Here is a 50,829-nt window from a genome sequence, read left to right as displayed (position 1 = left end):
AACCGTCAGATGACAGTCGGAGACGGGGTATCAACATATCTGGCGTTGATTTTTGGCACGCTGTTGAGTTCTCAAGGAACGGACGCTTCCTTTGTACTCACCCTCTCGGGCTTTCCTCCGGGCTTCCCTTCGGTGTTCCAAACTCTATCAGTGTTTTTCCGGCCCCCTGACCACCGTCCCGCAGGCATGCGGAAGGTGACCCCGAGATAGGATCTGACAAGTTGGGTGCTGCCAGGCCAAGCAAAGGCGCTTGGTCGCGTCGCTCGGCCTCAAGCAGGAGTACGACTGTACATGCGGCCGTAGAGCAGGTGCAAATCGCTTAGAGGTGTGGTCTAGACCACTAATCCGGACCTCTCGGGCGGAACCGTTACTACATATGACATACCCTGCTGCTCAGTGTGCCGTCCGGGACAGGTAGTGACGGCCCCATCACATTTCCCACCTCTGGGAGGCTTCCCATGACCAGCGTGACGTCCCCTCTCGCAGGACGTGCCATCGGACTGGCCGCGGTGCCGGATCCGGTCTTCTCCGGGGCCATGGTCGGCCCCGGCACGGCCATCGACCCCGTACGCGAGCCTTCCGAGGCCGTTTCTCCCGTGGACGGAGTCATCGTCTCCCTCCACCCGCACGCCTTCGTCGTCGTGGACGCCGAGGGACACGGTGTGCTCACCCACCTCGGTATCGACACCGTGCAGCTCAACGGCGAGGGCTTCGAGCTGCTCGTCAACAAGGGCGACACCGTGACCCGCGGTCAGAGCGTCGTGCGCTGGAACCCGGCCGCCGTCGAGGCCGCCGGCAAGTCCCCGGTGTGCCCGATCGTGGCTCTCGAAGCGACCGCTGAGTCCCTCTCCGACCTCCGTGAGGACGGCGATGTGAAGACCGGCGACACCCTCTTCGCCTGGGCGTGACGTCAGTGCCGTCGTGATGACGGTGAGCAGGACAACCACCGCGGCGGCGGGACCCGCCGCACTATCGGAGACGGGTGAGATGGAGACAACGCTGCGAGGCGTCGGTGTGAGCCACGGTGTGGCGATCGGCGAGGTTCGGCACATGGGGACGGCGGTCCTGGAACCGCCTGCCAAGCAGAGCCCGGTGGAGGACGCGGAGCGTGAACAGGGGCGCGCCCGCCAGGCCGTGGACGCTGTGGCGGCCGACCTGATGGCGCGCGGCAATCTGGCGGGGGGCGAAGCCCAGGCGGTGCTCGAGGCGCAGGCCATGATGGCCCAGGACCCCGAGTTGATGGCGGACGTGGAGCGCCGTATCGCGGTCGGCAGTACCGCGGAGCGGGCTGTGTACGACGCCTTCGCCGCCTACCGTGCCCTGCTGGCCGGTGCGGGTGAATACCTCGCCGGTCGGGTGGCCGACCTCGATGACGTGCGGAACCGTATCGTCGCCCGGCTTCTCGGGGTACCCATGCCGGGTGTTCCCGACAGTGACGAGCCGTACGTCCTTATTGCCCGTGATCTCGCGCCTGCGGACACGGCGCTGCTGGACCCGGCGCTGGTGCTCGGTTTCGTGACCGAGGAGGGCGGGCCGACTAGTCACAGCGCGATCCTGGCGCGGGCGCTCGGTGTGCCGGCCGTGGTGGCGCTGCCCGGAGCCGGGGAGCTGGCCGAGGGCACGGTCGTCGCCGTCGACGGCAGCACCGGTGAGATCTTCGTGAACCCGAGTGCCGAGAAGAAGGAGCAGCTGGAGACCGCCGCCGCCGCGCGCAAGGCCGCTCTCTCCGCTTCCACGGGGCCGGGTGCCACCTCCGACGGGCACAAGGTGCCGTTGCTGGCCAATATCGGCGGTCCCGCTGATCTGCCGGCCGCGCTGGAGGCCGGGGCCGAGGGTGTGGGTCTCTTCCGTACCGAGTTCCTCTTCCTGGACGACAGCAAGAACGCGCCGTCCGAGGAGAAGCAGGTCGAGGCCTACCGGCAGGTGCTCGAGGCGTTCCCCGAGGGACGTGTCGTGGTGCGGGTGCTGGACGCGGGCGCGGACAAGCCGCTGGACTTCCTGACGCCGGCCGACGAGCCGAACCCTGCGCTGGGTGTGCGGGGTCTACGGTCGCTGCTCGACCACCCGGACGTCCTGCGTACCCAGTTGACGGCGCTCGCGAAGGCCGCAGAAGGCCTGCCGGTGTATCTGGAGGTCATGGCTCCGATGGTCGCGGACCGTGCGGACGCCAAGGCGTTCGCCGACGCGTGCCGGGAGGCCGGGCTGCGGGCCAAGTTCGGGGCGATGGTGGAGATTCCGTCGGCCGCCCTGCGGGCGCGCTCGATTCTGCAGGAGGTCGAGTTCCTGTCGCTGGGGACCAACGACCTCGCGCAGTACACGTTCGCCGCCGACCGTCAGGTGGGTGCGGTGTCCCGGCTGCAGGATCCGTGGCAGCCCGCGCTGCTCGACCTGGTCGCGATGTCCGCCGAGGGCGCGAAGGCCGAGGGCAAGAGCTGTGGTGTCTGCGGTGAGGCCGCGTCCGACCCGCTGCTGGCCTGTGTGCTGACCGGTCTGGGGGTCACCTCGCTTTCGATGGGTGCGGCTTCGATTCCTTATGTGCGGTCGGCGCTGGCGAAGTACACGCTGGCGCAGTGCGAGCGGGCCGCGCTGGCTGCGCGGGCCGCGGACAGTGCCGAGGAGGCGCGCGCGGCGGCGCAGGCTGTGCTGTCCGGCGAGTAGTCGGGTCGGCGGCCTTCCGTCGGCTGTGTTCCAGGGGCGCCTCACCTGTGGGTGGGGCGCCCCTGGTGTGTTCAGTGGTGGTGTCCTCCTTGGGGCGGCTCCAGGTCCCCGAGGTCCGGCGGTACGCAGTAGTCGACGTCTGACTCCGGGGAGATGAGGTCGCCGGATTCGACATCGGTGCAGTAGGCGTCGAAGACCTCGCCCGCGGTCAGAGGTTCCAGGCCGTCGCCGCGCAGGCGCCAGCCATAGATGCAGTCGGGGGTGTTCGGTGTGGTGGTGCGCATGACGAGGCCGCCGGGGCTTCGGGTGGCGAGGCCTAGGGCGAGGACCGTGGTGAATTCGAGGGCCTCGGCGTCGTCCAGGTGGGTGGTGCCGTCCTCGTCCTGGTCGGCGTGGAGTACGGAGACGAGGGTTTCCGGTGCTCCCGAGACGCTGCAGACCAGGTGGCGGTTGCCGGGGCGGGCCGTGTCGAGGATGCGGACGAGGAGGCCGGAGGCCCGGGTGAAGGCCGCGCGGCCGATGTCCTCGCCGCAGGAGGCGCAGGCGCCCAGGCGGGACAGGAGTGTGGTCGCGTACTCCCAGGTGGCCTGGCGGACGGCTTCGTCGACCAGGGCCGGGAGGAGGTCGGCCAGTGGCTGGCCCTCGTAGGGCAGGGTGGGGCCGGTGGCCGCGAGTTCGGCCGTGAAGCGGGCGCGGCTCGACGAGATGTCGGGCTCCAGTTCGCGGGCGGCGCAGAACTCGGCGTATTCCTCCGGGTCGAAGAGGGCCACGCTGGTGTGGCTGCCCTGGGAGGCGCGGCTCCTCAGGAGGGCCTCCACCTGCTGGAGGTAGGCGGTGTGGTCGTCGAAGGTGAAGCTGCGGTAGCGCCGCATGGCGCTGAAGTCCTGCTCGTCGGTCAACAGGCCGATGGTGCCCGCGATTTCGCGGCGCAGAAGGCGTCGGTTGATGAGGTGGTCGGTGTGCGCCATGTTTCCCCCTGTGCGCTGTCGATCAATGCTCACTCACAGTAACCGGCGGCACTGACAACGGCGCCTGAGCGAGCGGTCGGCGGACCAGGCGGTGCTGAATCATGCAGGTCAGAGCGATGGCGCCGCCGAAGGCGGTCCAGCCGAAGGGGCCGGTGGCGATGGCCGCGGTGACGGCGAGTGGGCCGATGCTGCGTTGGATGGACGGGGCGAGTCCGTGCACGCCGAGGTAGGCGCCCTGCGCGGTGTCAGGTGCGAGGGCGACCGAGAGTTCCCACGAGACGGTGGCGTGGAGCATCTCGGCCAGGGTGAAGGCGGTTGCCGAGGCGGTGAGCAGGAGCGCGGCGGTCACGGGCCCGCCGGTGGCCGAGAGCGCCAGGGTGCAGCCGCCGAGCGCGAAGGCGGCGGAGAGCGGTATCAGCAGGTTGCGGGTGGCCGCTGTCGTGGTGGCGAGGCGGGCCAGGGGGACTTGCAGGGCCACGACCAGCACGTTGTTGAGGACCATCAGCAGGGGTGCCATGCCGTGCGGCGCGGCGCTGGCGTGGGCGATCCACAGCGGCAGGCCGACCTTGAAGACAGCGTCGTCGAGGAAGAGGACGGTCTCGGTGGCGACGTACCCGAGGTAGGTGCGGTCGCGCCATGGGTTCGGGGGCCTGCTCGCGGGTGGCGCGTCCTTGGATGTCGCGACGGTGCGGGCCGGTGACGGGGGTTCGCCGCAGCGCATGGTGAGGGTCGCGATGGCGACGAAGGAGAGGGCGTCGCCGAGGAGGAGCCAGTGGTAGGCGGCGGTCGTGCCGAGGGCGAGGGCGGCCGCGGCGGTGAGGCCGCCCAGGGCCCAGCCGGCGTTGGCCGCGGTGCGGCTGATGGCCTGGTAGCGGATGCGGTCCGGTCCTGAGACGCGGGTGGCGTAGAGCTTGGTGAGCACGTTGGCGGCGCGGTCCCCGAAGCCGCCGGCGGCCGAGAAGACGATCAGCAGGACGTAGTTGTCGGTGGTGAGCAGGGCGAACGAGGCCAGGGCGCGCAGGAGTTGGAGGGCGACGAGGACGCGGGTGATCGGGAACCGGTCGGCGAGGCGGCCGCCGAGGGGCGCGCCGGCGATGCCGATGGCTCCGGCGAGTGCGGCGAGGGTGCCGACCTGGGCGACGGACAGATGCGAGACGTAGGTGAAGTACAGGACGGAGACGGAGGCCCACAGGCCGCTGCCGGTGCGGTCGACGAGGGCGATCGCGAGCATTCTGCGGCCGTCGCGTCCTCCGGGTATGCGTTTCGGCCGTACGGTCGCGCGTCGCGTCGTCCCCACTGCTCCCCCTTGCAACGAATTATGTGTTGGTACATAGTTGCCAACGTGGCAATACAATATGGGATCAGTGGTACGACGGCCAAGGGGATTGCCGCGTCCGTCGAACGGCGCGTGGCCGAGGGCGTGTTGGGGCCGGGGGCCGCGCTGCCTCCGGTGCGGCGGCTCGCGGACGGGCTCGGGGTGAGTCCAGGGACCGTCGCCACGGCGTACAAGGAGCTGCGGCAGCGCGGCATCGTCGTCACGCGCGGACGGGGCGGGACCGTGGTGGCGGATGCTCCGGCGGTGGCGTCGCGGCGGCCGCCCCGGGTCCCTGAGGGCCTGCGGGATCTGGCGGGCGGGCACCCCGATCCCGCGTTCCTGCCTGCGCTGGTGCCGCCTTCGCGGTTGTCCCCGGGGGCGCGGTCCCACCGGTCGACGCCGAGGCTGGCGCGGTTGGAGGAGGCCGTGCGGTACTGGCTCCGGCCTGACGGTGTGCCTGTGGAGCACGTGACCTTCGCGCACGGGGCGCTGGATCTGGTCGGGCGGCTGCTGTCCGTGGAGTTGCGGCCGGGTGATGCCGTGGCCATGGAGGATCCCGGTTATCACCATCTCCTGGATCTCGTCACGGCGTTGGGGCTGCGCATGGTGCCGGTCGCCGTGGACGACGAGGGTGTGCGTCCCGATGCCCTGCGCGCGGCGCTGCGGGCAGGTGTGCGGGCCGTCGTATGCAGTCCTCGGGCACAGAACCCGTACGGGGGCTGCTTCTCGGAGGCGCGGCGGGACGCGCTCGTCGAGGTGCTTCGGGACGAGCCTGAGGTGCTGGTCGTGGAGAACGACCACGCGTCCGCCGTGGCCGGTGCTCCCCTGTGGTCGCTGACTTCCGGCGGGCTGACGCGGTGGGTGCACGTGCGGACGGTGAGCAAGTTCCTCGGTACGGACCTGCGGTGGGCGGCGGCGGCCTGTGATCCGGTCACGTCGGCGCGGCACGACGGGCGGTTGCTGCTGACGTCCGGCTGGGTCAGTCACCTCCTCCAGGAGACCGTCCACGGTCTGATGACGGACGACGACACGCGCGCGTTGGTCACGCGTGCGCAGGAGGCCTACGCGCTGCGCCGGAAGGCCCTCCGCGAGGAGTTGGGCGTGCGGGGCATCGCGGCGCACGGGGTGAGCGGGATGAATCTCTGGGTGCCCGTGCGGGACGAGTCCGCCGTGGTCAACGGGCTGCGCTCGCACGGCTGGTGGGTCGCCGCCGGGGCGCGGTTCCGGCTGTCGTCCGAGCCCGGCGTACGGATCTCCGTCGCCGAACTCGAACCGGCCGACGCGGTGCGGCTGGCCTCGGACTTCGCCGCTGTGCTCGGTGAGTCCGAGGCCACCTATGGAGGCTAATCGACCACTACGGGAGGCCGATCAGGCGCGTTTGCGGGCGAGTTCCTCGTAGAAGCCCAGCAGGCCGAGGTTGTCGATGGAGCCCGGGTTGACCGCCTTCTCCAAAGGGGTGCCCTGGAGGAGGCGTTTGACGGGTACCTCGATGCGCTTCCCGGTGAGGGTGTGCGGGACGCCGGGGACCTCGATGACCTCGTCGGGCACGTGGCGTGGGGAGAGCTGTTCGCGGATCGTCTGCTTGATGCGGGCCAGAAGGGCGTCGTCGAGGACGGCTCCCGGGGCGAGGTGCACGAAGAGGGGCATCCAGTAGCCGCCGTCGGGCTGCTCGATGCCGATGACGAGGGACTCCTTGATCTCCGGGAGCCGTTCGACCGCTTCGTAGATGTCGGCCGAACCCATGCGTACGCCCTGCCGGTTGAGCGTGGAGTCGGAGCGGCCGTGGATGACGACGGAGCCCCGGGAGGTGACGGTGATCCAGTCGCCGTGGCGCCACACTCCGGGGTACGTGTCGAAGTAGCTGTCGTGGTAGCGGGTGCCTTCGGGGTCGTTCCAGAAGTAGATCGGCATGGACGGCATCGGGTTGGTGACCACGAGTTCGCCGACCTCGCCGACCAGGGGTTCGCCGTTCGGGTCCCAGGACTGGAGGTCGGTGCCGAGGCCGGGGGCCTGGAGTTCGCCGATGTACACCGGGAGGGTCGGTACGGCTCCCGCGAAGCAGGAGCAGACATCCGTGCCGCCACTGACCGAGGCGATCCAGAGGTCGTCGCGGACCTCGTCGCGCAGCCAGCGGAAGCCGTCCGGGGGCAGTGGTGAGCCGGTCGTGGCGACGCACTTCACCTTGGAGAGGTCGAAGTCGCCCGACGGGTGGACGCCGGCCTTGCGGCAGGCCATGACGTACGCGGCCGAGGTGCCGTAGAGGGTCGCTCCGGTGCGTTCGGCGATGCGCCACTGGGCGGCGGTGTCGGGGTACCCGGGGCTGCCGTCGTAGAGGACGATCGTCGTGCCGGTCAGGAGGCCGGAGACGAGGAAGTTCCACATCATCCAGCCGGTCGACGTGTACCAGAAGAAGCGGTCCTCGGGGCCCAGGTCGCAGTGCAGGCCGAGTTGTTTGAGGTGCTCGACGAGGATGCCGCCCTGGGACTGGACGATGGCCTTGGGGAGGCCGGTCGTGCCCGAGGAGTAGAGGACCCACAGGGGGTGCTCGAAGGGGACCTGTTCGAAGACGGGCTCCGCGTCGGCCGAGGTCAGGGACGACCACTCCAGGGCGCCTTCGGGGGCTTCGGTGCCGAGCAGGGGGATGTGCACGACGGCGCGCAGGGTGGGCAGTTCGCGGCGGAGTTCGGCGACCGTGTCGCGGCGGTCGTGCTCCTTGCCGCCGTAGCGGTAGCCGTCGACGGTGAACAGGACGACCGGCTCGACCTGTTGGAAGCGGTCGAGGACGCTGCGGGCGCCGAAGTCCGGCGCGCAGGACGTCCAGACGGCCCCCACGGCGGCCGTGGCGAGCAGGGCGACGACGGCCTGGGGAATGTTCGGGAGGTAGCCGCTGACGCGGTCTCCGGGGCGTACGCCGAGGGTGCGCAGTTCGGCGGCCAAAGAGCCGACCTGGCGGCGCAGCTGCGACCAGGTGACCGGGGTCGGTTCGTGGGTCTCGTCGACGTACAGGAGGGCCGGTTCGTCCGCGCGGGTCGCCGCCGCGCGCAGGGCGTGCTCGGCGTAGTTGAGGGTCGCTCCGGGGAACCACTGGGCGCCGGGCATCGAGCGGTCGCCGAGCACGCGCGCGTAGGGGGTCGAGAAGCGGACGTCGAACCACTCGGTGACGGCCTGCCAGAAGGTGTCCAGTTCGTCGACGGACCAGCGGTGCAGTGCCGCGTAGCCGCCCTCGGCGGGGGCTCCGTGGTGTTCGGCCGCCCAGGACTGGAACCTTGTGACCTGTGCCTGGGCGATGCGTTCCGGATCTGGCTGCCAGAGCGGCAGGGGGTTCGCGGTCGACATGGGGCGGCTCCCGGGACTGTGCGCGTCGTGTGCGTCGGTCGCGCACGGGCGGGGGTGTGCGCGTGACGCGGCTGACACGGACGATGCCATGTGATCGACTTCTACACCAGGGCGGGCTCCACATAGTCCGTGTCGTGAAGATGTGGTCCCACCACGGGTGAACGGCAGTTGAACGACACGGTTATGCGGCGCTTGTAATGGCAGGGTGAGCAGCATGGACGGTCGTGACCTGGTGCGTTCGGTGAAGGTGGTCGGTTCGACGGGGGCGGCGCAGGGTTTGCGTACCGTACGGGCGGCGTGGCGCAGGAGGCGTGCCGATGCCAGCGGGCTGCCCGCGCGCGGGGCGGAGCGGGCGCGGGTGCCCGGCCCGGTGCGGGACGCGGTGCCGGGCCCCGGTGGCGGGATCGTCCGGTTCAGCCGCTCGGAGCTGCGCATCACGGTCGCCGTGAACGGAGCCGTCTTCTGGGGCTGGGACGGGGCCGGTCCCGAGCCGTCGTACGCGCTCGGCGGGCGGTGCCCGGAGCCGGATCCCCGGGCGGTCCTGGAGCCGGACAAGGACGGCGGCTGGCGGGTCGTGGCGGAGCGGGTGACGGTCGCCGTGTCGCGGCACGGCGCGGTCGAGGTGCGTACGCCCGGAGGTGTGACGCTGCGCCGGGATCTGCCGCCGCGGTGGTGGGAGCCGGTGGGCGGCGGCACGGCGCGTTGGATGCAGCGCTCGGAGGTGGCGGCGGACGCCCGGTTCTTCGGGCTCGGCGGGCGCGCTTCGGGCCCGCGGTTGCGGGACGGGACGTACCGGCTGTGGAACACCGACCCCGGGCACGCCTTCGCGCCGGGTGACGATCCGCTGTACGTCACCATGCCCGTGCAGCTGGTGGTGGCCGACGCGGCGACGCATCTGGTGTTCCACGACACCTCCTGGGACGGCACGGTGACGCTGCGGGAGGGCGAGGAGGGTGCCGGTTCCGGGCACGACCGGGCCGGGACGTCCGACCTGCGGATGGACGGCGGTCCGCTGCGCTGCTGGGTGGTGGTGGGCACCCCCGCGCGCGTGCTGCACGCGTGGGCCTCGCTGACCGGTGCTCCCGCGCTGCCGCCGGCGTGGGCGCTGGGGCACCATCACGCGCGGTGGGGCTTCGGCAGCGAGCAGGAGGTGCGGCGGATCGTCGCCGGCTACCAGGAGCACGGTCTGCCGCTGGACGCCGTCCACCTGGACATCGACCACTACGACGAGCACCAGGTGTTCACCGTCGACCACGAGCACTTCCCGAAGCTGCCGGTGCTCGCCGAGGAGCTGCGGCGGGACGGCATCCGCCTGGTGTCCGTCGTCGACCCCGCGGTGAAGGCCGTGCCCGGGAACGCCGTCTACGACAGCGGTACGGCCGAGGACGCCTTCGTGCGGGACGCCTCTGGGCGGCTGGTGCGGGGAGTCGTATGGCCCGGGGAGGCCGTTTTCCCGGACTTCACGCACGCGCGTGTGCGGGAGTGGTGGGGCGGGCTCTACAAGGAGCGGCTCTCTCAGGGGTTCACGGGCTTCTGGCACGACATGAACGAGCCGACGTCGTTCGCCGCATTCGGGGAGTCAACGCTGCCGCGTTCGGCCCGGCACGACCTCGACGGCCGGGGCGGCGATCATCGCGAGGCGCACAACGTGTACGCGCTGTGCATGGCGAGAGCCGCCTACGAGGCGTTGCGCGAACTGGCCCCCCAGGAGCGGCCGTTCCTCTTCTCGCGCTCCGGGTGGGCCGGGATGCAGGTCTACGGGGGAACCTGGTCCGGCGATGTGGCCACCGGCTGGCCGGGGCTGCGGGCCTCGCTGTCCCTGGTCATGGGGCTCGGGCTGTGCGGGGTGCCCTACTCGGGGCCTGACGTGGGCGGTTTCGACGGGAGTCCGTCGCCGGAGCTGTATCTGCGCTGGTTCCAACTGGGCGCGTATCTCTCGCTGTTCCGGACTCACGCGAGTCTGCGTGCGGGGCGTCGGGAGCCCTGGGAGTTCGGTGCCGAGGTGCTGGAGCACGCGCGCGTGGCGCTCGTCGAACGGCGGCGGCTGCTGCCGTACTTCATGACGCTGGCCCATCTGGCGCGGCGGACCGGGGCGCCCTATGTGCGGCCCCTGTGGTGGGGCGCTCCCGAGGATCGCGCGCTACGGGACTGCGAGGACGCCTTCCTGCTGGGCGACTGCCTCTTGGTGGCGCCGGTGCTCGACCCGGGGTCGGACCGGCGGGCGGTGCAGTTGCCGAGGGGGCGCTGGTACGACACGGAGACGGAGCGGGCCTATGAGGGGCCGGCCCAGATTCTCGTCGACGCCCCCTTGTCGCGGATTCCGGTGCTCGCGCGCGCGGGTGCCGTGCTGCCGGTGCGGGGAGCGGACGGCGGGCTGGAGCTGGAGGTGTGGGCGCCCGCCCGGGGACGGACCGGGGGCGGGCTGGTGGTGCCGGACGCGGGCGACGGCTGGGACGAACCGGAGATCGAGCGGTACGTCGCCCGCTGGGAGGGCCGGCGGGTGGTCGTGGAGCAGGAGGGGGAGGACGGCGTGAGCGCGCCGTCCTACCCGGTGCGGGTGCGAGGGCTCGGTGAGGGCTGACCTCAGATGTACCGGCCTTCGAACCAGGCCTTGACGGCCACGGAGTGCAGCGGGAAGGCCAGCTCCTCCGGCCTGCGCAGGAGGTGCCAGCCCTCCGTCTCGTCGGTGGCGGCGGACTTGGGCAGTCCCTCCACCGGGCGCTCGGGAAGGACCCCGAAGAGCAGGAGATGCCCGTCGGGCGAGCTGATGGCGTCGACGAGCCGTACGTCACGGCTCGCTGCTTCGATGCCCGTCTCCTCCCTGAGTTCGCGGACGAGGGCCTGGCGCCAGTCCTCGCGGTCGTCGACGTAACCGCCCGGGAGGGCGACGCCTCCGCGCGCGGGAGCGACGGTTCGGGTGATGACGACCAGGGCGGTGCCCTTGGTGTCGTACACGGGCTGGAGTGCGACGGCTACCGGCAGCGGGTTGCGGTACGCGACGGTGCCGCAGGCCGGGCAGGTGCGGGGCCAGCCGGAGACGCCCTCTCCGTAGGGCGATCCGCAGCTCGAACAGTGGCTGTTCGGCCCGGAGTTGGGGACGGAGGCTTGAGTTTCGGACACCCGGCGGACTGTATCCGATCAAGCGGAGGGCGTCTTTCCAGGGGCCGCGCGTGAACGGGAAACGGCCGGAACCACCCCCGTGGGCCCCGGCCGTCTCTCCCGATACGACGACGCCGTGAGGGGCTCGATGGTTCAGCGAAACGCCCTGCTCATTTTCCGTTGCCCGTGGCACACTTCTGACGTTCCGTCAGATCCAGTGCTGTGGAGGGACGTTGTCGCGGACACGCACACCTGTGGTCACCGATTGGTTCACCGGGGACGGGGACGGCTTCCGGCTGCTGGGCACGCGCTGCTCGGCGTGCGCCTCGGTCTTCTTCCCGCGGGAGGACGCCCACTGCCGCAATCCGGCCTGCCGGGGCGGCGACCTGGAGGAGGTCCCCCTGTCGCGGCACGGCCGTGTCTGGTCGTACACGGACAGCCGGTACCGGCCACCGTCACCGTATGTGAGCGATCCGGAACTTCCGTGGGAGCCGTACACGTTGATCGCTGTGGAGCTGGAGTCCGAGCGGATCGTGGTGCTGGGACAGGCGGTTCCCGGGATCACCGTCGCCGATCTGGCGGTGGGCATGGAGGTGGAGGTCGTCCCCGGGGTGCTCGACGAGGACGCGGAGACGACCTGGACGACCTGGCACTGGCGGCCTGCGGGGGTGGCGTGATGACGGCGGACGTAGCGGTGCTCGGCGCGGGCATGCACCCCTGGGGCAAGTGGGGGCGCGGCTTCGTCGAGTACGGGACGGCGGCGGCCCGGGCGGCGCTCGCCGACGCGGGACTGGAGTGGCGGGACGTCGGCTCGATCGTCGGCGCGGACACGGTGCGTGGCGGTTATCCGGGGTACGTGGCGGGCGCGACGTTCGCGAAGGCACTGGGCTGGCAGGGCGCCCGGGTGGCGAGCGTGTACGCGGCGTGCGCGTCCGGGGCGCAGGCCGTCAACGCGGCGCGGGCGCAGCTTCTTTCGGGGCTCGCGGACGTGGTGCTGGTCGTGGGCGCCGACGCCGCGCCCAAGGGGTTCTTCCGGCCGGCCGGCGGCGAGCGGCACGACGATCCGGACTGGCTGCGCTTCCGGGTCCTGGGGGCGACGAACCCGACGTATTTCGGGCTGTACGCGCGTCGGCGGATGGCCCTCTACGGAGACACCCCGGAGGACTTCGCCCAGGTCAAGGTGAAGAACGCGGCCCTGGGGGCGCTGAATCCGTACGCGCGCTACCGCAAGCGGGTCTCCGCCGAGGAGGTCGCCGCCTCCGCGGTGGTCGCCGATCCGCTGCGGCTGCTCGACATCTGCGCGACCTCGGACGGCGGGGCGGCCCTGGTGCTGTCCACCATGGAGTTCGCGCGCCGGCACGGAGCGGCGGACCCGGTGCGGATCCGGGCGGTGTCCACGGTGACGCCGCGTTATCCGAACACGGTGCTGGACCTCCCGGACATCGCCACCGACTCCGCGGCGGCGGTGGCACCCCCGGACGAGACGTTCCGGGCGTCGATCGCGCGCGCGGCCTACGAGGAGGCGGGCGTCGGCCCGGAGGACCTCTCACTGGCCGAGGTGTACGACCTGTCCACCGCCCTGGAGTTGCAGTGGTACGAGGACCTGGGGCTGTGCGGCGAGGGCGAGGGCGCCAAGCTGCTGCGGGAGGGCGCGACGGCTCCGGGCGGGCGCATACCGGTGAACGCGAGCGGCGGACTGGCCTCCTTCGGGGAGGCGGTTCCGGCGCAGGCGATCGCCCAGGTCTGCGAGTTGACCTGGCAGTTGAGGGGCGACGCGGGCGAGCGGCAGATCCCGGGGGCGCGGGTGGGACTCACCGCGAACCAGGGACTGTTCGGACACGGGTCGGCGGTGCTCGCCGTGCGGTGAGCGACGGCGTGTCCCGCACCCCGTGCGACCGGCCCGCAAGGCTGCGTGAACGTCTTATGAACTGGCCCTGGGCGTACGCCGGTGACGTCATCATGCTGCCGTGCGCTCCACGACGGATACTCTCCGCTTCGCCTTCCAGCCGGTGGTCAATCTGACCACCGGAGGGATAGCGGGCCTGGAGATCCTCGTCCGCCCGGAGACCGGCGACATCCTGGCCGAGGCCCGCCGCGACCCCGAACTCGACGGCAGGCTGGCCGTGTTGGCGGTCCGCGCCGCCGCGCGCAAGGAGACGCTGCTGCCGCTGCACCTCAACGTGTTCGCCGGCACGCTCGCCGATCTCGGCGGCCTCACCCCGCTGCACAGCGCGGTGCGCGAGGCGGGACGGCTGCCGTGGGAGGTCACGGTCGACATCGGCCCGCCGTACACGCACGTGCCCCGGCGGGCGCTCCTGGAGGCGGTGTCCGAGCTGCGGGGCCAGGGGTTCCGGATCTGCGTGGACGGCGTCGGCGACGGTGACGTGCCCCTGCGGCTGCTCACGGATCTCGCGCCCGACCTGGTGAAGCTCGACGCGTCGCTGCTGGATCGGCCGGCCGCGGTGCGGGCGATGCGGACGCTGTGCGAGCAGTTGGGTGCCCTGCTGTCGGTGGAGGGCGTCGAGACCGAGGCGCAGTGTGCCGCCGCGCGGGCGGCCGGGGCGCAGTTGGCGCAGGGCGAGCTGTTCGCGCCGCCGACGCGGATGCCGGCGGCGGACGTATACGTTCCGCCGCGCGCTCCCGGGCTCGCGGCGACACCGCCTTCGGGGCCGTGGGTGCGAGAGTTCGTCCGGCCGGCCGCGCTGCTGCCCGACACGGCGTCCGCCGGTCAGGTGCGGGCGCTGCTGACCGGCTCACCGGACGTCTCCGGGGTGGTGCTCGTGGACCGGGACGGGGTGCCGGTGCGGTCGGTGCACCGGTCCCGCTTCCTGCTGTCGATGTCGGGGCGCTACGGCCACGCCCTGTACGCCGACCGGCCCGCCGCCAAGCTCGGTGACGTGCCGCGGACCGTCGGCGACGACGCGACCGCCTGGGAGGTCCTGGACGTCGTCGCGGTCGGCGACGCGGACCGTACGTCGGACGATGTGGCGGTGGTCGACCGCTACGGGCGGTGCGTCGGCGTCGTACGGCTCGCGGATCTGGTGCGGGCGCTGGCCGAGACACGGGTGGAGGAGGCGGCGGGGCTCAATCCGCTGACCAGGCTGCCCGGTTCGGACACGATCACCGGTGAGGTGGACCGGCGGATCGTCGACGGGCGGACGTTCGCGCTGAGCTGGCTGGATGTCGACCACTTCAAACAGGTCAACGACGGGGCCGGGTTCGCGGCGGGCGACGAGCTGATCCGCTCGGTCGGGCGGGCGCTGCAGTCGGCGGCGGCCGGGCACACACGCGTGGGACACATCGGCGGGGACGACTTCCTGGTGCTCACCGATCCGGAGGGGCTGGCTCCGTTGGCCGCCGCCGTGCTCGACGTGCGCTGGGAGGCGGGCGGCAGGCCCGTGACGCTGTCCCTGGCGACCGTCCTGTGTCCGCCGGGCAGTGTGACCGACCACCGGCAGGCGGCCGCGTGTCTGGCGCCGCTGAAGAAGGCGGCGAAGGCGCTGGACGGCACGAGTTGGGTGCTGAACCGGGCGGGGCTGACCGAGTACGAGATCCTGCGCGGAACGCGCGTGACGCCCGTACGGGCCGACCGCAGGACCGCGGAGTCCCCCGGGCGCTGAGCGCGGCCCGGCGGCCTTCTGCGGGGCGCCAGGGGCCGTCTGAGCGGGTGTCACCGTTGCGGTCCGCGACCTTGACGCTCCCTGGACGCCGGTGAACACTTCCCGGTGTCGGTCGACATCGCCGTACATTCTCGGCGTACCAGGCACTGCGCCGCGCTGGCTCCGCCTGCGCTCAGGCCCACTTCCCATGGGCGATTCGGCCACGACGGCACGCTCGTCACGGACGCCGGGCGGGGCTCGGGACCCTCCCTGCCTTCGGCTGAAGTCGCCAAGGGAACCGCACCCTGCACGGAGGACCGGGGCCGACCGTCCCGGGCGAGGGCCTAGGAGCCGCCATGAGCAATGGAGACATATTCCTCGGTGAGGTCATCGGCACCGCGATCCTGATCCTCTTCGGCGCCGGCGTGGTCGCCGCCGTCGTACTGAACTACTCGAAGGCGAAGGACGGCGGCTGGATCGTCATCGCCTTCGGCTGGGGCTTCGGCGTGATGGCCGGGGCGTACACCGCCGCCCCGCTGTCCGGCGGGCAGCTCAACCCGGCGGTCACCATCGGCATCGCCATCGACACCGGGAAGTGGGACAAGGTCCCGCTCTACATCGCTGGCCAGATGGTGGGCGCCATACTCGGCGCGGTGCTGTGCTGGCTGGTCTACTACGCGCAGTTCCAGGCCAACGCCGAGGAGGAGATGGCGCAGCCCACGCTCGGGATCTTCTCCACCTCGCCCACGATCCGCAACGTGGTGGCGAACCTGATGACGGAGATCATCGCGACGATCGCTCTGGTGCTGCCGATCCTGGCCTTCGGGCTCACCAAGGGACTCGGCACCTCCGGGACGGCGGTGCTGGTCGTCTCCTTCCTGGTGGTCGGCATCGGCCTGTCGCTCGGCGGTCCCACCGGGTACGCCATCAACCCGGCCCGTGACCTGGGCCCGCGCATCGTCCACGCGCTGCTCCCGATCCCGAACAAGGGCACCTCGGACTGGAGTTACGCGTGGATCCCGGTGGTGGGACCGCTGATCGGCGGGGCGCTGGCCGGGGTCATCTTCAACGCAGCCTTCTGACAACGGACTTCGAGGAGCAGCCCGCCGCAGGACGGGGGCAGCCCTCCGCAGGAGCCGAAGGACACGACAAAGGGGTCGTCATGACGGACAGGTTCGTCGCCGCAATCGACCAGGGCACCACCTCCAGCCGCTGCATCGTCTTCAACCAGGACGGCGCGATCGTCGCCGTCGACCAGCGTGAGCACCGCCAGATCTTCCCCAAGCCGGGCTGGGTGGAGCACGACGCCACCGAGATCTGGTCCAAGGTGCAGGCGGTGGTCGCCGGGGCGATCGCCAAGGCGGGACTGCGCGCCGACCAGCTGAGCGCGCTCGGCATCACCAACCAGCGGGAGACGACGGTCCTTTGGGACCGCGCCACCGGCAAACCCGTGCACAACGCGATCGTGTGGCAGGACACCCGCACCGCGGCCCTGTGCAAGCAGCTCGGCGGCTCGGACGGCCCCGACCGCTTCCGCGAGCAGACCGGACTGCCGCTCGCCAGCTACTTCTCCGGTCCCAAGGCGGCCTGGCTGCTCGACAACGTGCCTGGCCTCAGGGACCGTGCCGAGCGCGGCGAGATCGTCTTCGGCACGATCGACTCCTGGCTGATCTGGAACCTCACCGGCGGCACCGACGGCGGCAAGCACGTCACCGACGTGACGAACGCCGGACGCACCATGCTGATGAACCTGGAGACCCTCCAGTGGGACCAGGCCATCCTCTCCGCGATGAACGTGCCCGAGGCGATCCTCCCCGAGATCAAGTCCTCCGCCGAGGTCTACGGCACCGCGGTCGGCCAACTCGCGGGCGTGCCCGTCGCGTCGGCCCTCGGCGACCAGCAGGCGGCCGTGTTCGGACAGGCCTGCTACGACGTGGGCAACGCGAAGAACACCTACGGCACGGGCAGCTTCCTGCTGCTCAACACCGGGAACCGGCCCGTCCCTTCGAAGAACGGGCTCCTGACGACGATGGGCTACAAGATCGGCAGTGAGGCGCCCGTCTACTGCCTGGAGGGATCGATCGCCATCACGGGCGCGCTCGTTCAGTGGTTCCGCGACCAACTCGGCATCATCCGCAGCGCCGACGAGATCGAGACCCTGGCCGCGAGCGTGGACGACAACGGCGGCGCGTACATCGTGCCCGCGTTCTCCGGCCTGTTCGCCCCCTACTGGCGCTCCGACGCGCGCGGCGTCGTCACCGGGCTGACCCGCTACGTCACCAAGGGGCACCTCGCACGCGCCGTCCTGGAGGCGACGAGCTGGCAGACGCGAGAGGTCGTGGACGCCATGTTCCAGGACTCCGGGGTACAGATCACCACCCTGAAGGTCGACGGCGGCATGACCAAGAACAACCTCCTGATGCAGCATCAGGCGGACGTCCTCGACGTACCGGTGATCCGGCCCAGGGTCTCGGAGACGACCTGCCTGGGCGCCGCCTACGCGGCCGGGCTCGCCACCGGGGTGTGGAACGACCTGGACGAACTGAAGGCGCACTGGCAGAAGGACGTCGAGTGGACGCCCTCCATGGAGCCGTCGGTACGTGATCGCGAATACCACAACTGGCGCAAGGCGGTGGAGAAGAGCTTCGGCTGGGAGGAGGACGGCGACAACTAGGCACACGCGTGTGCCTAGTTCACGGGGCACACGCGCGTGCGTGCCGTTCCGCGAGCTGCGGCCCGTACCCCGGTCGGCGGGGGCACGGGCCGCCCCCGCGCCTCAACTCGTGACGATCTGGCGGCGCTTGGCGCCGTAGGCCATCGCGTGCTGGACGACCTCGATGAGGACATCCTTGACCGAGGCCCGGTCGCGCGCGTCGCAGAGCATGAGGGGGACGTCCTCGTCGAGGTCCAGGGCCTGGCGTACGGCGTCCGCGGGGTAACGGTCCGCGCCTTCGAAGCAGTTGACGCCGACGACGAAGGGTATGGAGCGCCGCTCGAAGTAGTCGAGGGCGGCGAAGCAGTCCTCCAGGCGGCGGGTGTCGGCGAGCACGACGGCGCCGAGCGAGCCCTCGGACAGCTCGTCCCACATGAACCAGAACCGCTCCTGCCCCGGCGTACCGAAGAGGTACAGCACCAGGTCCTCCCGCAGGGTGATACGGCCGAAGTCCATGGCCACCGTGGTGGTGTGCTTGCCCTCCACCCCGCTGGTGTCGTCGACCGGGCGCCCGGCCTCGGTGAGCAGTTCCTCCGTGCGCAGCGGCCTGATCTCGCTGACCGCGCCGACGAGGGTCGTCTTGCCCACGCCGAAGCCGCCGGCCACCAGGATCTTGAGCGTGACGGGCTCGACCGGAGGCTTGCCTCGCTCAGAACGCCCGAAGATCATCGATCTGTACTCCTGCTCGATGGGGTAGGGGGGCGGTGGCTCGCACCGCTCACAGGGCCCGGAGGCCGGAAATCACGTCGCGCAGAATACTCTCGTCCACCAGTTCGGCAGGGGGTACGGGACGTGACACATGGACGAGCTCCCCGTCCACGAGATCGCCGATGAGGACCCGTATCACCCCGATGGGCAGGTCGAGTTCGGCGGCGAGTTCGGCGACCGACTGCGGGGCGTCACGGCAGAGGCCGACGATGTCCACGTGCTCCGGGGACAGCGCGTGGTCCGCCTCAGACCCGTCGTCCTGGGACTCGGCGATGACCACCGCGATGAGGTCGAGGCGGTGCTGGGCCGCACTGGTCGTGCGGCCGCGCGTCATCGCGTACGGCCTGACGACCGGTCCGGCCTCGTCGTCGAACCAGTGGCTTCTTCCCTGACCGTCTCCGCTCATGTCATGTCACTACCCGCCCAGAGGCAGGTCGGTGCGCGGAGCGGCCCCCAGATGCACACCGACCCGCTTCACGAGCAGGGTCATCTCGTAGGCGACCTGGCCGACGTCGGAGTCGGCGTCGGCGAGGACGGCGAGGCAGCTGCCGTCGCCCGCGGCCGTGACGAACAGGAAGGCCTCGTCGAGTTCGACGACCGTCTGCCGCACGCTGCCCGCCTCGAAGTGGCGGCCGACGCCTTTGGCGAGGCTGTGGAAGCCGGAGGCCACGGCGGCCAGGTGTTCGCTGTCCTCGCGGGTCAGATCCTGGGACACGCCGGTGGCGAGGCCGTCGCCGGAGAGCACGATGGCCTTGCGGATGCTGGCGACACGCTCGACGAGGTCGTCGAGGAGCCAGTTCAGGCCACGCTGGTCGGTGCTGTGGCCGGTCGCCTTCGGTGCGGTCATCGACCGTCCCCCTTAGTTCCTTGTGCTGTGCCGCCTGGGGCGTCGTCGCCCGCGGCGTTCTCCTCGCGGCCGCGCTGCCAGCCGCGCTGGAGCGAGGCCATACGGCTGCGCACCTCGTCGGCGTCGCGCTCGGCGACCTCGGCCGGGCTCGCGGCGCGCCGCTCGGGGTCCTGTTTCAGCTGCGGGGCCAGATTGGCCTGACGTACACGTCTGGGCAACGCTCCCGTGTCGGATCCGGTCCGGCCCGGCGGAACCTCGGGTTCCGGAGCACTCGACGCGATCTCGGCACGCCGGGTGCGCCTGGGCAGCGAGGGTGTCTCGGGCGGCTCGCCAAGACCGCGCCCCGGGGAGGCGGGTGGCTGCGCGGCTTCGGCACGTCCTCCGGGGACGTCGGTACGGCGCCGTAGCGGCGTGTCACCGCGTCGCCGGGCGGGGAGCGGTGCGGGGCCGTCCGGCTCCGGTCCGCCCAGGGTCGGGGCGGTGGAGGGACCGTCGAAATCGGCCTCTCCGGAGTCCCCCGTTTCATGCCGGGAGCGCTGCTCCACGACCGGGCGTCCATGCGAACTGACCAGCTTGGGCGTACGGCGCCTGGGCAGCGGAAGCGGCTCGCCGCGGCGGCCGTCCGTGTCCGCCTCGGGGACCTGCTGATGCTGTTCCACGGGGCGCACGGGAGCGAGGTCGTCGCGGTGGGTGGAGGCGCGGCGGGGGCGGAAGATCCCGCCGCGCTCGCCGTCCTCGTCGTCGAGCGAGTTCGGGAAGCCTTCGAGGACGTCGAGGTCGACGGGGGCTTCCAGTTCGACCGGGCCGTCCAGGAGGGCGGGCGGCAGCCCTGGCAGCTTCACGGGCATCTGGGAGAGCGCGGAGCGGTGGCCCTCCTCCAGCTCGGCCTCCTTGGTCGGCCGGGGCCGGTCGAGGCGGAAGCCGATGCCGTTGGTGTCCGGGACGTCGTCGCTCAGCAGGGCGTCGGGGATGAACACGACGGCGGTGGTGCCCCCGTAGGGCGACGGTTGGAGCGAGACGCGGACGTTCTGCCGCTGGGCGAGCCGGCTGACCACGAAGAGGCCGAGGCGGTCGGTGTCGGAGAGCTCGAACTCCGGTGTCTCGGCGAGCCGGAGATTGGCGTCCAGGAGCGCTTCGGCCGCCATGCCGAGGCCCCGGTCGTGGATCTCCAGGGTGAAGCCGTTGGCGACCCGCTCCCCCACGACCTGGACGGCGGTGTGCGGCGGGGAGAACACCGTGGCGTTCTCCAGGAGTTCGGCCACCAGGTGGGTGAGGTCCGCGACGGCGGGACCGGTGACGGCGATACGCGGCAGCCTGCGGACCTCGATGCGCTCGTAGTCCTCGACCTCGGCGACGGCCGCGCGGACGATGTCCATGAGCTGGACCGGCTTGCGCCACTGCCGGGACGGGGCGGCCCCGGAGAGGATCACCAGGCCCTCGGCGTGCCGGCGCATACGGGTCGTCAGGTGGTCGAGGCGGAACAGGTCGGCGAGTTCGTCGGTGTCCTCGGTCCTGCGCTCCATGGTGTCGAGCAGGGTGAGCTGCTTGTGCAGCAGGACCTGGCTGCGGCGGGCGAGGTTGACGAAGACCTCGGAGACGCCGGAGCGCAACTCGGCCTGCTTGACGGCGGCTTCGACGGCCGCGCGCTGGAGGGTGTTCAGGGCCTGGCCGACGTCGCCGATCTCGTTGCGGTCGTACTCGAGACGCGGGACCTCGGTCTCCACGTCGACCACTTCGCCCACGGACAGGCGGCGCATCACGCTGGGCAGCCGGACGCCGGACGCCTCGTGGGCGTCCAGGCGGAGTTGGCGCAGGTCGCGGATGAGGCCGCGGCCGATGCGGACGGACAGGAACAGCGAGAACAGGAGGGCGATCAGCCCCAGGACCCCGGCGACGGCCGCCTTGAGGATGACGTTCATCGCGACGGGACGGACGCGGTCCTGGTAGCGGTCGTTGGCCTGGTCGTCGAGGGTGCCGAGCTTGTTCAGCACGGCACCGGCGGCGGTGTTCCAGGTCTGCGCGGTGACGTTGTGGAGCGACCCCGACTCCGAGGAGGCGGCGGCCTGTTCGGCCACGCGCAGCGGTGCGCTGGCCGCGTTCTTCCAGAAGCGTTCGAAGTGCCCGCGCTCCGAGGCGGGCAGCAGCGGCAGGTTGACGTCGTACATCAGGGTGCGCTGCGCGACGAGGTCGGAGATGTCGCGGGTCTCGTCCCGGGTGAGCTTGCCGACGATCAGGGAGGAGCCGAGCAGGGCGTCCTCACGGGAGAGGAACTCACGGGCCCGGGCGAGGTTGACGAGGGCGCGGTACTGCTTGTCCATCTCCACGTTGTCGACGACGTGGAGGTTGGTCAGCAGGACGTAGCACGGGTCGACGAGGTGGTTGTAGAGACCGAGGGCCTGGGTCCGGTTGACGGTGCCGTCCTCGACGCTGCGGCGCAGCGACTGGAGTCCGTCGAAGGCGTCGAGGACCGCGGAGACCCGGCTGTCGGTGCCCCGTCCCATCGCGTCGCGGACGTCCGGGTTCTGGGCGTTCCTACGGATCTTGGCGACGGCCGCGTCGGTCGCGGCGCGGCTGCGGCGGAGGTCGGTGAGGCCGTCGGCTGCGCGCGGATCGGCGAGATAGACGAGGGACTGGCGGCGTTCCCGCTGGATGACGCGGACGGTGTCCTCGGTGGGGTAGCCGATCTTCTCGACCACCGACGACACGTTGAACAGGTCTCCGGCCGCACGGCCGGTGATGACCGTGGCGAACGCCCAGATCGCGGTCAGGGACACGAGGGGCACGAGAAGGAGCGCCACGATCTTCCGGCGGATGGACTTCCCGCGAAAGCGCATGGTCTCCCCCAGCTGGACCCCCGCCGGCCGGGGGCACACATGTGCGTCAACAAACGGCGCGAGCCTACTACTGACACAGAGGTAACTCGAAGGGCTGTCCGGAGCCTGAACGCCCGCCGCAGCGGCGAGACATGGGGAGTTGTCAGGTCATTGCGGGAGATTGCCGCCCCGATATCCCCAGGATCGTCACACCCCACCCGATCGGTCCACTTGGCCAGTTGGCCGGAATTTTTCGCCTGCTTGGGAATCTTCGTGGCATGTTGTTCGTCTTTCTCTACGGGACATGGGGAGCGGAACCGGCCACACGAGCCGCATCCGCAACCGTGCGGCGTAAAACAGCGCAAGCCGGGCACCCACTGGGGAGCCGAAGTCTTCGGACTCGGAGCGAGTGGGTCACCGGCGGTGGGGAGGACACGTTGATGGGCACGGCGGAGCGGCAAGAGGCGCTTGAGGACGGCGTGGCGGCGCGGTCGACGGCGCAGCGGCGCCGTGAGACACCGGATCGCGGTATTCCGGCAGAGGGTTACGTGACGACGGGCGGCGAGGCTCCGGCGGGCTCGGGCAAGCCCATGGCGGCGGATTTCGACGAGCCGCGTCCGGCTCGCACGAGCACACAACAGCGGGAGTACTACCGGCCGTTGTGGATCGAGGAGCCCGCGCGCAGGCGCCGGCTGCCCGACCCGGTACGCACGGCGGCGGTGCGGGCCGTGATCATCATCGCGGTGACGCTGATGCAGGCGACCGTGGCGTTCCTGTGCACGATGGCCGGCTCCTGGCTGGCCTTCCCGATGGTGATCAGCAGCGTGGTCAGCACGGTGGTGGCCACCTGGGGCGCCCTGGACGTCTGGGTGACCCGCCAGACGTGGAACCAGCGCAATGGTGTGGTCTCCGAGCCCAGCAGCACGGCGAGGGCCCTCCGCCGCGAGCGGCGTCGGGCCCAGCGTCAGGCGCGGTCCAGCGAGCGGGCCCAGGAGCGGATAGCCCGCAAGGCCGGCTCGGGCCAGCTGTCCCACTCCTGAGCTTCGTCCACGGGGCCTACGGAGCGGTCGGCTGACGTTCGTCCGCGGAGCGGTCGGGCGCCGGACGCTTGAACATCCGGGTCGCCGTGATCTCGCTGTGCACCGACTCGCCTTCTCCGGCGGGGGCCTGCTGCGGCAGCCCCGGCCGGAGGTGCTCCTCCACGCTGATGTACTTGAGACCCGCCCGCAGGTCGGCGTCGTTGCGCAGCCGGATCACCAGCGGGAACTCGGCGAGCGCCGTGGTGTCGAACAGGCCGGTGGTGTACAGGAGTTGGACACCGAGCGCATCGGACACGGCGCGCTGCAGCTCCAGCAGGTACGTGGCGTTGGCCCGCCCGATGGGGTTGTCGAGGAAGAGCGTGCCGGCGTGCCGGTGCTTGTCCCGGCCCCGGTCGTTCGAGCGCAGCGCGGCCATCGTGCAGTACAGGGCGATGGCGGCGGTGAGCAGCTGACCGCCGGAGAAGACGTCGCCCATCTGCCCGACGGGCACCCGCTCCGCGCGCAGGACGGCGTCCGGCTTGAGGATCTCGACGGCGACGCCCTTGGGCTCCAGCGCGGCACCAACTCCCCGCAGCAGCAGGGACATTCCGTCGCGTCGCATGTCGGAGTTCTTCTTCACCGCGGCCCGGGTCGCCTCGTCGACGACCTCACCGAGCCGCTCGGTGAGCGTGGCCTGGTCGGGCTCCTCGAAGCGGATGCGGAGGAACTCCTGCCCGGACCACTCGCCGAGCCCCTCGGGCAGCCGGGACAGCCGCTGCGCGGACCGCAGGGTGGCCAGCGCCGATTCGACGAGCCCGCGAAGCCGGTCCACGATCGAGTCCCGGTTGCGCTCCAGCTGCGCCAACTCGTCGGTGAGGACGCGGAGTCGGGGCGCGAAGGCGTCGGCCCACTTCTGCGCGTGCTCGGGCAGCGCGGACGCGGGCAGCTCACGGATCTGCTGGCGCGCGGGGGTCCGCACCTGCTCGTAGCGCGTGGAGTTGGCGTGCCGCACGAGGACATCGCTCGCCTCGCGGACGGCGCTCTCGGCGGCGGACAGGTCGGTGGCGCAGCCGCGCAGTGAGCGACGGGCCTCGGCGGCGGAGTGCCGGGCCTCCTCCAGACTGCCGGGGTACGGCTCGGGCTCCTCCTGCTCCTCGTCCGAGGAGTGCTCGCGCAGCAGGTCACGGAGCATCGCGGCGGTCTCGTCGAAGCCGCCTGCCCCGTCCTCGGCGGCGCGGTGGGAGTCGAGGAGTTCGGCATGCGCCTCGCGGGCCCGGCCCAACGCGTCGGTGCGGGAGCCGAGTTCGGCCGTCGCCGTGCGCAGCAGGGCCTGGGCGTGCTCGGCGTCGCGCGGGACCAGGTCCTCGGTCAGCTCGGTGTGCGCCTCGCCGTCCTCGGGCGCGTGCCGCTCCGCCTCGCCGCGCAGCCGTCCGAGTTGCTCGCTCGCGGTGGACACCCGGGTCTCCAGCAGCTGCACCAGCTCCTCGGCGCGCGCCGCGGCGGCCTGCCGGGAGGGCCCGTCGGAGCCGTCGGGCGACTCCAGCAGCTGTGCCGCGCGGGTGCGGACCTTGTTGCTGAGCCGGTCCAGCTCCGCGATCGCCGCGCTCTCGTCGCTCTCCGCCCGCGCCTGCTCGGCCCGCAGATCGGCACCAACGCCGACCTTCTCGTAGAGCTGCGAAGCGGCCCGGTAGGCCTCGCGGAGGGCGGCCAGCGCGGGCTTGGGGGCGTCCGCGTCGTCGTCCGGTACGTCGTCGGGGGCGCCCGCGATCTCGGAGCGCTCGGCGCGCAGGGCACGGGCCGTGCGGCGGGCGTCGTCGGCGGCGCGCTGGGCGGCGCGGCGGTCCTCGTCGGCGGCTCGGGCGCGCTCCAGGCAGGACTGGGCACGGGCCTCCGACTCGCTTGCCTCGTCGGCGAGTTCACGGAGTTTGACCTGCCAGCCGGCGCGCTCCCTGAGCCGGAAGGCGAGTCCGGCGAGGGCGTCGGCGGCGCGGCGGGTCTTCTGGGCGGTCTCCTGCCGCTCGTCGCGCACCTGGGCGGCCTCGGCGGCGGCTTCGTCGGCCTCGGCCCGCAGGGTCCGCGCCTCGGCGAGCTCGGCCTCGGCCTCCTCGGCGAACGCGCGCGTGTCCTGCGCGGCCCGCGCCAGCTCGACCAGCCGCCCGCTCGGGCAGCCTGTGCGCCAGGACGCGAGCCGTGCCGCCAGCTCCCGGTCCTTGCCGAGCCGCGCGGCGAGCGTGCGGATCTCCTCGTCGCGCTGCCCCGCCCGCGCGCGCAGCGCCTGCCGCTCCTCGTCGGCGGCGTGCTCGTCGTGCATGGCCGGGTTCGGCGGTACGAGGAAGACGTCGCCGGTCTGCGCGTCGGGCGCCGGGGTCGGGGCGAGGAGGGCGGCGGCCGTACCGACGGCCACGGCGGACCGGGGCAGCAGGGCCGCTTCGCTGAGGGCCTCACGGGCACGCGCGTGCGTGTCCGGGTCGGTGATGATCACGCCGTCGACCAGCTCGGGCCGGGCGGCGAGCACGCGCGCGTGGTCGGTGGGGTCGACGGCCTGCGCGAGGTAACGCCAACCGGGCAGGGCGGGGATGCCGTGCTCGCCGAGGTACTCGACGGTGGCCAGCACGTCCGGGCCTGGCGGCAGCAGCCCGCCGTCGCCGAGCGCCCCGAGGATCCGGGAGTCGTCGGCGGCGGCCGTGCGCAGATCGAAGAGGTGCCGCTCGGCGGAGGAGACCCCGTCGTCGAGCAGCTCGCGCAACTCGTCGGCGAAGCGGTCGAGTTCCTCGGGGGTGAGGGGGCCTTCGGCAAGGGGGCGGGCGGGCTTGGCGGCGGAACGGCCGCTTCCTGCACCGCCGTTGACCTGAGTGCGTGCGTCCGACTCGCCATCGTCACCGGCGGCGCCCTCAGCACCGTGACCGGCACTGCCTACGGCCCCGGCGTCCCCCTGTCCGGTCGCCGCTCCGTCGGCACCCCGCGGCACCGGCACACCACCGCCGACGCCTACGGCACCAGCACCGGGCAGGCTGAGCAGCTCGGCCAGCCGCTCCTCCCCCGCCAGCCCCTCCGCGAGGCGCCGCTCCGCGTCGTAGGTCCGCTCGGCGGCGGTCGCCGCGTCGGACGCGCGGGCCGCCGTCAACTCCGCGCGGGATTCGGCGGAAGCGGCCTCGCGGGCATGCTCGGAGGCCTTGCGGGATGCCTCGCGCGCGCTGTCCCAGGCGGCCACAGCGGTCTTCTCGGCGTCGCTCGCGGCGAGGGCCGCGCGGGCCGGGTCGGCGTCGGGGGCGCTGTCGTCGAGCCAGCCGGCGCGCACCGCCTCGGCGGTCTCCTGCTCGACCTCGGACAGCCGCTGGCGCAGATGCCCGACCTCACTGCGGGCGCGCTGCGCCTCGGTGGCGGCAGAGGTCGCGTCCCGGTGCGAGGTCTCGCCGACCTCCTGGAGCGCGGCGGAGCGCTCCTCGCCTTCGTTGGCGAGGTTCTCGGCGCTCTCGGCGGCCGCGTGCAGGGCCCTTACGAGATCGACGGCGGCCTTGGCGCGGGCGGCGAGCGCCGGTGCGGCGTCCCGCTCGGCCTCGCGGATCGCGACGGCCACGCGCGCGGAGCGGTCGGCGGCGGCACGGTGCCGCAGGACGGCCTCGGCGGCCTGCCAGGCGGCGTGCAGGGTGCGCGCGTCGGCGAGCTCGCGCTTCTGCGCGGCGGCGGACTTCTCCATCGTGGCGAGTGCCAACGAGGCGTGCCGGTAGGCCAGTTCGGCGGCGATCAGCGCGCTGCGCTCACGGGCCCCCTCGGCGTGGGTGACGGCGTATGCGGCGGCGGTGACCCGCTGGGCGAGGTCGGCGGCCCGCACCCGCTCCTGCGCGCCCCGCGCGGAGAGGCGTCGGGCCAGGGTGCGCGTACGGCGCTCGGCGCCGATGTGGATGTCACGCGCGCGTGCCCGCGCTTCGGCGGCCTCGACGATCCGGCCGAGGAGGTCCACGGAACCGGCCGTGAAGTCCCGCTCGGCGATCAGTTCGGCCCGCCGCCCCAGCTTGTTGCCGAAGCCGCCGACCAGGTCGGCGAGGCCGTCGGTGTCCCGGGTGTCGGTGACCGCGCGGAGCAGCAGGTCGGTGAAGTCGGAGTCCTTCTTGACCGCGAAGAGGCCGGCGGCCTCGCCCTCGTCGGCGTTCATCTCCCGCTGGTAGCGGAAGAGTTCGGGGTCGAGGCCGAGGTCGCCGAGGTGCTCGATCCAGCGGTCGTGGATCTCCTCCCAGTGCACTTCGAGGTGCGGATAGGCCTTGCCCGCCTCGGTGAGCGCGTCCCGGAAGCCCTTCATCGTGCGCCGTCGGCCCTGCGCGCCGGACACGCCCTCGACGGACGGCCGTACGGAAGTGGCCTCGGCGACGGGGAGGTTGTCGAGGCTGAGCCCGGGCCCGGGCCGGAACGAGTACCAGGCCTCGGCGAACTTCCGCGGGTCGTTGGAGACTTGGCGCCCTCGCCACTCGCTGACCTTGCCGACGACGACGCACTCGCCGGTCAGCGTGTGCTGCCACTCCAGGGCGACATGGCCGCAGTCGTCCGCGAGGAGGAACTTGCGCAGCACTCCGGAGCTGGCGCCGCCGAGGGTGTTGCGGTGGCCCGGCAGCATCACGGAGAAGATCAGCTTGAGCAGGACGGACTTGCCGCCGCCGTTCTCCAGGAAGAGCACGCCGGCGGGCGCGGGGCGCAGGGGCGGGCCGACGGGCTCGTCCGCGAAGAACTCCGCCTGGGTGGGCGCGGGGTCGGGCACGGGCTTGCCCACGCCTCGCAGGTCAAGCACGGTGTCGGCGTAGCGCGCACCGGCGGGCCCGATGGAGTAGAGGCGGACCCGGGACAGCTCGTACATGGCGGACTCTCGTCGTAAGTCTTCGGCAGGTGGGGGGAGTCGAGGAGACTCAGGAGTGGAACGGCAGCCCGGCGTCGGCCACCAGCTCCAGATCCTCGGTGTCCTCGGCGGGCATCAGGGTCGCGGTGCCGTCGGTGACCGGGACGACGCCCAGCTCCAACAGCTCGGCCATGGCGGCGCTTCCGGCCATGTCACGCACCTGGAGCTGATAACGCGCGGTCGTGCGATAGGTCCCGCCGCTGTCGTCACCGGTGCGCTGCAGGAACCCGGAGTCGGTGAGGAAGGCGGCGGCCTTGCCGACGATCCCGGTGGTCGAACCGGCCAGTCTGCGGGCGTCCTTGGTGGCTCCGGTGGCACTGCGCCTGACCCAGATCCGCCAGGCGGCCTCCAGCCCGGGGGCGTCGGTGGCCGGGTCGGTGTTCATGCCCTGCTCGTCGGCCCGCTCCTCAAGACGACGGCAGGCCTGCCGCACAAAGGCGTCGACCCCGTTGACCGTGACCCGCCCGATGTACCCGTCGTCGGCCAGATCCTCGGGCCGCGGAAACGCCATGGCGGCCACGGCGAGATGCGCGAGCCCGTGCAGGAACCGGTCCCCGGAGTCGGCGGCGGTACGACGCGCGTAGTCCCCCATCCGTACGGCGAACACCGAGTCCTCGGCGGCAGTCACCGCCATCCCCGCGCGCGGGGACACCTCCAGCACGACCAGTCCGAGCCCGGCGGCAACGGCGTCGGCGAGCCGGGCGAACGGCGGATCTTCGCGGTACCGGCGGAGCAACTCCGCGTACTCCTGGTCGCGCGCGGGCTGCAACTTCGGCTGCAGCCCGAACGCGACGAGACGAGCCGCGTCGGCGGCGTCGGCGGGCGTGATGACGGCAGTCACCGGCGCGGCGGCGACCTCCGGCTCACTCCATTCGACGGTCTCACTCACGACGACAACTCCTTGAACTCGAAGGCAGGGCTGGGGCCGAACGCCCTTTCAGGGGCGCGGGGCTGTGACACGTGCGGCTCCGCCGCGTGGACGCGACCAGCCACCACGGACGCGCGCCCGAACAACCACCGGACCATCACGCCGCATCACTCCGTCCTGCGGCCATCCCCACCGTGTCCAGAAGGGCCATCCCGACAATGAGGTCGGCCCCACCGAACTCCGGATCGTCCAGTTCGACCCCGTCATCCACGGCGAACAGCAACTTCGGCTCGCCCTGCCGATAGGCCGTACCAACAGGCGGACTGGCCGCATGCACGGCCAACAGGGCGACCAGATAAGGAAGTTCCGGATCCCGCCGCCGCGCGTCCGCCAGCAACCCCGACAGGCGCCGAGGCGCATCCGCAGGCAGATCGAGCAACTCCATGGCCGCGGCCAGCTGCTCCTCACTGAACCGGCTGTCATCCGGGGTGGCGATGAGATCCGGCTCAGGCATCTCCGCCCCGAGATGCTCCCGCTCCTGGGGCGGCGTCAGCAGAACATCGACAAGGTCCCCCACGCGAACGGACACCGGCGTGCGCAACCCCGTCCCGCGAGCGAAGAACGCGTCCGTGACCCGGATCGCCTGCTCCAGGGGCAACGGCATTACAGGCGACAGGAGATGCCCGTAGAGGTCTATCCCCGAGGTGGTCATCGGCGTGGCGAACGCCTGCCGGTCCTGCTCGGCACGGAACAACGGCCCGGCCTCCAGAAGCCGTGACTGAAGCTGCGTGTGCCGCCGGATGCAGTCCTTGACGATGTCGACCAACTCGGCCGCCCGCCGCTTCTGTTCGGCGTCCTCGGACTCGTCACGGGCCTTGCGGATGTTGGTCAGGATCGCATTCTCATGGCGATACCGGTCGGCGACGTGGTCGAGGGCCTCGGCGATCATGTCCGGCACGGCATTGAGCCAGTCCACCGCGCGGACATTGCGCCGCGTAGCGTCCAGCGCGCGCCGGAGCGTCTCCGAGTACTGCACCGTCCGGTACCGGGCCTGCTCCGCGGCGAGCTGCGCGTCGGCGAGCCGACCCCGGCTGATCAGCACCTCCAGCTTGACCTCGGCGGCGATCTGCGCGCTGGTGACGTCGGTGTCGAGGGCGCCCACCAGGACGTTGACGGCCTCGTCGGTCGTCCGGAGGTAGACGCTGCCGCCGTAGCCGGGGACCTCTTCGATCAGCTTGAAGTCGTAGTCGCGGCGCACATACGTGCCGTCCTGGGCGAACGTGCCGTACACCGTGCGGAAGCCGCGGTCGACGCTGCCGACGTTGATCAGGTTCTCCAGGACCCAGCGGGCCACGCGCTCGTGCTCGGCGACGGGACGCTGGGGGGCCTGGGCGGCGATGCGCGGGATGAGCCTGGCCACTATCTGGTCGTGGTCCGCGCCGGTGTCGAAGTCCATGTTCAGGGTGACCAGGTCGATGGCGGCGAGGGCCACCTCGGCCATGCCGTAGACCGAGTACTCGCCGGCCAGGTTGGCCTTGCGTACGTCGAGGTCGTGCAGCGGCGCGGTGCACGCGAGCGCGCGCAGCCGTCGCGCCAGTCCCTCGTCGGCGGCCGGGCCCGGGGCGGGGCGCGGCCCCGCGCTGAACTGGGGCGGAACGCTGTCCGTCGATGCAGGCGAAGTCACGTTGCACAGCCTAGGTCCTCGGTCTGACAACGACCCAAACGACGCAGAAGCGACTCCCGCCCCGGCCGCGTACGCGGGCTCCGCCGAACCCCACGCCCGCCTCAGCCGAACACCGAGCCGCCTTCAGCCGCACTCCCGCGCCGCCCTCAGCCGAGCGACGTACCGTCCTCGCCCACCCTGTTCCGATACGCGTCGACGACCCGTTCGAGCGAGTCGTCGAGGTAGACCGCGAGCAGCCTCTCGGCCTCGGTGCGGTGGCCCGCCTGGAGGGCCTGGAGGATCAGGCGGTTGCGCTGGAGGTAGGGCTCGTGGAGGGCCTTCGGGTCGTCCACGAGGTGGAAGGCGAGCCGGAGTTCGGCGAAGACGCTGCGCATCAGCTCGTCGGTGCGGGCGCTGCCGGCGAGGGCGACGAGTTCCCGGTGGAAGTGGATATTGGCCGTACCCACGCTTTTCCAGTCATCTTCGACGGACGCCAACTGCCCCTCGGTGACGGCCGAGGCGAGCTGTTCGAGGGCGTACGGCGGCTCGCCGAGCCCGCGCACGACGGCGCATTCGACGAGGCGGCGGGTGAGGTAGATGTCCTCGACGTCCTCGACGCTCAGGACCCGGACGAAGACTCCCCGGTTCAACTCGTGGACGAGCAGGCGTTCATGGGTGAGCAGCCGGAACGCCTCGCGGAGTGTGTTGCGCGACACACCGAGCGCCCCGCCGATGCTGTCCTCCGAGAGCCGGGTGCCCGGCGGGAAATAGCCCTCCGCGATCCGGCTCCTGAGGATGTCCGAGACGCGTTCCGCGGTGCTCGTACGACCCAGGAGGGCGCGGTCGTCGGCCAGTCCCGTCAGCTGCTCTGCCATGCCCGGAATTCAACCGCAGATACAAGAACGAAACAACATGGGTATTGAGGGATCGTTCAACGATCCTCTACCTTTCTCGGCATGGCGTCACCGCTCACCCCGGCGCCACCGCCTCCCCGCACGGCACTGCTCACTCCCAGCACCCTCCGTCCTCCTTCTGCGAGGTGCCCATGAGCACGACCCCTCCACCTCAGGCCCTGAACACGGGAACACAGCCCGACACGGACGAACTGACCGCCGACGACGGGGCGTTCGCCTGGCTGCGGGCGCTCGGTCCGAACGGCCGCCGCGCCTTCGCCGGCGCGTTCGGCGGCTACGCCCTGGACTCCTACGACTACTTCACGCTGCCGCTGAGCATGGTCGCGCTGGCCGCGTACTTCGGCCTGGACAGCGGCCAGACCGGCCTGTTCACCACGGTCACGCTGGTCGTCTCAGCGGTGGGAGGCGCCATAGCGGGCGTCTTCGCCGACCGGGTCGGCCGCGTCAAGGCGCTGATGATCACCGTGATCACCTACGCCGTCTTCACGGTGGCCTGCGGCTTCGCGCCCAACTACGAGACCCTGCTGGTGTTCCGGGCCCTCCAGGGGCTCGGTTTCGGCGGCGAGTGGGCGGTCGGCGCGATCCTGGTCGCCGAGTACGCGAGCGCGAAGCACCGCGGCCGTACCCTCGGCGCGGTCCAGAGCTCCTGGGCGGTCGGCTGGGCGCTGGCGGCGGTCGTCTACACGCTGGTCTTCTCGTTCCTCGGCGACGACCTCGCCTGGCGGGTGATGTTCTGGACCGGCGCGCTGCCCGCGCTGCTGGTGCTGTGGGTGCGGCGCCGGGTGCACGACGCCCCGGAGGCGACGGCGGTGCGCGAACAGAACACCCAGAAGGGGTCGTTCGCGGCGATCTTCAAGCCGGGCACGGCCGAGGCACCGGGCCTGCTGCGCACGACGGTCTTCGCGGGCCTGCTCTCGACCGGCGTCCAGGGCGGCTACTACACCCTGGCCACCTGGGTGCCGACCTACCTCAAGACGGAGCGCGGCCTGTCGGTCGTCGGCACCGGCGGCTATCTGACGTTCCTGATCTCCGGCGCCTTCCTGGGCTATCTGACCGGCGGCTACCTCACCGACGTACTCGGCCGGAAACGCAACATCTGGCTCTTCGCCCTGCTCTCGGCGATCTGCATCCTGGCGTACACGCACATCCCCAGCGGCGCCAACACCCTTCTCCTGGTGCTCGGTTTCCCGCTCGGGTTCTGCATGTCGGCGATCTTCAGCGGCTTCGGCTCGTACCTGAGCGAGCTGTACCCGACGGCACTGCGCGGCACGGGACAGGGCTTCACGTACAACACGGGCCGCGCGGTGGGCGCCGTCTTCCCGACCCTGGTGGGCTTCCTGGCCGACAGTTGGGGTGTGGGCGGAGCGCTCGTCTTCGGGGCCATCGGTTACGGCATCGCGGCGCTGGCGCTCCTGGGACTGCCGGAGACGCGCGGAAAGGAACTGGCGTGAACCGCACGGAGGACCGCCCCCTGACCCTCGTCGACGAGCACGCGCACGCGTGGAGCCCGCGTTCCGCCCGGGCACGCTTCCGGGCCGGGCTGACGGGCCCCACGGCCGGGGTCGCGGGGGGCCACACCCAGGTCAACCTGATCTCGGTGCCCGCCGACTGGGCCTACGACATGCTGCTGTTCTGCCAGCGCAACCCGAAGCCCTGCCCGGTGCTCGACGTCACGGACGCCGGCTCCTGGAGGACGGTGCTCGCGGACGGCGCGGACCTGCGCACCGATCTGCCGCGCTACCGGGTGTGGCGGGACGGCGAGTTGACCGACGAGCCGACGGACGTACGGGCGTACTGGCGCGACGACCTGGTGTCGTTCCTGATCGGCTGCAGCTTCACCTTCGAGTGGTCGCTGAGCGAGGCGGGTGTCCCGATCCGCCACATCGAGCAGGGCCGCAACGTCCCGATGTACGTCACCGGCCGCCCCTGTCGCCCTGCGGGGCGGCTGCACGGCCCGATGGTGGTGTCGATGCGCCCGGTGCCGCCGGAGCACCTGGCGACGGCGATCCGGGAGACGGCGCTGCTCCCGGCGGTGCACGGCAGCCCCGTACACTGCGGCGATCCTTCGGGGCTGGGCATCGCGGACCTCGGCCGTCCGGACTTCGGCGATCCGGTGGACGCCGCGCCGGACGACATCCCGGTGTTCTGGGCCTGCGGAGTGACCCCGCAGGCCGCGGTGATGGCCTCCCGCCCGCCGTTCGCGATCACCCACGCGCCGGGCCAGATGTTCGTCACCGACGCCCGCGACGAGCAGTACCGCGTCGCCTGACCAGGAGAGATGATGATCGATCTGAACGCCGACCTCGGCGAGGGCTTCGGCCGCTGGCAGCTCACCGACGACGAACAGCTGTTGTCCGTCGTCACCAGCGCCAACGTGGCCTGCGGCTTCCACGCCGGGGACCCGGTCACCATGCGGCGGGTGTGCGAGCTGGCGGCCGAGCGCGGGGTACGGGTCGGCGCGCAGGTGTCCTACCGGGACCTCGCGGGGTTCGGGCGGCGCGCGATGGACGTGCCGTCCGCCGAGCTGGCGGCCGAAGTGGCCTACCAGATCGGCGCCTTGGACGTGTTCGCCCGGGCGGCGGGCACGCGCGTGTCGTACGTCAAGCCGCACGGGGCGCTCTACAACCGGGTGGTGCGCGACCCGGAGCAGGCCGCCGCGGTGATCGAGGGCGTGCTCCTGGCGGATGCCTCGCTGCCCGTGCTCGGACTGCCCGGCTCGGTCGTGCTCGACCTGGCCGCCAAGGCCGGGCTGCCGGCCGTCACGGAGGCGTTCGCGGACCGCGCGTACACCGACGAGGGCACGCTCGTGCCGCGCGGCCAGGACGGCGCGGTGGTCACCGACCCCGAGGCCGTCGTGGAGCGCTCGCTGAGCCTGGCCCGCACTGGGGCCGTCGACGCGCTCTCCGGGGCCCGCATCGAGGTGCGGGCCCGCTCCTTGTGCCTGCACGGGGACACGCCCGGCGCGGTCGACCTGGCCCGCAGGGTCCGCGCGCGGCTCCTGGAGTCGGGTGTCCAGGTGGAGGCCTTCGCATGAGGGCCCTGCTCGTCGGGGACGACGCCCTGCTCGTCGAGGTCGCCTCCGGGGAGGAGGCCCAGGCCGTCCACGCGGAGCTGCTGCGCCGCCGCGCGGAGGGCCTGCTCACGGTCCGCGAGATCGTCCCGGCCGCCCGCACGGTCCTCCTAGACGGCCTCACCGACCCGGCCCGCCTGGCCTCCGAACTCACGACCTCCGACGTACCCCCCGCTCCCCCACGCGCGCGTGAGGTCGTCGAACTCCCGGTGCGCTACGACGGCCCGGACCTCGCCGACGTCGCCGCCCTGTGGGGCGTGCCCGAGCGGGAGGTGGCCCGTGTCCACGCGGCCACCGAGTTCCGCGTCGCCTTCTGCGGCTTCGCCCCCGGCTTCGGCTACCTCACCGGCCTCCCGGCCCGCTACGACGTCCCCCGTCGGGCGACTCCGCGCACCGCCGTGCACGCCGGTGCCGTGGGCCTGGCGGGTCCGTACACCGGCGTGTATCCCCGTGCGTCGCCCGGCGGTTGGCAGTTGATCGGCACGACGGACGCGGTCCTGTGGGACACCGCGCGCGAGCCGGCCGCGCTGTTGTCGCCCGGCACGCGCGTGCGCTTCGTCCCGGTGGCGGACGTATGACGGACGTCGCGGTCGCCGTGGTCCGGGCCGGGGCCCTGACCACGGTGCAGGACCTGGGGCGGCCCGGACACGCGCACCTGGGGGTACCGCGTTCCGGGGCGCTCGACGGACCGGCGGCGGCCCTCGTCAACCGGCTGGTCGGCAACCCGCCCGGAGCGGCCGTCCTGGAGACGACCCTCAACGGCTGTGCCGTACGGCCTCGTTCAACGATCCTCGTGGCGGTCGGCGGCGCCCCCTGCCCGGTCACGGTGGACGGACGTCCCGCCGCCTGGGGCGCGCCCGTGCGCGTGCCCGCCGGGTCGCTGCTCGACATCGGAACGGCCGTCTCCGGAGTGCGGTCCTACGTCGCCTTCGCGGGCGGTGTCGGGGTCGAGCCGGTGCTCGGCAGCCGCTCCACGGACCTGCTGTCCGGGCTCGGTCCTGCGCCGCTCACGAACGGCGCGATACTGCCCCTGGGTTCGCCGATGCACCGCCACGCGTGCGTGGACGTCGCCCCGCAGCCGGGCGCTCCGGCCGAACTCGTCCTGCGGGTGACGCTCGGTCCCCGCGACGACTGGTTCACGCCGGAAGCCGTGCGGGCGTTCACGTCCCGCGTCTACCGGGTGTCGTCGGCGAGCAACCGCATCGGGCTGCGCACCGAGGGGCCCGCCCTGGAGCGGGCCCTGACCGGTGAACTCCCCAGCGAGGGCATGGTCCTCGGTGCCGTCCAGGTCCCCCCGGACGGCCGCCCGGTGGTCTTCCTCGCCGACCATCCGACCACCGGCGGGTACCCGGTGATCGCCGTCGTCCGCCCCACGGACCTCCCGGCCGCCGCGCAGGCGGTGCCCGGCACCCCGGTCCGTTTCGTGGCCGTACGGCGCCGCTGAAGCCCCTAGGCGGCGTCCGGTTGCTCCTGTTGCACCGACAGGGAGGCCAGCGCCATCGACACGGCGTGGGACGCGCTCAGGTCGAGGCGCGCGCTGGTGCCCCGCGCGCGGTGGCGCATCTCGTCGGCGGCCAGCCTCAGGAGTTGCGGCAGCAGGTCGGTGCAGCGGCGGGCGACCCATCCGGTGCCCGCCGTCGCCAGCCACAGCAGGCTGGCCGACCTGGTGGGGACGGGGAACTCGGGCTCGGGCGACGGCGCGGCCCCCGAGGCCACGCCCTCCTGGGTGAGCAACGCGTGGAAGCGCAGGGCCAGTTGGCGATGACCTCGCTCGCTGGGGTGCAGCCGGTCCGCGCTCCAGATCTCGCGGCCCATGATCCACTCGCCCTCCGCCGCGTGCAGATGCACCGCCCCGTAACGCTCGGAGAGGGCGTGCACCACGGCGTTGACGGCCCGTTGGCGGCGGGCGAGCGGGCGGGCCAGTGCGCCCGGGAGGCCGAGCATCGCGCCCGGGTCGGGCAGACAGGCCGTGAGCAGGACCGCGCCCCGCGCCGTGAAGGCGGCGTAGACCTCGTCGAGGCGGGCGGCGACGGCCTGGATGTCGAAGGTGCAGCGCAGGGTGTCGTTGACGCCTATGACGACGGACACGACGTCCGGGTCCAGGGCGAGCCCGGCCGGGGTCTGCCGTTCCAGGACGTCCCGGGTCTGTGCCCCGCTGACCGCCAGGTTCGTGAACTCCACGGACCCTTCCGGCTGTTCGGCGAGACCGCCGGCGAGCAGCGCGGCCCAACCGCGCCATGCCTCGCCGACGGGGTCGCCCACGCCCTCGGTGAGCGAATCACCGAGGGCGACGAAACGGACCGTTCTCATGCCACGCCTCCGGGCACGTAGCGTCGTACCGGAACATCCGCGTCGTGGGCGGACAGGAACGCGTCAACCGCCGTGTGCCAGCCGAAACACTCGGCACGCGCGCGTGCGATCTCGCGGCGCTCCCCCTCGGGGCGTTCGAGGAGCATGTCGACGGCGTCCGCGAAGGCCCGCCCGTTGTCCGCGGCCGTGGCGCCCGCGGAGCCGATGACCTCGGGCAGTGCGGACGAGGCGCTGGCCACGACGGGCGTGCCGCAGGCCATGGCCTCCAGCGCGGCGAGCCCGAAGGTCTCGGCGGGACCGGGCGCCAGGCACACGTCCGCGGAGGCCTGGAGCGCGCCGAGCAGCCGCCGGTCGGAGACGTGCCCGAGGAAGGTGACCGGCAACCCCCGCTCCCGCGCCCGCTGTTCGAGCCGGGCCCGCAGCGGCCCGTCCCCGGCGACCACCAGGACGGCCGGCCGCCCGCGCCGTACCAGCGCCTCCAGGGCGTCGAGCGCCGTGCCGGGCTTCTTCTCCACGGAGAGCCTGGTGCACGTCACCAGCAGGACCTGGTCCACGCGCGCGTACTCCGCGCGCACCACCGGGTCCCGCAGCGCCGGACTGCGCCCCACCAGGTCGACGCCCAGCGGAGCCCGTACGACATTGCGGGCGCCGATGCGGACGAATTCCCGCTCGGCGAACTCGGTGGTGCACACCACGCGCGCGTAGGTGTGCGCCGTACGGACGTTGAGGGCGTCGGCGGTGCGCCGGGACATGTTCTCCGACAGGCCCCAGGTGCGCAGGACACCGTCGGCGGTCTCGTGGGACACCATCACGGCGGGGACGCGGGCCCGCCTGGCCCATTTGCCGGTCCAGCGCAGGGTCGTGCGGTCGGAGACCTCCAGGCGGTCGGGGGCGAGGTGTTCCAGCAGGCCGGCCACCCGCCGCTTGTCGGCGAGGACGCGGTAGCCGCCGGTGCCGGGCAGCAGCGGTCCGGGCAGGGTGATGACGCGGCCCTGCTCGGTCTCGCGGTCGGTGTGGCGCTCGCCGGGGACGATGAGGACCGGGTCGTGCCCGGCCTCCTTGAAGCCCTTGCCCAGCTCGCGCAGGGCGGTGCGCAGCCCCCCGGAGGCGGGGGCCACGAAGTTGGCGAGCCGGACGATGCGCAGGGAGGCGGTGTTCATGCCGCCACCGCCGTCCTGCGCCCGGCGAGGATGTCGCCGTAGTGCGCGATCAGCTGGTCGCCGACGGCCGCCCAGGTGCGGCCCTCGACCATGGCCCGCGCGGCGGTGCCGTACTCGGCCCGCAGTGCGGGATCGGCGGCCAGGGTCCGCACGGCGTCCGTGACGGCGGCCTCGTCGCGCGGCGGGAAGAGGAACCCGGTGCGCCCGTGGGCTACCAGGTCCAGCGGGCCGCCCGCGGCGGGCGCGACGACGGGGACGCCGCTGGCCATGGCTTCCTGGACGGTCTGACAGAAGGTCTCAAAAGGTCCGGTGTGCACGAATATGTCCAACGAGGCGAAGATACGGGCGAGCTCGTCACCGGTACGCCGGCCGAGGAAGACCGCGCCCGACAGCGCCTCGTCGAGGTGGGGTCTGCTGGGCCCGTCGCCGACGATCACGACCCGGACGCCCTTGAGGCCGCAGGTTCCGGCGAGGAGCTCGATCTGCTTCTCGGGGGCGAGGCGGCCGACGTAGCCGACGAGCAGTTCGCCGTTCGGGGCGAGTTCGCGGCGCAGTGCCTCGTCCCGGTACTCGGGGCGGAAACGCTCGGTGTCGACGCCGCGCGGCCACAGCCGGACCCGGGGCACTCCGTGCGCCTCCAGGTCGCTCAGGGCCGCGCTGGAGGGCGCGAGGGTGCGGTCGGCGGCGGCGTGCACGGAGCGGATGCGCCGCCAGGCGGTGGCCTCGCCGGCGCCGACGTACGTACGGGCGTATCCGGCCAGGTCGGTCTGGTAGACGGCCACGGCGGGGATGCCGAGCCGCGCGGCGGCGGCCATGCCGCGGACGCCGAGGATGAACGGGCTGGCCAGGTGCACGATGTCGGCGCGGTGCTCGGTGATGGCGGCGGCGACGCGTCGGCTGGGGAGGGCGACACGAACCTGGGGGTAGCCCGGGAGCGGTAGGGAGGGGACACGGATGACGGGGCACGGCGACTGGGCGTCGGGCCCACTACCGGCCGAGGTGGCCGGCGCGACGACGAGCGGATGATGACCGCGATCCACGAGGTGCCGGGCGGTCTGGAGCGCGCAGTGGGCCACGCCGTTCACATCGGGGGGAAAGGATTCGGTCACGATGACGACACGCATACCCGTGTTGTCGCCGCACTGGACGTGGCCGCGTCAACGTGGATCTATGCGAACGGTGAACGTCCCATGAGCGTTGCACTGCGCACCCGAGCAGGTCAGACGGCGGCCATACCCGTCTGACCCGCGGGTCATCCCACGTTCACACTGCGGGGGCGTCCGGCCCGATCCGGCTGCGTACGGCGGTCTGGACCTCCGCTTCCTCGGCCGGGTCGGCGGCGAGCCTGCGGAGCTGTTCCACGACGCGGGCGTCGCCGGTCTCGGCGTGCCGTGCGGCGATCTCGCGGGTGGTCTCCTCGCAGTCCCAGAGGCACTCGACGGCGAATCCGGCGGCGTAGGAGGGGTCGGTCGCGGCCAGTGCCCGGGCGGCCCGGCCGCGGAGATGGGACGAGGCGGTCTCCCGGTACACATGGCGCAGGACGGGTGCCGCGCAGGCGATGCCGAGGCGTCCCGCTCCGTCGACGAGGGTCCACAGGGTGGGGGCGTCGGGTCCTTCGCCCATGACGGCCTCTCTGAGGGCGCCGAGGACGAGGTCGCTGTCCTGGGCTCCGCCCCGGCAGGCGAGCATCCGGCCGGCGGCGGCGCCGAGCGGGTCGGGGCGACGGGCCCAGCCGCGGGCCCGGTCGACGGCGGCCACGGAGCGCATCCGTTCGAATGCGTCGACGGCGGCCTCCACGACGGGTGCCGAGCCGGTGGCCACCGCGCGTTCGATCAGTTGGAGGGCTTCAGGATCATTGCTGTCGGCGAGGTACCTCAGGGCGGTGCAGCGGGCTCCCTCGTCGCCGTCCTTGGCGGCCTCGACGATCTCGGGCCGGTCCTCGGGGCCGGCCACGGCGGTGAGGCAGCGGGCGGCGGGGACATGCAGCGCGGCGCCGCGTTCGAGGCCCTGTTGGGCCCATTCGAACACCGCTCGGACGCTCCACCCGGGACGGGGCCCGGTAGGTCGCATCTGGCGTTGCCAGCGGTCGAAACAGCCGGCTTCCTGGGCGGCACGCACGCGCGTGGCGATCGCTTCGCGTGAGTCCTCGGCCCATAGCCGCCAGGGCCGGGGTTCGAAGGCGTCGCGCACGACGGTGACGAGTTCGGCCTCGCCCTCGGGGTCGGCAGGGAAACGGGCCAGCACGGGGGCGGCGAGGGCGCGCAGGCCCGCGTCGTCGTCCCGGAGTGCCAGCTCGTCCAGGGCCCAGGCCCAGTTGCTGCCGGTGGCCGCGTATCTGCGGAGCAGGTCGAGCGCGTCCCGCCGGCCGTAGGAGGCGAGATGGCCGAGGACCGCGAGCGCGAGGCCGGTGCGGGACTCCTCGGTGTCGAGGACGTCCTCGGTGTCGAAGAGGTGGGCCTCGACGGCGTCCAGGTCGCCGTTCAGATCGAGGTACAGACGGGCGTAGTACAGGGAGCGGTTCTCCACCTGCCAGTCGTGGCGGGGGTCGCGCAGCACACAGTGGTTCAGTGCCGCGAGTGCCTCGGCACGGGGTGCGGTGAGCGCGTGCAGTGTGCCGTCGCCGCGGCCCCGCTGAAGCAGGCCGAGCAGCGTACCGCTGGGCGCTATGACCGGATCGAACATGGGAAACAGCCTCACATCAAGCGTCGACGCAACCGGGGGACGTGCACTACCTGGCCGCGTGACAACACGTCGGGGCGCCCGCCGTTTCCTGCTTGCTGTAGACCATTTTCCTCTGCCTCTCGTAGGTGGCCCATGCGGGCCGCAACTACGGCCCGCGCGGTGCGGCAACACCTGCCCAGCCATCGCGTCCGTAAATCACGACGTCATGATGACCCGGCGGTTCTCGATGCCGCGACCGAAATTTCGGGCGGCCCGGTGCTGCCTTCCCCCGTTTTCCCCCGTTTTCCTTGTCGTACCTGGTCAGCAGGCCCGTCTTCGCCGGCGGCGGGCCGTGGGTCAGTGCGCGCCGAACAGCTCCAGCAGGTCGGCCTTGCCGAACATCCGAGCCGTGTCGACCGCCGAAGGGGTGCCCGCGGCCGGATCGGCACCGGCCTCCAGGAGCACCTCGATCACCTCTTGCTCGCCCTTGAAGACGGCACCGGCGAGCGGGGTCTGCCCCCGGTCGTTGATCCGGTCGGCCTCGGCGCCCCGGGTCAGCAAGGCCCGTACAGCATCGGCGTGCCCGTGGTAGGCGGCGAGCATCACCAGGGAGTCACCGCGGTCGTTCGTGAGGTTGGCCGGGACGCCCGCGTCCACGTAGGCGACCAGCGTCTCGGTCCCGCCCTGGCGGGCCAGATCGAAGATCTTGGTCGCGAACTCCACGACCTCGGGGTCGGGGGCTTCGCTCATCGGCCTGACCGCCTCTCACTAGTACGGGTGAATCGCCAGCGTACTGGCTCCGCCGACACATGACCGGCCCCCTCCGCGGCAAAGATCACCAATGGGCCCGACACAGGTGAGACCCCTGCTCAGACGGCCCGAATGCGCTCCGCCATCCGAGGGAAATCGGCCGAAATTCACCCAGTTGCACCTTTTATCGTATGGATACATCCTGTGATCCTGGAAGAACTCATGGTGACTGTCCCCACGAACCAGGAGAGCTCAAATGATCCTGTCCATGTCAGGCGTCGTCCTTCTCGGCATCATCGTCTTCCTCTTCTTCAAGAAGGACGGACTCAAGGCCTCCCACGCCCTGGTGGCCGCACTCTTCGGCTTCTACATGGCCAGCACGGCCATCGCGCCGAGCATCAAGGCCGGCGGCGAGAGCCTGGCGAGCCTCCTCGGCGGCATCAAGTTCTGACGCACCCACCCGTACGCACCTTCAGGAGACAGCAGTGGCTCGGCGCCCCCTCCCCCGCATCCTGAGCAACGGCACCGCCCAGATCGCCCGGAGCCGGGAGCTGGCCCGGACGGCGGCCGACAGCGCCACCGATGTCCTCCATCCGCTGATCACGATCACCCGGGGTCTGCGCCGGCTGGCATCCGCCGGGCGGCGCAGATGGGCCGACACCCCGAAGGACAAGCGCGGGCCGCTGTTCTTCCTGGTGGCCTCGGTGATCCTGGTCGTGGCACTGGTCCCGTACGGCCCGCTGCTCGCCGCCATCATCCTGATGGCGGCGGCGGCATGGCACGGCCGGGACCGCACCACGCCGGCGCCCGAAGGGCCCGACGAGTCCCAGACCCAGCGCCTGCAGTCCCTCTACGAGGCGCTGGTCCCCTACTTCTCGGCCGCCGAGGACCCGGCGCCCCTGTTCGCCCACGGCGGCGACTGGGAGAAGGCGTTCCCCGCCTACGAGTTCGACGGCGCGGGCCGGATCTCCCATCTGGTCGTCCGCTATCCGGCCTACTTCACCGACGGCGAGGCCGACTCCCGCGCGCGGATCGAGCAGCTGCTCACCGCGAAGTCGGGCCGCGGCCGGGAGTACCACTTCGTGTGGGACGAGGAGGGCAACCAGCTCACGATCGGTGTGCTCGCCCCGCTCCCCACCGACATCGCCGCCCAGCGCTTCGTCACCGCACCCGGCGAGACCGTCCTCGGCTTCACCGACCCGTCCCAGGTCCACCGCACGCTCCCCCTCACCCACGGTGAGGAACAGCGTGATGTCCCGCCGGTCGTCTGGCGCACCGGCATCCGCTCCACCGAGCCGAACCTCCTGGTCATGGGCCAGCCCGGCAGCGGCACCTCCACCCTGCTGCGCTCGATCGCCCTTCAGGCGCTCCAGTACGGCGACGTCCTGATCGTCGAGGGCGGCGGCACCGGCGAGTACGCGTGCCTCACCGGCCGGGACGGCGTCCTCGCGGTCGAGTGCGGGCTGACCGGCGCGCTGGCCAGCCTGGAGTGGGCCGCGCAGGAGACCGAGCGCCGGCTGATCGCGGCCAACCGCGCCCGCCAGTCGGGCCACCCGGCACCGGACGACACCAGGCGCCCCCTGTGGATCCTCCAGGACCGCCCGAGCGCCTTCGCCCACGTCGCCCAGGCCGACGGCCTCCAGGACCCGCAGTCCCTGCTCCAGGTCCCCCTGCGGCACGGCCGCGCGGCCAACGTGACGGTGGTGGTGGCCGAGCAGTTCGACAGCGCGGACACCCTCAGCGATGCCGTACGACAGCACACACGCGCGCGTGTCGTCCTCGGCCCGGCCACCGCCGGGCAGTTGGAGGCGGTGCTCGGCGCTCCCCCGCACACCACGCCGGTCGCCCAGGTGCCCCCGGGCCGCGGTTACGCCCGCCTGGGCGGCGGCCCGGTCCACCGGCTCCAGGTGCCGGCCACCCCGGACCCGTACGACGACGCGACGAACGACGCGCACCGCCAGGCCGTCCTGGCCCTGCTCCCGCCGCGCACGACACCGGCGGACGCGGAGGAGACGATGACGACGGAAGCGGTGGTGGAGGCAGCCGTGGCGGAGACTTCGTAGAAGCACGGTTGCGGTGCGGGCGGCCGGGAGTCGCCCGCCCGCACCGGAACCGGGCGTCCGGGGACGCGTCTACGCCACGAACGTGCGCGGCGATTCGCCGCCCCCGGTGACGCCGTTCTCCACCAGCCGGGCCGCCGCGGCCAGTCGTACCGCCGCCTCCTCGGCCACCGCGCCGCCCACGGTGAACGGCAGCCGCACATACCCCTCGAAGGCGCCGTCGACGCCGAAGCGCGGCCCGGACGGGACCCGCAGCCCCACCCGCTCCCCCATCTCGGCGAGCCGTGAGCCCGACAGTCCGCCGGTACGCACCCAGAGCGTGAGCCCGCCCCGGGGCACCTCGAACTCCCAGTCGGGCAGGTGCCGCCGCAGCGCGCCGACCAATGCGTCCCGGTTCTCGCGGGCCTGGGCGCGCCGGATGTCGACCGCCTGCTCCCAACCGCCGGTGCTGAACAGCCAGTTGACCGCGAGCTGCTCCAGCACGGGGGTGCCGAGGTCGGCGTAGGCGCGGGCGGCGACCAGGCTGCGGATGACGTCGGGGGCCGCGCGGACCCAGCCGATGCGCATGCCCGCCCAGAAGGCCTTGCTGGCCGAGCCGACGGTGATCACCGTCGAGCCGGCCGGGTCGAAGCCGCAGACGGGCCTGGGCATGTCGACGCCCTCGTCCAGCCACAGCTCGGTCATCGTCTCGTCGGCGACCAGCACGGTGCCCGCCGAGCGGGCCGCGTCCACGAGCTGGCGGCGCTGGTCGTCACCGGCGAGGGCGCCGGTCGGGTTGTGGAAGTCGGCGACGACGTACGCGAGCCGGGGCGCCGCGTCCCGCAGCACCTGCCGCCAGCGGTCCATGTCCCAGCCGGAGAGCCCGTCAGCCATCGCCACGGGCACCAGCCGGGCACCCGCCTCGCGCATCAGCTGGAGGATGTTGGCGTAGGACGGCGACTCGACGGCGACCCGCTCGCCGCGCCCCGCGAAGAGATGGCAGATGGCGTCGATGGCGCCCATCGCGCCGGTCGTGACCATGATCTGCTCGGGCATCGTCGGGATCCCGCGCAGGGTGTACCGCTCGGCGATCATCGCGCGCAGCGCGGGCAGCCCGGCCGGGTAGTCGCCGTGCGTGTGGGCGTACGGCGGCAGCTCCTCCAGGGCGCCCTGCACGGCCCGGGTGAGCCACGGCTCGGGCGCGGGCAGCGAGGCGCAGCCGAGGTCGATCACGGAACCGAGCGCCTCCGGGGGCAACGGCTCCAACCCGCGCGCGGGGAGCGGATTTCCGGCGGGTACGGCCGTCCAACTCCCGGCTCCGCGCCGGGACTCCAGGAACCCCTCGGTGCGCAGCGCCTCGTAGGCGGCGGCCACGGTGGTGCGGCTGACGGACAGCGCGAGGGCCAGTTCCCGTTCGGCGGGCAGCCGGGCGGCCACGGGGACGCGCCCCTCCAGCACGAGCAGCCGGATGCCGTCCGCGAGCGCCCGGTAGGCGGGCGGGCGGCGGGTGCCGGGCCCGGCCGGGCGGTCCTGCTGGGAGTTGAGCAGCCGGGCCAGCTGCGCGGCGCCCATCGCCGAGGTCCACTGCGCCATGGAAACCAGTCCACCTTCCCGGAATTGGCCATGGATGGCCTGCGTTCTCAAGCCACAGAGTGACATGCGTCAGGCCACTACCACCACCAGGGGGCACCCTTTGTCCACGCGGAACCGTCTCGGGCGACGGTTGGTCCAGCTCTACGTCGGACTCGCGCTCTACGGCGCCAGTTCGGCGCTCCTGGTGGCCTCGGGCCTGGGCCTCGAACCCTGGAACGTGCTGCACCAGGGCCTCGCCGAACTCACCGGCCTGACGATCGGCGTCGTCTCGATCATCGTGGGCGCGGCGGTGCTGCTCCTGTGGATCCCGCTGCGCCAGCGCCCGGGCCTCGGCACGGTCTCCAACGTGTTCGTGGTCGGCCTGGCCATGGACGGCACGCTCGCGCTGCTGCCCGACGTGCACGGCCTGGCCGTACGGATTCCGCTGCTGCTGGCGGGCATCGTCCTCAACGGGGTCGCCACCGGGCTCTACATCTCCGCGAGCTTCGGCCCCGGCCCGCGCGACGGCCTGATGACCGGGCTGCACCAGCGCACCGGCCGGTCCATCCGACTGATCCGGACGGCGATCGAGGTCGCGGTCGTGGCCACCGGCTTCGCGCTGGGCGGCACCGTCGGCATCGGCACCCTGCTGTACGCCCTGGCGATCGGCCCGCTCGCCCAGCTGTTCCTGCGCGTGTTCGCCGCCCCGCCGGCATCCGGCGGCAGCACGGTCGTAGCCACCGGGTCACCGGAACCGGCCATACTGCCCCGGTGACCACGCTCATACGTCATCCCTACCTCGACCACCCCGGCCCGATCCCCTTCGCCCACCGGGGCGGCGCGGCGGACGGCCTGGAGAACACCGTGTTCCAGTTCCGCCGCGCGGTCGAGCTGGGCTACCGGTACATCGAGACCGACGTCCACGCCACGGCGGACGGAAAGCTCGTCGCCTTCCACGACGAGACCCTGGACCGGGTCACCGACGGCGCCGGGCGGATCGCGGACCTGTTCTGGTCGGACGTGAGCCACGCGCGCGTGGCGGGCAAGGAACCGGTGCCCCTCTTCGAGGAGTTGCTGGAGACCTTCCCCGAGGTGCGCTGGAACGTCGACATCAAGGCGGAGCCGGCACTCCGCCCCCTCCTGGACCTCCTGGAGCGCACCGACTCCTGGAACCGCGTCCTCGTAGGGTCCTTCTCCGAGAAGCGGGTGGTCCGCGCCCAGCACCTGGCCGGGCCGCGCCTGGCCACGTCGTTCGGTACGCGCGGGGTGCTGAACCTGCGGCTGCGGTCCTGGGGCGCTCCCCTTCCGGTGCGCCGCTCGGCGGTCGCCGCCCAGGTGCCCGAGGAGCAGTCGGGCGTCCCGGTGGTCGACCGGAGCTTCGTGCGAGCGGCACACGCGCGTGGTGTGCAGGTCCACGTGTGGACCATCAACGAGGCCGATCGCATGCACCGGCTTCTGGACCTGGGCGTGGATGGCATCATGACCGATCACATCGACACACTGCGCGAGGTCATGGTGGAGCGGGGCGTCTGGGCCTGAGCGCCGGGGTCGAGCGTTCACGGGGAAGCGAGGGCACGGGTGGGTACCGACACCCTGCGGTCACAGCCGGCCGACGAGGCCGCCGAACGGCGGCGCGAACAGCGCGGCTGGTACTTCTACGACTGGGCCTGCTCCGTCTACTCGACGAGCGTGCTCACCGTGTTCCTGGGCCCGTATCTGACCTCGGTCGCGAAGTCCGCCGCGGACCCGGACGGCTTCGTGCATCCCCTGGGGATACCGGTCCGGGCGGGCTCCTTCTTCGCCTACAGCGTCTCCGCGTCGGTCATCGTGTCGATCCTGGTCATGCCCCTGGCGGGCGCCGCGGCCGACCGCACGGGCCGCAAGAAGCCCCTCCTGGCGCTCGCCGCCTATGTGGGCGCGGCCGCCACCACGGGCCTGTTCTTCCTGGACGGCGACCGGTATCTGCTCGGCGGCTTCCTGCTGATCGTCGCCAACTCGTCGGTGGCCGTCTCGATGGTCGTCTACAACTCCTACCTTCCGCAGATCGCCCCTCCGGAGGAGCGCGACGCGGTCTCCTCCCGGGGCTGGGCCTTCGGCTACGCGGCGGGCTCCCTGGTCCTCGTCCTGAACCTGATCCTGTACACCGCCCACGACTCCTTCGGCCTCTCCGAGTCGATGGCAGTCCGCATCTGTCTCGCCTCGGCGGGCATCTGGTGGGGCGCCTTCACCCTCGTACCGCTGAAACGGCTGCGCGACCGCGGCCGTGCGCCGTCCGAGGCGCCGACGGCGCAGGGCTGGCGGCAGCTCGCGGCGACCGTCCGGGACATGCGCGGCAAACCGCTCACGCTGTCCTTCCTGTTCGCCTATCTGATCTACAACGACGGCATCCAGACGGTGATCTCCCAGGCGTCCGTGTACGGCTCCGAGGAACTGGGCCTGAGTCAGTCCACGCTCATCACGGCCGTCCTGATGGTCCAGGTGCTCGCGGTGGCGGGCGCGCTCGGCATGGGGCGACTCGCCCGGACGTACGGGGCCAAGCGGACGATTCTCGGCTCGCTGATCGCATGGACGGTGACGCTGGCCGCCGGGTACTTCCTGCCCGCCGGCGCGCCCGTCTGGTTCTTCGTGCTGGCCGCCGGGATCGGCCTGGTCCTGGGCGGCAGCCAGGCGCTGTCCCGGTCCCTGTTCTCCCATCTGGTGCCGCCGGGGAAAGAGGCCGAGTACTTCTCCGCGTACGAGATGAGCGATCGGGGCATGAGCTGGCTGGGACCCCTTCTGTTCGGGGTGACCTACCAGCTGACCGGAAGTTATCGGGACGCGATCATCTCCCTGGTGGTCTTCTTCGTGGTGGGATTCGTGCTGCTCGCGCGGGTTCCCGTGGCGCGGGCGATCAGCGACGCGGGCAATCCTCTTCCCGAGAGGATTTAGCGCTGGAGGCGAAAGGGCGGTAGTGTACGCGTTTGGCCTGCCTGGCGTACCGTTACTGCGCGTCAAAGATGACGAATCGCTAGGTGACATCTGCTAGTAGATGTGACAAACCGGGCGCTGGTGGGTACAACAAGGGGCGGCTACGACGGCGACGCATGACCCCGTACGGGAATCTTTACCGCCGACCGGACGTTGACCGGATGACGACGACAGCGACACCTGTCCTGTGGGCGACAAGCCCGGGAGGCACGATTCATGAGTGAGCGAGCTCTTCGCGGCACGCGCCTCGTGGTGACCAGCTACGAGACGGACCGCGGTATCGACCTGGCACCCCGCCAGGCCGTGGAGTACGCATGCGAGAAGGGACATCGCTTTGAGATGCCCTTCTCGGTCGAGGCGGAGATCCCGCCGGAGTGGGAGTGCAAGGTCTGCGGGGCCCAGGCACTCCTGGTCGACGGCGACGGCCCTGAGGAAAAGAAGGCCAAGCCCGCGCGTACCCACTGGGACATGCTGATGGAGCGGCGCACCCGCGAGGAACTCGAAGAGGTCCTCGAGGAGCGTCTTGCCGTTCTCCGTTCCGGCGCGATGAATATCGCGGTTCACCCGAGGGACAGCCGCAAGTCGGCCTAGTCCTGAAGGTGCGGAGCGGTTCTACCGCACAAGCACGAAGCAAGTAAGCGCGGGCGCCGTACGAATCTGTACGGCGCCCGCGCTTTTGCCTGTCCGCGACCGGGTCAGCGGGTGAGCGGCGGACGCGGGCCCTGCGGGGTCTCGCTGCCCGGCTCGTCCCGGATGACCTCGCCCTGGACGACCTTGCCGTCCGGGCGGTGCATACGGGCCTGCTGGAAGGCGTCTCCGAGGGTGCCGGGGGTGACCCTGCCGAGCTTCCGCTCGACCACGCGCTCCGCGTAGCGCGCCAGCGCCTTCTGGACCGGCGGGATCAGCAGGAGCAGGCCCAGGGCGTCCGAGATCAGCCCGGGGATCATCAGCAGCAGGCCGCCCAGCATCATCAGGCCGCTGCCACCGCCGCTGGCCGGGGCGGTGCCCTGCTGCACGGCCTGGCTCAGGTTCTGGAAGGCCCGGCGGCCCGCCCGCTTGATCACCACGGCACCGAGCACGAACCCGGCGAGCAGCAGCAGGAAGACCGCAAGACCGCTCGACGCACCCGCGACCAGGGTCAGCAGCCAGATCTCCAGCACCAGCCACACGGCGATGCCCAACGGCAGGAACGTACGCAGCCGGGAACGCGGAGGCCGGGCGGCGGAGGAAGGGGTGGGTGCGCCAGTCGTCATACGTCCAGTGTGCCTGGGCCCGGCTCAGTGCGGGATAAGCGGACGATCAACGAGGCCTGTGACGTCCCTGGGCTACGGCTGTGAGGGCTTTCCTCCGGGGTTGGCACGACCGCGGAGTTTGCCGACGCGCTCGCCCACGCCCCAGGTGGTGACCCGCCACAGCGCCTCGACGAGGATGTCGCGGCTCATCTTGGAGTCGCCGAGTTCGCGCTCCACGAAGGTGATGGGGACCTCGACGACGTGGTAGCCGGCCTTGACGGCACGGCGGGCCAGGTCCACCTGGAAGCAGTAGCCCTGGGAGGCCACGTCGTCCAGGCCGAGGCCTTCGAGGGTCTCGCGGCGGAAGGCGCGGTAGCCGCCGGTGATGTCGCGCAGCGGCAGGTCGAGGGCCACGCGCGAGTAGAGGCTGCCGCCGCGGGAGATGAACTCGCGGGACTTCGGCCAGTTCACCACCCGGCCGCCGGGCACCCAGCGGGAGCCGAGCACCAGGTCGGCGCCCTTGAGCGCGGTGAGCAGCCGGGGCAGCTCCTCGGGCTGGTGGGAGCCATCCGCGTCCATCTCGATGAGGACGCCGTAGCCGTTGTCGATGCCCCAGTGGAAGCCCGCGAGGTACGCGGCGCCGAGGCCTTCCTTGCCCTTGCGGTGCAGCACCTGGACCTGTTCGTCCTCGGCCGCCAGCTCGTCGGCAAGCTTGCCGGTGCCGTCGGGGCTGTTGTCGTCGGCCACGAGGACATGTGCCTCGGGGACCGACTGCCGCACCCGACCGACGATGGACTTGATGTTCTCCGCCTCGTTGTAGGTCGGGATGATCACCAAGGCCGTGCCGAGCGGGCCGAACTTCCGCCCCTGGGCCTGTGCCGCGAGGGCTCCGTCGCCGTCGTTCACTGCTGCCCCTTCATGTCCGTACGCAGGCGTCCACCATAGTGGCCGCGGCCTGGGATGACGTGCCACGCCGTTCGTACGGTGGTGTCGATTCGACAAGAACGGGGTAAGGATGCCCATTTTGGCACCCGCTTACTGCGGATGGGGGCCCGGCGCCCTTCGGGCCGACCTGGGACCCGCCGGCTGCGGGTCGACCAAGGCCGTTGTCTACTGGACGTCCGGGCCCCACCCGGGTCACACCAGCCGACCGGCCGGAACGTTCCCTCGCCGTGGCGCGAGCGCTGAGCCTGGCTCCCAGTGACGGTGCCCGGTGCGGCACCGACCCTGACCCAGCGGCGCTCCGACGAGTGCTCGGAGGTTCCCCGGTCGGGCGTCCGGTGGTGGACTCGGACGAACCTACCGGCCCCCTGCGCCCGCCTGTCAACAGTCGTTTGACCTGGCCTTTCCCCCTCAACCGGCTGGTCAGGGCGGAGGATGCGCAGGTCGCGCGACGGAGCGGCGGCCGTGGATCGGGGGCGCGCCACCCCGGGAGATCACTCGCCCGGCCGTACGAACACCGTCCGTCCGCCCACGACCGTGCGCAGGCAGACGGGGAGTTCGCCGCCCGGGGTCAGGTCGGGCAGTCCGGGTGTGCCGGAGCGCGGGTCGGTCGACCAGCGCGCGACCCGGTCGTCGGGCGCCTGCACGACCAGGGCGTCGGTCCGCCAGACGGCGTAGTCGGCGGGCGCGCCCGGGACCAGAACACCCGCGTCGTCCCGTC

42 protein-coding genes (1 of these 42 only partly in view) are annotated in these 50,829 nt (G+C 71.9%); 21 read left to right on the top strand and 21 right to left on the bottom strand.

Features of this window, described 5'->3' with window-relative positions; all coding sequences use genetic code 11:
* Nucleotides 1-458: 458 nt before the first annotated feature.
* A complete protein-coding gene (locus OHT77_RS37085; RefSeq protein WP_266766842.1) occupies nucleotides 459-908 on the top strand; it encodes a PTS sugar transporter subunit IIA in 450 nt (149 codons plus the stop codon).
* 79 nt (nucleotides 909-987) lie between these two features.
* A complete protein-coding gene (gene ptsP / locus OHT77_RS37080) occupies nucleotides 988-2,658 on the top strand; it encodes a phosphoenolpyruvate--protein phosphotransferase (RefSeq protein ID WP_328832725.1) in 1,671 nt (556 codons plus the stop codon).
* Between the two features lie 71 nt (nucleotides 2,659-2,729).
* On the opposite strand, the gene OHT77_RS37075 is transcribed toward ptsP, so the two are convergent.
* The gene (locus tag OHT77_RS37075; RefSeq protein ID WP_328832724.1) at nucleotides 2,730-3,626 is read right to left on the bottom strand and encodes a hypothetical protein; all 897 of its coding nucleotides are present in this window, start codon (nucleotides 3,624-3,626) and stop codon (nucleotides 2,730-2,732) included.
* Between the two features lie 22 nt (nucleotides 3,627-3,648).
* Nucleotides 3,649-4,923, bottom strand: a complete 1,275-nt coding sequence (locus OHT77_RS37070; protein WP_328832723.1) for an MFS transporter — start codon at nucleotides 4,921-4,923, stop codon at nucleotides 3,649-3,651.
* 45 nt (nucleotides 4,924-4,968) lie between these two features.
* On the opposite strand from OHT77_RS37070, the gene OHT77_RS37065 reads away from it, so the two are divergent.
* Complete coding sequence (locus OHT77_RS37065; protein WP_328832722.1) at nucleotides 4,969-6,288, top strand: aminotransferase class I/II-fold pyridoxal phosphate-dependent enzyme; 1,320 nt, start codon at nucleotides 4,969-4,971, stop codon at nucleotides 6,286-6,288.
* A gap of 21 nt (nucleotides 6,289-6,309) precedes the next feature.
* Here OHT77_RS37065 and OHT77_RS37060 read toward each other — a convergent pair whose 3' ends face one another.
* Entirely contained in the window at nucleotides 6,310-8,277 is a 1,968-nt protein-coding gene (locus tag OHT77_RS37060) for an acetoacetate--CoA ligase (RefSeq protein ID WP_328832721.1), read from the bottom strand.
* Between the two features lie 214 nt (nucleotides 8,278-8,491).
* Here OHT77_RS37060 and OHT77_RS37055 point away from each other — a divergent pair, with 214 nt between their 5' ends.
* Entirely contained in the window at nucleotides 8,492-10,858 is a 2,367-nt protein-coding gene (locus tag OHT77_RS37055) for a glycoside hydrolase family 31 protein (protein ID WP_328832719.1), read from the top strand.
* A gap of 2 nt (nucleotides 10,859-10,860) precedes the next feature.
* Here OHT77_RS37055 and OHT77_RS37050 read toward each other — a convergent pair whose 3' ends face one another.
* Nucleotides 10,861-11,397 carry an NUDIX domain-containing protein gene (locus tag OHT77_RS37050; protein ID WP_328832718.1) on the bottom strand — a complete coding sequence of 179 codons (537 nt, stop codon included), beginning with the start codon at nucleotides 11,395-11,397 and terminating at the stop codon, nucleotides 10,861-10,863.
* 233 nt (nucleotides 11,398-11,630) lie between these two features.
* On the opposite strand from OHT77_RS37050, the gene OHT77_RS37045 reads away from it, so the two are divergent.
* The 5 genes from OHT77_RS37045 to glpK all read left to right on the top strand — a co-directional run bounded on the left by OHT77_RS37045 (nucleotide 11,631) and on the right by glpK (nucleotide 17,649).
* Nucleotides 11,631-12,053: a Zn-ribbon domain-containing OB-fold protein gene (locus OHT77_RS37045; RefSeq protein ID WP_328832717.1), complete on the top strand. Its 423-nt coding sequence runs from the start codon at nucleotides 11,631-11,633 to the stop codon at nucleotides 12,051-12,053.
* On the top strand, nucleotides 12,053-13,243 hold the full coding sequence (locus tag OHT77_RS37040; RefSeq protein WP_328832716.1) for a lipid-transfer protein: 1,191 nt from the start codon (nucleotides 12,053-12,055) through the stop codon (nucleotides 13,241-13,243). The genes OHT77_RS37045 and OHT77_RS37040 overlap by 1 nt, the downstream gene beginning before the upstream one ends.
* Nucleotides 13,244-13,343: 100 nt before the next feature.
* The gene (locus OHT77_RS37035; protein WP_328832715.1) at nucleotides 13,344-14,996 is read left to right on the top strand and encodes a GGDEF domain-containing protein; all 1,653 of its coding nucleotides are present in this window, start codon (nucleotides 13,344-13,346) and stop codon (nucleotides 14,994-14,996) included.
* A gap of 335 nt (nucleotides 14,997-15,331) precedes the next feature.
* The gene (locus OHT77_RS37030; RefSeq protein ID WP_266766853.1) at nucleotides 15,332-16,057 is read left to right on the top strand and encodes an MIP/aquaporin family protein; all 726 of its coding nucleotides are present in this window, start codon (nucleotides 15,332-15,334) and stop codon (nucleotides 16,055-16,057) included.
* Between the two features lie 80 nt (nucleotides 16,058-16,137).
* Nucleotides 16,138-17,649, top strand: coding sequence for a glycerol kinase GlpK (glpK, locus tag OHT77_RS37025; RefSeq protein WP_328832714.1), 1,512 nt, complete (start codon nucleotides 16,138-16,140; stop codon nucleotides 17,647-17,649).
* A gap of 102 nt (nucleotides 17,650-17,751) precedes the next feature.
* Here the strand turns inward: glpK and OHT77_RS37020 are convergent, their stop codons facing one another.
* The 4 genes from OHT77_RS37020 to OHT77_RS37005 are packed head-to-tail and all read right to left on the bottom strand — an operon-like array spanning nucleotide 17,752 to nucleotide 22,077.
* A complete protein-coding gene (locus OHT77_RS37020; RefSeq protein ID WP_328832713.1) occupies nucleotides 17,752-18,357 on the bottom strand; it encodes a GTP-binding protein in 606 nt (201 codons plus the stop codon).
* Between the two features lie 49 nt (nucleotides 18,358-18,406).
* Nucleotides 18,407-18,802, bottom strand: a complete 396-nt coding sequence (locus OHT77_RS37015; protein ID WP_328832712.1) for a DUF742 domain-containing protein — start codon at nucleotides 18,800-18,802, stop codon at nucleotides 18,407-18,409.
* A 9-nt stretch (nucleotides 18,803-18,811) separates the two neighbouring features.
* Nucleotides 18,812-19,243 carry a roadblock/LC7 domain-containing protein gene (locus OHT77_RS37010; protein WP_266766856.1) on the bottom strand — a complete coding sequence of 144 codons (432 nt, stop codon included), beginning with the start codon at nucleotides 19,241-19,243 and terminating at the stop codon, nucleotides 18,812-18,814.
* The gene (locus tag OHT77_RS37005; protein ID WP_328832711.1) at nucleotides 19,240-22,077 is read right to left on the bottom strand and encodes a sensor histidine kinase; all 2,838 of its coding nucleotides are present in this window, start codon (nucleotides 22,075-22,077) and stop codon (nucleotides 19,240-19,242) included. Before OHT77_RS37005 ends, OHT77_RS37010 begins: the two co-directional genes overlap by 4 nt.
* Nucleotides 22,078-22,496: 419 nt before the next feature.
* On the opposite strand from OHT77_RS37005, the gene OHT77_RS37000 reads away from it, so the two are divergent.
* Nucleotides 22,497-23,096, top strand: a complete 600-nt coding sequence (locus OHT77_RS37000) for a hypothetical protein (protein WP_328832710.1) — start codon at nucleotides 22,497-22,499, stop codon at nucleotides 23,094-23,096.
* A gap of 16 nt (nucleotides 23,097-23,112) precedes the next feature.
* Here the strand turns inward: OHT77_RS37000 and OHT77_RS36995 are convergent, their stop codons facing one another.
* From OHT77_RS36995 to OHT77_RS36980, 4 genes are all read right to left on the bottom strand, one after another.
* On the bottom strand, nucleotides 23,113-27,921 hold the full coding sequence (locus tag OHT77_RS36995) for a hypothetical protein (protein WP_328832709.1): 4,809 nt from the start codon (nucleotides 27,919-27,921) through the stop codon (nucleotides 23,113-23,115).
* Nucleotides 27,922-27,970: 49 nt separating this feature from the next.
* Nucleotides 27,971-28,849 carry a hypothetical protein gene (locus OHT77_RS36990; RefSeq protein ID WP_328832708.1) on the bottom strand — a complete coding sequence of 293 codons (879 nt, stop codon included), beginning with the start codon at nucleotides 28,847-28,849 and terminating at the stop codon, nucleotides 27,971-27,973.
* A 136-nt stretch (nucleotides 28,850-28,985) separates the two neighbouring features.
* Nucleotides 28,986-30,512 (bottom strand): hypothetical protein, encoded by a 1,527-nt coding sequence (locus OHT77_RS36985; RefSeq protein WP_328832707.1) that lies wholly within the window; start codon nucleotides 30,510-30,512, stop codon nucleotides 28,986-28,988.
* 146 nt (nucleotides 30,513-30,658) lie between these two features.
* The gene (locus OHT77_RS36980) at nucleotides 30,659-31,366 is read right to left on the bottom strand and encodes a GntR family transcriptional regulator (RefSeq protein ID WP_328832706.1); all 708 of its coding nucleotides are present in this window, start codon (nucleotides 31,364-31,366) and stop codon (nucleotides 30,659-30,661) included.
* Between the two features lie 170 nt (nucleotides 31,367-31,536).
* On the opposite strand from OHT77_RS36980, the gene OHT77_RS36975 reads away from it, so the two are divergent.
* The 5 genes from OHT77_RS36975 to OHT77_RS36955 are packed head-to-tail and all read left to right on the top strand — an operon-like array spanning nucleotide 31,537 to nucleotide 35,919.
* Nucleotides 31,537-32,856 carry an MFS transporter gene (locus OHT77_RS36975; RefSeq protein ID WP_328832705.1) on the top strand — a complete coding sequence of 440 codons (1,320 nt, stop codon included), beginning with the start codon at nucleotides 31,537-31,539 and terminating at the stop codon, nucleotides 32,854-32,856.
* Nucleotides 32,853-33,674: a putative hydro-lyase gene (locus tag OHT77_RS36970; protein WP_328832704.1), complete on the top strand. Its 822-nt coding sequence runs from the start codon at nucleotides 32,853-32,855 to the stop codon at nucleotides 33,672-33,674. The genes OHT77_RS36975 and OHT77_RS36970 overlap by 4 nt, the downstream gene beginning before the upstream one ends.
* A 12-nt stretch (nucleotides 33,675-33,686) precedes the next feature.
* The gene (locus OHT77_RS36965; protein WP_328832703.1) at nucleotides 33,687-34,439 is read left to right on the top strand and encodes a LamB/YcsF family protein; all 753 of its coding nucleotides are present in this window, start codon (nucleotides 33,687-33,689) and stop codon (nucleotides 34,437-34,439) included.
* Nucleotides 34,436-35,053, top strand: coding sequence for a 5-oxoprolinase subunit B family protein (locus OHT77_RS36960; protein ID WP_328832702.1), 618 nt, complete (start codon nucleotides 34,436-34,438; stop codon nucleotides 35,051-35,053). The genes OHT77_RS36965 and OHT77_RS36960 overlap by 4 nt, the downstream gene beginning before the upstream one ends.
* Nucleotides 35,050-35,919, top strand: a complete 870-nt coding sequence (locus OHT77_RS36955; protein WP_328832701.1) for a biotin-dependent carboxyltransferase family protein — start codon at nucleotides 35,050-35,052, stop codon at nucleotides 35,917-35,919. The genes OHT77_RS36960 and OHT77_RS36955 overlap by 4 nt, the downstream gene beginning before the upstream one ends.
* A 5-nt stretch (nucleotides 35,920-35,924) precedes the next feature.
* On the opposite strand, the gene OHT77_RS36950 is transcribed toward OHT77_RS36955, so the two are convergent.
* From OHT77_RS36950 to OHT77_RS36930, 5 genes are all read right to left on the bottom strand, one after another.
* The gene (locus OHT77_RS36950; RefSeq protein WP_328832700.1) at nucleotides 35,925-36,785 is read right to left on the bottom strand and encodes an SGNH/GDSL hydrolase family protein; all 861 of its coding nucleotides are present in this window, start codon (nucleotides 36,783-36,785) and stop codon (nucleotides 35,925-35,927) included.
* Complete coding sequence (locus tag OHT77_RS36945) at nucleotides 36,782-37,945, bottom strand: glycosyltransferase (protein ID WP_328832699.1); 1,164 nt, start codon at nucleotides 37,943-37,945, stop codon at nucleotides 36,782-36,784. The genes OHT77_RS36950 and OHT77_RS36945 overlap by 4 nt, the downstream gene beginning before the upstream one ends.
* Nucleotides 37,942-39,069, bottom strand: coding sequence for a glycosyltransferase family 4 protein (locus OHT77_RS36940; protein ID WP_328832698.1), 1,128 nt, complete (start codon nucleotides 39,067-39,069; stop codon nucleotides 37,942-37,944). The genes OHT77_RS36945 and OHT77_RS36940 overlap by 4 nt, the downstream gene beginning before the upstream one ends.
* A 139-nt stretch (nucleotides 39,070-39,208) precedes the next feature.
* A complete protein-coding gene (locus tag OHT77_RS36935) occupies nucleotides 39,209-40,627 on the bottom strand; it encodes a HEAT repeat domain-containing protein (protein WP_266766871.1) in 1,419 nt (472 codons plus the stop codon).
* 336 nt (nucleotides 40,628-40,963) lie between these two features.
* Complete coding sequence (locus OHT77_RS36930) at nucleotides 40,964-41,356, bottom strand: ankyrin repeat domain-containing protein (RefSeq protein WP_266766872.1); 393 nt, start codon at nucleotides 41,354-41,356, stop codon at nucleotides 40,964-40,966.
* Nucleotides 41,357-41,612: 256 nt separating this feature from the next.
* On the opposite strand from OHT77_RS36930, the gene OHT77_RS36925 reads away from it, so the two are divergent.
* Nucleotides 41,613-41,807: a hypothetical protein gene (locus OHT77_RS36925; protein ID WP_019059657.1), complete on the top strand. Its 195-nt coding sequence runs from the start codon at nucleotides 41,613-41,615 to the stop codon at nucleotides 41,805-41,807.
* A 34-nt stretch (nucleotides 41,808-41,841) separates the two neighbouring features.
* Nucleotides 41,842-43,419, top strand: a complete 1,578-nt coding sequence (locus OHT77_RS36920; RefSeq protein WP_328832697.1) for a hypothetical protein — start codon at nucleotides 41,842-41,844, stop codon at nucleotides 43,417-43,419.
* A 69-nt stretch (nucleotides 43,420-43,488) separates the two neighbouring features.
* On the opposite strand, the gene OHT77_RS36915 is transcribed toward OHT77_RS36920, so the two are convergent.
* Complete coding sequence (locus tag OHT77_RS36915; RefSeq protein WP_328832696.1) at nucleotides 43,489-44,988, bottom strand: SCO1417 family MocR-like transcription factor; 1,500 nt, start codon at nucleotides 44,986-44,988, stop codon at nucleotides 43,489-43,491.
* Nucleotides 44,989-45,052: 64 nt separating this feature from the next.
* On the opposite strand from OHT77_RS36915, the gene yczE reads away from it, so the two are divergent.
* The 4 genes from yczE to OHT77_RS36895 all read left to right on the top strand — a co-directional run bounded on the left by yczE (nucleotide 45,053) and on the right by OHT77_RS36895 (nucleotide 48,525).
* A complete protein-coding gene (gene yczE, locus OHT77_RS36910) occupies nucleotides 45,053-45,742 on the top strand; it encodes a membrane protein YczE (RefSeq protein WP_328832695.1) in 690 nt (229 codons plus the stop codon).
* On the top strand, nucleotides 45,739-46,506 hold the full coding sequence (locus tag OHT77_RS36905) for a glycerophosphodiester phosphodiesterase (protein ID WP_328832694.1): 768 nt from the start codon (nucleotides 45,739-45,741) through the stop codon (nucleotides 46,504-46,506). The genes yczE and OHT77_RS36905 overlap by 4 nt, the downstream gene beginning before the upstream one ends.
* A gap of 39 nt (nucleotides 46,507-46,545) precedes the next feature.
* Nucleotides 46,546-47,895 carry an MFS transporter gene (locus tag OHT77_RS36900; RefSeq protein WP_328832693.1) on the top strand — a complete coding sequence of 450 codons (1,350 nt, stop codon included), beginning with the start codon at nucleotides 46,546-46,548 and terminating at the stop codon, nucleotides 47,893-47,895.
* Nucleotides 47,896-48,150: 255 nt separating this feature from the next.
* Nucleotides 48,151-48,525 (top strand): RNA polymerase-binding protein RbpA, encoded by a 375-nt coding sequence (locus OHT77_RS36895; protein ID WP_003977404.1) that lies wholly within the window; start codon nucleotides 48,151-48,153, stop codon nucleotides 48,523-48,525.
* A gap of 104 nt (nucleotides 48,526-48,629) precedes the next feature.
* On the opposite strand, the gene fxsA is transcribed toward OHT77_RS36895, so the two are convergent.
* The 3 genes from fxsA to OHT77_RS36880 form a co-directional block, all read right to left on the bottom strand.
* Nucleotides 48,630-49,187: an FxsA family membrane protein gene (gene fxsA, locus OHT77_RS36890; protein ID WP_328832692.1), complete on the bottom strand. Its 558-nt coding sequence runs from the start codon at nucleotides 49,185-49,187 to the stop codon at nucleotides 48,630-48,632.
* A gap of 72 nt (nucleotides 49,188-49,259) precedes the next feature.
* Nucleotides 49,260-50,072, bottom strand: a complete 813-nt coding sequence (locus tag OHT77_RS36885; protein ID WP_328832691.1) for a polyprenol monophosphomannose synthase — start codon at nucleotides 50,070-50,072, stop codon at nucleotides 49,260-49,262.
* 530 nt (nucleotides 50,073-50,602) lie between these two features.
* On the bottom strand, nucleotides 50,603-50,829 hold the 3' portion of the coding sequence (locus tag OHT77_RS36880; protein ID WP_328832690.1) for an amidohydrolase. The gene runs 1,375 nt beyond the window's last position; the window shows 227 of its 1,602 coding nt (coding positions 1,376-1,602); the start codon falls outside the window, past its right edge — the gene reads right to left on this strand; the stop codon is at nucleotides 50,603-50,605.

It is taken from the genome of Streptomyces sp. NBC_00252 (genome assembly GCF_036187565.1).
GTDB lineage: Bacteria > Actinomycetota > Actinomycetes > Streptomycetales > Streptomycetaceae > Streptomyces.
This window is presented reverse-complemented; position numbering and strand designations above follow the sequence as displayed.

Excerpts from the sequence above, each read along its gene's own strand:
- OHT77_RS36960 (WP_328832702.1), top strand. The coding sequence starts at position 34,436 with ATGAGGGCCCTGCTCGTCGGGGACGACGCCCTGCTCGTCGAGGTCGCC.
- OHT77_RS36955 (WP_328832701.1), top strand. The coding sequence starts at position 35,050 with ATGACGGACGTCGCGGTCGCCGTGGTCCGGGCCGGGGCCCTGACCACG.
- OHT77_RS36935 (WP_266766871.1), bottom strand. The coding sequence starts at position 40,627 with ATGTTCGATCCGGTCATAGCGCCCAGCGGTACGCTGCTCGGCCTGCTT.
- OHT77_RS36915 (WP_328832696.1), bottom strand. The coding sequence starts at position 44,988 with ATGGCGCAGTGGACCTCGGCGATGGGCGCCGCGCAGCTGGCCCGGCTG.
- OHT77_RS36925 (WP_019059657.1), top strand. The coding sequence starts at position 41,613 with ATGATCCTGTCCATGTCAGGCGTCGTCCTTCTCGGCATCATCGTCTTC.
- OHT77_RS37030 (WP_266766853.1), top strand. The coding sequence starts at position 15,332 with ATGAGCAATGGAGACATATTCCTCGGTGAGGTCATCGGCACCGCGATC.
- OHT77_RS37015 (WP_328832712.1), bottom strand. The coding sequence starts at position 18,802 with ATGAGCGGAGACGGTCAGGGAAGAAGCCACTGGTTCGACGACGAGGCC.
- OHT77_RS37005 (WP_328832711.1), bottom strand. The coding sequence starts at position 22,077 with ATGCGCTTTCGCGGGAAGTCCATCCGCCGGAAGATCGTGGCGCTCCTT.
- ptsP (WP_328832725.1), top strand. The coding sequence starts at position 988 with ATGGAGACAACGCTGCGAGGCGTCGGTGTGAGCCACGGTGTGGCGATC.
- OHT77_RS36895 (WP_003977404.1), top strand. The coding sequence starts at position 48,151 with ATGAGTGAGCGAGCTCTTCGCGGCACGCGCCTCGTGGTGACCAGCTAC.
- glpK (WP_328832714.1), top strand. The coding sequence starts at position 16,138 with ATGACGGACAGGTTCGTCGCCGCAATCGACCAGGGCACCACCTCCAGC.
- OHT77_RS37055 (WP_328832719.1), top strand. The coding sequence starts at position 8,492 with ATGGACGGTCGTGACCTGGTGCGTTCGGTGAAGGTGGTCGGTTCGACG.
- OHT77_RS36945 (WP_328832699.1), bottom strand. The coding sequence starts at position 37,945 with ATGAACACCGCCTCCCTGCGCATCGTCCGGCTCGCCAACTTCGTGGCC.
- fxsA (WP_328832692.1), bottom strand. The coding sequence starts at position 49,187 with ATGACGACTGGCGCACCCACCCCTTCCTCCGCCGCCCGGCCTCCGCGT.
- OHT77_RS36950 (WP_328832700.1), bottom strand. The coding sequence starts at position 36,785 with ATGAGAACGGTCCGTTTCGTCGCCCTCGGTGATTCGCTCACCGAGGGC.
- OHT77_RS37020 (WP_328832713.1), bottom strand. The coding sequence starts at position 18,357 with ATGATCTTCGGGCGTTCTGAGCGAGGCAAGCCTCCGGTCGAGCCCGTC.
- OHT77_RS36930 (WP_266766872.1), bottom strand. The coding sequence starts at position 41,356 with ATGAGCGAAGCCCCCGACCCCGAGGTCGTGGAGTTCGCGACCAAGATC.
- yczE (WP_328832695.1), top strand. The coding sequence starts at position 45,053 with ATGCGTCAGGCCACTACCACCACCAGGGGGCACCCTTTGTCCACGCGG.
- OHT77_RS37000 (WP_328832710.1), top strand. The coding sequence starts at position 22,497 with ATGGGCACGGCGGAGCGGCAAGAGGCGCTTGAGGACGGCGTGGCGGCG.
- OHT77_RS37060 (WP_328832721.1), bottom strand. The coding sequence starts at position 8,277 with ATGTCGACCGCGAACCCCCTGCCGCTCTGGCAGCCAGATCCGGAACGC.
- OHT77_RS37010 (WP_266766856.1), bottom strand. The coding sequence starts at position 19,243 with ATGACCGCACCGAAGGCGACCGGCCACAGCACCGACCAGCGTGGCCTG.
- OHT77_RS36965 (WP_328832703.1), top strand. The coding sequence starts at position 33,687 with ATGATCGATCTGAACGCCGACCTCGGCGAGGGCTTCGGCCGCTGGCAG.
- OHT77_RS36975 (WP_328832705.1), top strand. The coding sequence starts at position 31,537 with ATGAGCACGACCCCTCCACCTCAGGCCCTGAACACGGGAACACAGCCC.
- OHT77_RS36940 (WP_328832698.1), bottom strand. The coding sequence starts at position 39,069 with ATGCGTGTCGTCATCGTGACCGAATCCTTTCCCCCCGATGTGAACGGC.
- OHT77_RS36995 (WP_328832709.1), bottom strand. The coding sequence starts at position 27,921 with ATGTACGAGCTGTCCCGGGTCCGCCTCTACTCCATCGGGCCCGCCGGT.
- OHT77_RS37085 (WP_266766842.1), top strand. The coding sequence starts at position 459 with ATGACCAGCGTGACGTCCCCTCTCGCAGGACGTGCCATCGGACTGGCC.
- OHT77_RS37040 (WP_328832716.1), top strand. The coding sequence starts at position 12,053 with ATGACGGCGGACGTAGCGGTGCTCGGCGCGGGCATGCACCCCTGGGGC.
- OHT77_RS36980 (WP_328832706.1), bottom strand. The coding sequence starts at position 31,366 with ATGGCAGAGCAGCTGACGGGACTGGCCGACGACCGCGCCCTCCTGGGT.
- OHT77_RS37075 (WP_328832724.1), bottom strand. The coding sequence starts at position 3,626 with ATGGCGCACACCGACCACCTCATCAACCGACGCCTTCTGCGCCGCGAA.